The sequence below is a fragment of the Streptococcus suis YS161 genome, from assembly GCF_002760245.1.
GTDB lineage: Bacteria > Bacillota > Bacilli > Lactobacillales > Streptococcaceae > Streptococcus > Streptococcus suis_I.
Map to the genome: position 1 here is coordinate 1 of NZ_ASCA01000065.1, position 56,419 is coordinate 56,419.

Annotated in this window: 52 protein-coding genes, 9 tRNA genes, 2 rRNA genes and 1 pseudogene; 56 read left to right on the forward strand and 8 right to left on the reverse strand. The window is 41.0% G+C overall.

Annotation, left to right across the window (positions count from 1 at the left end):
• The 11 genes from SST111_RS08730 to SST111_RS08780 form a co-directional block, all read left to right on the forward strand.
• A 23S ribosomal RNA gene (locus SST111_RS08730) occupies nucleotides 1-107 on the forward strand; the annotation flags it as partial.
• Nucleotides 108-299: 192 nt separating this feature from the next.
• Nucleotides 300-415 (forward strand): 5S ribosomal RNA (gene rrf, locus SST111_RS08735).
• 5 nt (nucleotides 416-420) lie between these two features.
• A tRNA-Val gene (locus tag SST111_RS08740) sits at nucleotides 421-493 on the forward strand.
• Between the two features lie 2 nt (nucleotides 494-495).
• Nucleotides 496-568: transfer RNA gene (locus SST111_RS08745), tRNA-Asp, on the forward strand.
• Between the two features lie 65 nt (nucleotides 569-633).
• Nucleotides 634-706 (forward strand) — tRNA-Lys (locus SST111_RS08750).
• 3 nt (nucleotides 707-709) lie between these two features.
• Nucleotides 710-791 (forward strand) — tRNA-Leu (locus SST111_RS08755).
• An 18-nt stretch (nucleotides 792-809) separates the two neighbouring features.
• Nucleotides 810-882: transfer RNA gene (locus SST111_RS08760), tRNA-Thr, on the forward strand.
• A gap of 12 nt (nucleotides 883-894) precedes the next feature.
• A tRNA-Gly gene (locus SST111_RS08765) sits at nucleotides 895-966 on the forward strand.
• 7 nt (nucleotides 967-973) lie between these two features.
• Nucleotides 974-1,057 (forward strand) — tRNA-Leu (locus tag SST111_RS08770).
• 18 nt (nucleotides 1,058-1,075) lie between these two features.
• A tRNA-Arg gene (locus tag SST111_RS08775) sits at nucleotides 1,076-1,149 on the forward strand.
• 47 nt (nucleotides 1,150-1,196) lie between these two features.
• Nucleotides 1,197-1,270, forward strand: a tRNA-Pro gene (locus SST111_RS08780).
• Nucleotides 1,271-1,336: 66 nt separating this feature from the next.
• Here the strand turns inward: SST111_RS08780 and SST111_RS12455 are convergent.
• Together SST111_RS12455 and rlmD are read right to left on the reverse strand one after the other, a co-directional pair.
• Nucleotides 1,337-1,540, reverse strand: a pseudogene (locus SST111_RS12455) (transposase); the annotation flags it as partial.
• A gap of 283 nt (nucleotides 1,541-1,823) precedes the next feature.
• On the reverse strand, nucleotides 1,824-3,176 hold the full coding sequence (gene rlmD / locus SST111_RS08790) for a 23S rRNA (uracil(1939)-C(5))-methyltransferase RlmD (RefSeq protein WP_099810737.1): 1,353 nt from the start codon (nucleotides 3,174-3,176) through the stop codon (nucleotides 1,824-1,826).
• Nucleotides 3,177-3,213: 37 nt separating this feature from the next.
• Here rlmD and recX point away from each other — a divergent pair, with 37 nt between their 5' ends.
• The 4 genes from recX to SST111_RS08810 all read left to right on the forward strand — a co-directional run bounded on the left by recX (nucleotide 3,214) and on the right by SST111_RS08810 (nucleotide 5,805).
• On the forward strand, nucleotides 3,214-3,990 hold the full coding sequence (gene recX / locus SST111_RS08795; protein ID WP_099810740.1) for a recombination regulator RecX: 777 nt from the start codon (nucleotides 3,214-3,216) through the stop codon (nucleotides 3,988-3,990).
• 75 nt (nucleotides 3,991-4,065) lie between these two features.
• Nucleotides 4,066-4,599, forward strand: a complete 534-nt coding sequence (gene ntdP / locus SST111_RS08800; protein ID WP_024375910.1) for a nucleoside tri-diphosphate phosphatase — start codon at nucleotides 4,066-4,068, stop codon at nucleotides 4,597-4,599.
• Between the two features lie 57 nt (nucleotides 4,600-4,656).
• Nucleotides 4,657-4,974, forward strand: coding sequence for a DUF960 domain-containing protein (locus tag SST111_RS08805; protein ID WP_002942715.1), 318 nt, complete (start codon nucleotides 4,657-4,659; stop codon nucleotides 4,972-4,974).
• Between the two features lie 99 nt (nucleotides 4,975-5,073).
• Nucleotides 5,074-5,805: a GntR family transcriptional regulator gene (locus tag SST111_RS08810; protein WP_024377996.1), complete on the forward strand. Its 732-nt coding sequence runs from the start codon at nucleotides 5,074-5,076 to the stop codon at nucleotides 5,803-5,805.
• A 139-nt stretch (nucleotides 5,806-5,944) separates the two neighbouring features.
• Here the strand turns inward: SST111_RS08810 and SST111_RS08815 are convergent, their stop codons facing one another.
• Complete coding sequence (locus tag SST111_RS08815) at nucleotides 5,945-6,655, reverse strand: GntR family transcriptional regulator (RefSeq protein ID WP_024375912.1); 711 nt, start codon at nucleotides 6,653-6,655, stop codon at nucleotides 5,945-5,947.
• A 221-nt stretch (nucleotides 6,656-6,876) separates the two neighbouring features.
• Here SST111_RS08815 and SST111_RS08820 point away from each other — a divergent pair, with 221 nt between their 5' ends.
• The 7 genes from SST111_RS08820 to SST111_RS08850 all read left to right on the forward strand — a co-directional run bounded on the left by SST111_RS08820 (nucleotide 6,877) and on the right by SST111_RS08850 (nucleotide 14,532).
• Nucleotides 6,877-8,649 carry a glycoside hydrolase family 35 protein gene (locus SST111_RS08820; RefSeq protein WP_099810742.1) on the forward strand — a complete coding sequence of 591 codons (1,773 nt, stop codon included), beginning with the start codon at nucleotides 6,877-6,879 and terminating at the stop codon, nucleotides 8,647-8,649.
• A 55-nt stretch (nucleotides 8,650-8,704) separates the two neighbouring features.
• On the forward strand, nucleotides 8,705-9,190 hold the full coding sequence (locus SST111_RS08825; RefSeq protein ID WP_099810745.1) for a PTS system mannose/fructose/N-acetylgalactosamine-transporter subunit IIB: 486 nt from the start codon (nucleotides 8,705-8,707) through the stop codon (nucleotides 9,188-9,190).
• Nucleotides 9,191-9,228: 38 nt separating this feature from the next.
• On the forward strand, nucleotides 9,229-10,125 hold the full coding sequence (locus SST111_RS08830) for a PTS mannose/fructose/sorbose/N-acetylgalactosamine transporter subunit IIC (RefSeq protein WP_024375914.1): 897 nt from the start codon (nucleotides 9,229-9,231) through the stop codon (nucleotides 10,123-10,125).
• A complete protein-coding gene (locus SST111_RS08835; RefSeq protein WP_004195637.1) occupies nucleotides 10,112-10,930 on the forward strand; it encodes a PTS system mannose/fructose/sorbose family transporter subunit IID in 819 nt (272 codons plus the stop codon). The genes SST111_RS08830 and SST111_RS08835 overlap by 14 nt, the downstream gene beginning before the upstream one ends.
• Nucleotides 10,930-11,325, forward strand: coding sequence for a PTS sugar transporter subunit IIA (locus SST111_RS08840; RefSeq protein WP_024379605.1), 396 nt, complete (start codon nucleotides 10,930-10,932; stop codon nucleotides 11,323-11,325). Before SST111_RS08835 ends, SST111_RS08840 begins: the two co-directional genes overlap by 1 nt.
• Before the next feature lie 392 nt (nucleotides 11,326-11,717).
• Entirely contained in the window at nucleotides 11,718-13,421 is a 1,704-nt protein-coding gene (gene ilvD, locus SST111_RS08845) for a dihydroxy-acid dehydratase (protein WP_099810748.1), read from the forward strand.
• Nucleotides 13,422-13,527: 106 nt separating this feature from the next.
• Nucleotides 13,528-14,532 (forward strand): aldose epimerase family protein, encoded by a 1,005-nt coding sequence (locus tag SST111_RS08850; RefSeq protein ID WP_099810751.1) that lies wholly within the window; start codon nucleotides 13,528-13,530, stop codon nucleotides 14,530-14,532.
• Nucleotides 14,533-14,667: 135 nt separating this feature from the next.
• Here the strand turns inward: SST111_RS08850 and SST111_RS08855 are convergent, their stop codons facing one another.
• Both SST111_RS08855 and SST111_RS08860 read right to left on the reverse strand, forming a co-directional pair.
• Entirely contained in the window at nucleotides 14,668-15,615 is a 948-nt protein-coding gene (locus tag SST111_RS08855; protein ID WP_099810820.1) for an AEC family transporter, read from the reverse strand.
• Between the two features lie 14 nt (nucleotides 15,616-15,629).
• Nucleotides 15,630-17,249, reverse strand: coding sequence for a malolactic enzyme (locus SST111_RS08860; RefSeq protein ID WP_099810754.1), 1,620 nt, complete (start codon nucleotides 17,247-17,249; stop codon nucleotides 15,630-15,632).
• A gap of 178 nt (nucleotides 17,250-17,427) precedes the next feature.
• Between SST111_RS08860 and SST111_RS08865 the strand changes: the two genes are divergently transcribed.
• The 30 genes from SST111_RS08865 to ileS all read left to right on the forward strand — a co-directional run bounded on the left by SST111_RS08865 (nucleotide 17,428) and on the right by ileS (nucleotide 49,767).
• The gene (locus SST111_RS08865) at nucleotides 17,428-17,781 is read left to right on the forward strand and encodes a helix-turn-helix domain-containing protein (RefSeq protein ID WP_099810757.1); all 354 of its coding nucleotides are present in this window, start codon (nucleotides 17,428-17,430) and stop codon (nucleotides 17,779-17,781) included.
• A 186-nt stretch (nucleotides 17,782-17,967) separates the two neighbouring features.
• The gene (locus SST111_RS08870; RefSeq protein ID WP_099810759.1) at nucleotides 17,968-18,693 is read left to right on the forward strand and encodes an alpha/beta fold hydrolase; all 726 of its coding nucleotides are present in this window, start codon (nucleotides 17,968-17,970) and stop codon (nucleotides 18,691-18,693) included.
• A gap of 28 nt (nucleotides 18,694-18,721) precedes the next feature.
• Complete coding sequence (gene mprF, locus SST111_RS08875; RefSeq protein ID WP_257211854.1) at nucleotides 18,722-21,211, forward strand: bifunctional lysylphosphatidylglycerol flippase/synthetase MprF; 2,490 nt, start codon at nucleotides 18,722-18,724, stop codon at nucleotides 21,209-21,211.
• A 178-nt stretch (nucleotides 21,212-21,389) separates the two neighbouring features.
• Entirely contained in the window at nucleotides 21,390-21,644 is a 255-nt protein-coding gene (locus SST111_RS08880; RefSeq protein ID WP_002943432.1) for a DUF1912 family protein, read from the forward strand.
• Nucleotides 21,645-21,664: 20 nt separating this feature from the next.
• Nucleotides 21,665-22,051 (forward strand): helix-hairpin-helix domain-containing protein, encoded by a 387-nt coding sequence (locus tag SST111_RS08885; RefSeq protein WP_099810764.1) that lies wholly within the window; start codon nucleotides 21,665-21,667, stop codon nucleotides 22,049-22,051.
• A 246-nt stretch (nucleotides 22,052-22,297) separates the two neighbouring features.
• Nucleotides 22,298-22,687 (forward strand): VOC family protein, encoded by a 390-nt coding sequence (locus SST111_RS08890; RefSeq protein WP_099810766.1) that lies wholly within the window; start codon nucleotides 22,298-22,300, stop codon nucleotides 22,685-22,687.
• Nucleotides 22,684-23,259, forward strand: a complete 576-nt coding sequence (locus SST111_RS08895) for a shikimate kinase (RefSeq protein WP_099810769.1) — start codon at nucleotides 22,684-22,686, stop codon at nucleotides 23,257-23,259. The genes SST111_RS08890 and SST111_RS08895 overlap by 4 nt, the downstream gene beginning before the upstream one ends.
• Before the next feature lie 114 nt (nucleotides 23,260-23,373).
• On the forward strand, nucleotides 23,374-26,025 hold the full coding sequence (locus tag SST111_RS08900) for a valine--tRNA ligase (RefSeq protein WP_099810771.1): 2,652 nt from the start codon (nucleotides 23,374-23,376) through the stop codon (nucleotides 26,023-26,025).
• A gap of 81 nt (nucleotides 26,026-26,106) precedes the next feature.
• The gene (locus SST111_RS08905; RefSeq protein ID WP_099810774.1) at nucleotides 26,107-26,907 is read left to right on the forward strand and encodes a Fic family protein; all 801 of its coding nucleotides are present in this window, start codon (nucleotides 26,107-26,109) and stop codon (nucleotides 26,905-26,907) included.
• A gap of 66 nt (nucleotides 26,908-26,973) precedes the next feature.
• A complete protein-coding gene (locus SST111_RS08910; protein WP_099810776.1) occupies nucleotides 26,974-27,732 on the forward strand; it encodes a DUF3883 domain-containing protein in 759 nt (252 codons plus the stop codon).
• Nucleotides 27,733-27,744: 12 nt separating this feature from the next.
• Nucleotides 27,745-30,453: a TOTE conflict system archaeo-eukaryotic primase domain-containing protein gene (locus tag SST111_RS08915; protein ID WP_099810779.1), complete on the forward strand. Its 2,709-nt coding sequence runs from the start codon at nucleotides 27,745-27,747 to the stop codon at nucleotides 30,451-30,453.
• 218 nt (nucleotides 30,454-30,671) lie between these two features.
• Nucleotides 30,672-31,094 (forward strand): hypothetical protein, encoded by a 423-nt coding sequence (locus SST111_RS12460; RefSeq protein WP_257211856.1) that lies wholly within the window; start codon nucleotides 30,672-30,674, stop codon nucleotides 31,092-31,094.
• Between the two features lie 17 nt (nucleotides 31,095-31,111).
• Nucleotides 31,112-31,297, forward strand: a complete 186-nt coding sequence (locus SST111_RS12465; protein WP_257211857.1) for a hypothetical protein — start codon at nucleotides 31,112-31,114, stop codon at nucleotides 31,295-31,297.
• Nucleotides 31,290-32,444 carry a spr1629 family repressor/antitoxin gene (locus SST111_RS08925; protein ID WP_099810782.1) on the forward strand — a complete coding sequence of 385 codons (1,155 nt, stop codon included), beginning with the start codon at nucleotides 31,290-31,292 and terminating at the stop codon, nucleotides 32,442-32,444. Before SST111_RS12465 ends, SST111_RS08925 begins: the two co-directional genes overlap by 8 nt.
• A 14-nt stretch (nucleotides 32,445-32,458) precedes the next feature.
• Nucleotides 32,459-33,517, forward strand: a complete 1,059-nt coding sequence (locus tag SST111_RS08930; protein WP_099810785.1) for an MmcQ/YjbR family DNA-binding protein — start codon at nucleotides 32,459-32,461, stop codon at nucleotides 33,515-33,517.
• An 85-nt stretch (nucleotides 33,518-33,602) separates the two neighbouring features.
• Complete coding sequence (gene asnA / locus SST111_RS08935) at nucleotides 33,603-34,595, forward strand: aspartate--ammonia ligase (protein ID WP_014637558.1); 993 nt, start codon at nucleotides 33,603-33,605, stop codon at nucleotides 34,593-34,595.
• A 132-nt stretch (nucleotides 34,596-34,727) separates the two neighbouring features.
• Nucleotides 34,728-36,575, forward strand: coding sequence for a translational GTPase TypA (gene typA / locus SST111_RS08940; RefSeq protein ID WP_099810788.1), 1,848 nt, complete (start codon nucleotides 34,728-34,730; stop codon nucleotides 36,573-36,575).
• A gap of 17 nt (nucleotides 36,576-36,592) precedes the next feature.
• Nucleotides 36,593-36,883 (forward strand): DUF3165 family protein, encoded by a 291-nt coding sequence (locus SST111_RS08945; protein ID WP_002943024.1) that lies wholly within the window; start codon nucleotides 36,593-36,595, stop codon nucleotides 36,881-36,883.
• A gap of 97 nt (nucleotides 36,884-36,980) precedes the next feature.
• Nucleotides 36,981-38,330 (forward strand): UDP-N-acetylmuramoyl-L-alanine--D-glutamate ligase, encoded by a 1,350-nt coding sequence (murD, locus tag SST111_RS08950; protein WP_099810791.1) that lies wholly within the window; start codon nucleotides 36,981-36,983, stop codon nucleotides 38,328-38,330.
• A gap of 2 nt (nucleotides 38,331-38,332) precedes the next feature.
• Nucleotides 38,333-39,397: a UDP-N-acetylglucosamine--N-acetylmuramyl-(pentapeptide) pyrophosphoryl-undecaprenol N-acetylglucosamine transferase gene (locus SST111_RS08955; RefSeq protein ID WP_044764548.1), complete on the forward strand. Its 1,065-nt coding sequence runs from the start codon at nucleotides 38,333-38,335 to the stop codon at nucleotides 39,395-39,397.
• 5 nt (nucleotides 39,398-39,402) lie between these two features.
• Nucleotides 39,403-40,485, forward strand: a complete 1,083-nt coding sequence (locus tag SST111_RS08960; protein ID WP_099810793.1) for a cell division protein FtsQ/DivIB — start codon at nucleotides 39,403-39,405, stop codon at nucleotides 40,483-40,485.
• A 152-nt stretch (nucleotides 40,486-40,637) separates the two neighbouring features.
• Entirely contained in the window at nucleotides 40,638-42,017 is a 1,380-nt protein-coding gene (gene ftsA, locus SST111_RS08965) for a cell division protein FtsA (protein ID WP_099810796.1), read from the forward strand.
• Nucleotides 42,018-42,042: 25 nt separating this feature from the next.
• Complete coding sequence (gene ftsZ, locus SST111_RS08970; RefSeq protein ID WP_099810799.1) at nucleotides 42,043-43,272, forward strand: cell division protein FtsZ; 1,230 nt, start codon at nucleotides 42,043-42,045, stop codon at nucleotides 43,270-43,272.
• Nucleotides 43,273-43,278: 6 nt separating this feature from the next.
• A complete protein-coding gene (locus SST111_RS08975; protein ID WP_044767296.1) occupies nucleotides 43,279-43,950 on the forward strand; it encodes a YggS family pyridoxal phosphate-dependent enzyme in 672 nt (223 codons plus the stop codon).
• A gap of 16 nt (nucleotides 43,951-43,966) precedes the next feature.
• Nucleotides 43,967-44,530, forward strand: a complete 564-nt coding sequence (locus SST111_RS08980) for a cell division protein SepF (RefSeq protein ID WP_099810802.1) — start codon at nucleotides 43,967-43,969, stop codon at nucleotides 44,528-44,530.
• A 4-nt stretch (nucleotides 44,531-44,534) separates the two neighbouring features.
• The gene (locus SST111_RS08985) at nucleotides 44,535-44,798 is read left to right on the forward strand and encodes a YggT family protein (protein WP_002943042.1); all 264 of its coding nucleotides are present in this window, start codon (nucleotides 44,535-44,537) and stop codon (nucleotides 44,796-44,798) included.
• Between the two features lie 2 nt (nucleotides 44,799-44,800).
• Nucleotides 44,801-45,592 carry a YlmH family RNA-binding protein gene (locus tag SST111_RS08990; protein WP_099810805.1) on the forward strand — a complete coding sequence of 264 codons (792 nt, stop codon included), beginning with the start codon at nucleotides 44,801-44,803 and terminating at the stop codon, nucleotides 45,590-45,592.
• 8 nt (nucleotides 45,593-45,600) lie between these two features.
• Nucleotides 45,601-46,290 (forward strand): DivIVA domain-containing protein, encoded by a 690-nt coding sequence (locus SST111_RS08995; protein ID WP_099810807.1) that lies wholly within the window; start codon nucleotides 45,601-45,603, stop codon nucleotides 46,288-46,290.
• A 233-nt stretch (nucleotides 46,291-46,523) separates the two neighbouring features.
• Nucleotides 46,524-46,967 carry a GNAT family N-acetyltransferase gene (locus tag SST111_RS09000; RefSeq protein WP_024379579.1) on the forward strand — a complete coding sequence of 148 codons (444 nt, stop codon included), beginning with the start codon at nucleotides 46,524-46,526 and terminating at the stop codon, nucleotides 46,965-46,967.
• Between the two features lie 10 nt (nucleotides 46,968-46,977).
• Nucleotides 46,978-49,767, forward strand: coding sequence for an isoleucine--tRNA ligase (ileS, locus tag SST111_RS09005; protein ID WP_099810810.1), 2,790 nt, complete (start codon nucleotides 46,978-46,980; stop codon nucleotides 49,765-49,767).
• Between the two features lie 172 nt (nucleotides 49,768-49,939).
• On the opposite strand, the gene SST111_RS09010 is transcribed toward ileS, so the two are convergent.
• From SST111_RS09010 to SST111_RS09020, 3 genes are all read right to left on the reverse strand, one after another.
• Complete coding sequence (locus SST111_RS09010) at nucleotides 49,940-50,248, reverse strand: DUF1827 family protein (RefSeq protein WP_015646545.1); 309 nt, start codon at nucleotides 50,246-50,248, stop codon at nucleotides 49,940-49,942.
• Nucleotides 50,249-50,302: 54 nt separating this feature from the next.
• Nucleotides 50,303-50,764, reverse strand: a complete 462-nt coding sequence (locus SST111_RS09015) for an NUDIX hydrolase (protein ID WP_180274050.1) — start codon at nucleotides 50,762-50,764, stop codon at nucleotides 50,303-50,305.
• Between the two features lie 185 nt (nucleotides 50,765-50,949).
• A complete protein-coding gene (locus SST111_RS09020) occupies nucleotides 50,950-53,178 on the reverse strand; it encodes an ATP-dependent Clp protease ATP-binding subunit (protein ID WP_099810816.1) in 2,229 nt (742 codons plus the stop codon).
• A 223-nt stretch (nucleotides 53,179-53,401) separates the two neighbouring features.
• On the opposite strand from SST111_RS09020, the gene SST111_RS09025 reads away from it, so the two are divergent.
• The 4 genes from SST111_RS09025 (at nucleotide 53,402) to SST111_RS09040 (ending at nucleotide 56,256) form a co-directional block, all read left to right on the forward strand.
• On the forward strand, nucleotides 53,402-53,632 hold the full coding sequence (locus SST111_RS09025) for a DUF1797 family protein (protein WP_002938704.1): 231 nt from the start codon (nucleotides 53,402-53,404) through the stop codon (nucleotides 53,630-53,632).
• A gap of 125 nt (nucleotides 53,633-53,757) precedes the next feature.
• A complete protein-coding gene (locus tag SST111_RS09030; RefSeq protein ID WP_002938702.1) occupies nucleotides 53,758-54,447 on the forward strand; it encodes an amino acid ABC transporter permease in 690 nt (229 codons plus the stop codon).
• A complete protein-coding gene (locus SST111_RS09035; RefSeq protein WP_002943067.1) occupies nucleotides 54,440-55,174 on the forward strand; it encodes an amino acid ABC transporter ATP-binding protein in 735 nt (244 codons plus the stop codon). The genes SST111_RS09030 and SST111_RS09035 overlap by 8 nt, the downstream gene beginning before the upstream one ends.
• 233 nt (nucleotides 55,175-55,407) lie before the next feature.
• Entirely contained in the window at nucleotides 55,408-56,256 is an 849-nt protein-coding gene (locus SST111_RS09040) for a bifunctional methylenetetrahydrofolate dehydrogenase/methenyltetrahydrofolate cyclohydrolase (RefSeq protein WP_099810818.1), read from the forward strand.
• The last annotated feature ends 163 nt before the right edge of the window (nucleotides 56,257-56,419 follow it).

The window sequence follows — 56,419 nt, forward strand, 5'->3', positions numbered from 1 at the left end:
CTTTATGTTAGTAAGAGCCCTGAGAGATGATCAGGTAGATAGGTTGGAAGTGGAAGTGTGGCGACACATGTAGCTGACCAATACTAATCGCTCGAGGACTTATCCAAGAATAAGTAACGAAGGCGTTACAAATTCTGTATGAAAATAGGAAACTGACGCAGAGTCAATAGACTCTAGGAAGTTTATCTTTTTCACTAAGAATTTAGCCTGAGTACAATTACTCACGAGTCAATATTGACAAGCGAACGGTTTCTTGTTAGAATATAGATATTCAATTTTGAGTTGACAAGACTCAGTAGTTAAGTGACGATAGCCTAGGAGATACACCTGTACCCATGCCGAACACAGCAGTTAAGCCCTAGAACGCCTGAAGTAGTTGGGGGTTGCCCCCTGTTAGATACGGTAGTCGCTTAGCAATTTGGGAGTTTAGCTCAGCTGGGAGAGCATCTGCCTTACAAGCAGAGGGTCAGCGGTTCGATCCCGTTAACTCCCATAGGTCCCGTAGTGTAGCGGTTATCACGTCGCCCTGTCACGGCGAAGATCGCGGGTTCGATTCCCGTCGGGACCGTTCAAATAGTCTGGGAGACTATTTGAAGTTGGAGATAGAGCAAACGGAGTTTGCTTCATATTTTCGACTCGTTAGCTCAGTTGGTAGAGCAATTGACTTTTAATCAATGGGTCGCTGGTTCGAGCCCAGCACGAGTCATATGCGGGTTTGGCGGAATTGGCAGACGCACCAGATTTAGGATCTGGCGCTTTCGGGCGTGGGGGTTCAAGTCCCTTAACCCGCATAGGAGAAATATAATTTAGCCGGCTTAGCTCAGTTGGTAGAGCATCTGATTTGTAATCAGAGGGTCGCGTGTTCAAGTCATGTAGCCGGCATTAGGAAAGATTGCGAACGTAGTTCAGTGGTAGAACACCACCTTGCCAAGGTGGGGGTCGCGGGTTCGAATCCCGTCGTTCGCTTTGAGAGGCCGGGGTGGCGGAACTGGCAGACGCACAGGACTTAAAATCCTGCGATGGCAACATCGTACCGGTTCGATTCCGGTCCTCGGCATGAAGATTATAATAGTTAGCACCCTTAGCTCAACTGGATAGAGTACCTGACTACGAATCAGGCGGTTAGAGGTTCGACTCCTCTAGGGTGCATCACTCGCTTAATGGAGACGTTAGGGGAGCTTTATTTTTAATAGTATCGGGAAGTAGCTCAGCTTGGTAGAGTACTTGGTTTGGGACCAAGGTGTCGCAGGTTCGAATCCTGTCTTCCCGATTATTGTAAGAGAGCAGCAATGTTCTTTTTTTGGCTCTTTGTCAACTGTAGTGGGTAGATGAAAAGCTAACACCTAGAGAGGACGAAATTCGTTCTCTCTTTTTTGTTTTTAGGAGATGAGCTGAAAAGAGCTCTCCTCAGCTTTTCACTGTTCAAAGCATCAAAATCCGTTTTTCTAGTTTTTATCTTCCTGAAACCAAAGGCATTTCTTTTAATGACTTTGATGAGATTGTTAGTTGTTTCTGATTTGGCGTTGGAAATTGTGAGTTTTGTTGTTTTTCATACTCAATAAAAATCAAAAATAGCAAGTCTAATTTACTTATAACATGTGAAACCTTAATTTATGAGTTTGAGTTGAGGATTGTGGATTTCAAGTAGCTGTTTTCTTCTCAAAAAATAACAAAATCAAAACGCTCCATATCTACTTTGAGTGGTAGGTGGCTATTTTTGATTTTAAATGAGTATCAGTGTAGGTCGTAGGGGACTTTTTTCTACACTCAAAAAGGCTCTATATGACCATAGTGGGTTTACCCGTCATAGTCTTATAGGCCTTTTATTTTTTGCTTAGTTTAACAACCGCCTCTGTCCGTGCTGTGTGGGGAAACATGTCGACAGATTGAATGTATTCTACCTTGTAGGCTTTGCTTAGCTCAACAAGGTCCCTTGCAAGAGTGGAGACGTTGCAGGATACATAAACCATTTTAGCTGGTTTGTAATCCAAAATGGTTTTGAGGAGCTTTTCGTCGAGTCCAGTTCGTGGAGGATCAACTACCAAGGCATCGGCCCTGTAGCCTTCTTGGTACCACTTTGGAATGATTTCTTCTGCTTTACCTGCCTCATAGTGGGTATTGGATAGTCCCATTCGCTTAGCGTTTGCTTTAGCATCCTCGATGGCTTCTGGAATAATGTCCATACCTCGAACAGATTTGACCTTTTTAGCAAAGGCGAAGCCGATTGTGCCCACGCCACAGTAGGCATCAATCAAGTCTTCATCTCCTGAAATATCCAAAGCCTTGACGGCCTCGCCATAGAGAATTTCTGTTTGTTGGGGATTTAATTGGTAAAATGCCCGTGGAGATAGTGAGAATTCGTAATCTAAAACAGCTTCATCGATAGCTTGTTCTCCCCATAAAATTTCTGTTTTTTCACCATAAATATCACTCGTTTTCTGCCTATTCCAGTTTAGAGCAATAGTGATTATACTTGGAAATTGACTGGTGAGTTCATCAATTAATTTAATAAGATTAACCTGACAAGAGGTGACAAAGATCACTTGAACTTGACCTGTTTTTCGAGCCTTGCGGACCATAACCGTGCGGATTCCATGTTGCTTGCGCTCATTGTAAATAGGAATATGGTGCTTGGTGAGTAGTTTTGCGATTCCGTTGATAATCTCTTGTGTTTCGGCATCTTGGACGTAACAATTCGTAATTCCAATCAAGCGATGGGAATTTTCTGCATAGAGACCGGCTTTGACTTGATCTTTGAAAGATCGAGTCTGGAACTGTAATTTGGCACGATAGTGGCTAGGCTTATCCATACCGATTGTTGGATAAATAGTGTAGTTTTCGTAGCCAGCTGGTTTGAACTTTTTTAGGGCCTGCTGCAAGAGATCTTGTTTGAAGTCTAATTGTTTATCATAGCGGAGATGCATGATTTGACAACCACCACAGGCTTGATAGATGTCACAGGCAGGCTTGACTCGGAATTTTGATTCCTTGTTGATTTTTAACAATTTTGCTTCAACGAAATTTCGTTTGACTGAGGTAATTTGACAAAAAATTTCTTCCCCCTTAAGGGCACCAGGGACAAAGACTAGCGTTTTTTGATAAAATCCGATGCCTTCTCCGTTGATGCCCATTCGTTTGATTTTTAAGGGGATTCGTTGGTTTACTTGTAGATTCATATTATTATTTTACCGAAAAATCCTGTATAATGAAAGAATGAGAATTACAAAAATTGAAAAGAAGAAACATCTTTATTTACTTGAAGTGGATGGTCAGGATAGTTTGTATATTACGGAAGACACAATTGTTCGCTTCATGCTTAGTAAGGGAAAGGAAATCACGGAGCAGGAGTTTCGTGAGCTTCGCGATTTTGCTCAGTTTTCTTATGGGAAAAATCTAGCACTTTATTACCTTTCCTTCAAGCAACGTACCCAAAAAGAAGTTAGTGATTATCTAAAAAAATATGAAATTGAAGAAAACAATATTGTCAAGATTGTGACGGTATTAGAAGAGGAAAAATGGCTGGACGATGGGAATTATGTTGATAGCTATGTTCGTCAGAATGCTCTAAATGGAGATAAGGGACCAGCTATGATTCGTCAAAAATTGATGATGAAGGGAATTTCGAAATCAATAATTGAAGATGGACTGGCTGGGATTGATTTTTCAGACCTGGCAATAAGGGTTGTAGAAAAATTATGTCGAAAGTACCAAGCTAAATTGCCCCTTCGAGCCTTACAGGATAAGCTGGTTCAGGGCTTGATAACAAAGGGATTTTCCTATGAGCTTGCCAAACAAAGCCTGGGTCAGTTGGAACTTGTGGCTGATGAGGAAAATGAAGATGCCTTAATTGCCAAGGAACTGGATAAGCAGTATAGAAAATATAGTCGTAAATATGAAGGCTACGAATTGAAGCAAAGGTTGATACAGGCTTTGGCACGAAAGGGTTATGACTTTGATCGGATTCAGGCTGTCCTTCGTGATTATCTGTGAAAAAATTTAGCCTAGGTTAGAAAAATATGATATAATAGTCAAGATAAATTGTAATTGTAGAAAGTTGGTAACAAAGTGAAATTACCAAAGGAAGGCGACTTTATTACAATTCAAAGTTATAAGCATGACGGTGAAATTCATCGCACTTGGCGTGACACCATGGTATTAAAAACAACGGAAAATGCTATTATTGGAGTCAATAATCATACCTTAGTGACTGAAAATGATGGTAGGCGTTGGGTAACAAGAGAACCTGCAATCGTTTATTTTCATAAAAAATACTGGTTCAATATCATAGCAATGATTCGTGAAAACGGAGTTTCCTATTATTGTAACCTTGCTAGTCCATATGTTCTCGACAATGAGGCACTCAAATACATTGATTATGACCTAGATGTTAAGGTCTTTGCTGATGGTGAAAAGAGATTGCTGGATGTGGATGAATATAAGCGTCATCGTAAGGCGATGAAGTATTCGGATGATATTGATTTTATTTTGAAGGAAAATGTCAAGATACTGGTTGATTGGATTAATAACCAGCGCGGACCATTCTCTCCAGCCTACGTTAATATCTGGTACAAACGCTATTTAGAACTGAGAAGTAGATAAAGTTAGAAAAGAAAATCCTGTTTTACAGGCTTTTTTCTTATTGTAAAGGAGGGGCTTATGGCCTTTGAACAAACAAATGGGCGCTATGCAAGTTTTGGAGTTGTGACCTCGCTTCCTGGGGAAGTGATTGATAGTTTCTGGTATGTTATTGATCACTACTTAAAAGGGGTTATTCCTTTGAAAAATGTAATCCGTTTTTCTATCAAAAATCGTCGTGGTAAGATTACGCTGGTCTTTTCGCAGGAAGGTTATAAAAATGTACTGGCTGTAGATCTAAGTAGTCGTTTTGATCCTTTTTATCCCTCAACAATCTTGGTAATGGACAAGCAGGGAAAAGAGACCATTACTTTGCCAGATGAGGTGACCTTGCTTTAGCTTGAAGAGTTGGTATTTCATCACCTTAGATATTGTTAATATATGAAATTTGGTGTAAAATAGATTTGTAAGCTTATGTGGGTTAGAAAGGAGGAGTCTATGGTTAGTCAAACTGTTGAAAAACCTCTCTATTTGCAGTTGGTTGATAAATTGGAAGTTGCAATTCGTGAGAGGATGGCTCCGAATGACAAGTTATTTTCAGAGCGTGAGTTGACACAGGTTTATGGTGTCAGTCGTATTACAGTTCGTTTGGCTTTGCAAGAATTGGAAAAACGTGGCTTAGTCTATAAGAAGCATGGTAAGGGAACCTATGTATCTGAGATTTCAGATACTGCAGTTGATTTGTCTCAGGCCTATAGTTTTACTGAGCAAATGAAAAAAATTGGGAAAGTACCGAGGACATCTATTTTATCCTTTAAATTGGTTAAGGCGTCAGACTATATTGTGCAGCATTTACAACTTAGTCAGGGTGAGGAAGTGTTTGAAGTTGAACGTTTGAGACTTGCAGATGAGGTTCCGATGATGTTGGAAAGGACATATGTTCCTGCCTCGCTATTTCCTGCCTTAACAGCCATCAGGATGAGGGAAAAACCACTCTATGAAATCTTTCTTGAGGATTATGGTCAGACAATTCGACTAGCAGAAGAAGAGTTCTATGCAAGTATTGCTTTGGATAATGAAGCTAAGATACTCGGAATTCCAAGCAATAGTCCAGTGCTTCATTTGGTAAGAAAAACGTATAATGATAAAAATAGAATTATCGAGTTTACGTTTAGTATTGCTAGAGCAGACCAGTTTCGTTACAAGATTAGCCATCAACGGGGATATTAGAATTAATACTCTTCGAAAATCAAAATTATTCGTTGTCAAGAGCCTTGATGAAATCCAGTTCTATCTTCGGTTTCGTTTCCTAGGCTACTGTTGATTGTTATTGGGTATGAAAAAAACGCGGACGTTAGTCTGCGTTTTTTTAGCGATGATTGGCTGTAATTTCAAATTTGTAATACTTCCAGTGTTTGTAAGTTTCAGTATATTCCATCACTTCACCGCTAGTACTGTTAGTAGTTGTTTTGTTTTGTAGTACAGCTGGTTCAGTCGCTTTTAATTTCAAATGGCTGGCAACCTCTTTTGGACATGGGCTGACAATTTCATTCGTTTCTACAAATGGTTCCTCGGACATGTGGATATTGTAGTCCAGTTTGAAGCGTTGATAGATTGATTGATAGTGCTCGAGTGGAGCATCGGGATTCTGGATATATCGTTGAGGGATATATGAATTGTGGAAGATGTATGGAGTGTCTTCTGCTGCGCGGACGCGTACAATTTTATAGTAAAACTCATTCTTGTCAAGATTTAGTTTTTCAAGGATATCGGGTTTATTGCCTTTTTCGCACGAGAGAACAGTAACCTTATCCTTATCCATCGGAAAAATCTCAATATCAGAAAATTCTACAAGCCGTCCTTTGCGTGAACGGGATACAAAGGTCCCTTTACCTTGTTGCCGAACGAGGTAGCCGTCTTTAACTAGTTCGTTTACTGCACGAATAACGGTGATAGAGCTAACGTTAAATAGTTTTGTTAATTCAGATTCTGTGTAAAATTTGTCGCCATTTTCAAATTTACCAGAAATGATTTGCTGACGTAAGTCATTTTGTACAAGCTGGTACTTAGGTACTTTCATACTTATTTCCTTCCTTTCCGTAACTCATTATACTAAATTAATTGATGGAAATCAAAAAAAATAGCTGAAATCCATAAAAAAATAGATGTAATCCCTTTCTGACTGATGAAATAGATGTGTTTGCAAAAAAAAAGTAAAAATTTTTTAAAAAGTACTGGACATAACCACAAATAAGTGTTAGTATATTAATAGAAAGGTAAGCGGTTGCATCGGAGGAAGAAATGAAAGAATTTTATATTGGAGACCAATTTTATTTAGACGGTGAACCCTTTAAGATTTTATCAGGCGCGATTCATTATTTTCGTGTCCATCCTGATGATTGGTACCATTCTTTGTATAACTTAAAGGCCCTTGGTTTTAATACGGTTGAAACCTATGTCCCTTGGAATATGCATGAACCTCGAAAGGGTGAGTTTTGTTACGAGGGTATATTGGATATTGAGCGATTTTTGAAATTGGCTCAAGAATTAGGGCTTTATGCAATTGTACGTCCTTCCCCTTATATTTGTGCGGAGTGGGAATGGGGTGGCCTCCCTGCTTGGTTGATGAAGGAAGAGCTTAGAGTACGTTCGAGTGATTCGGTGTACTTGCAGCACTTAGATGAATATTACGCTTCTCTTATTCCTAAATTGGCCAAGCTCCAACTCGCACAGGGTGGAAATGTACTTATGTTCCAAGTGGAAAATGAGTATGGCTCTTATGGTGAGGAGAAGGAGTATCTAAGATCGGTGGCTAGCTTGATGCGTAAACATGGTCTAACTGCTCCCTTGTTTACCTCGGACGGTTCTTGGCGAGCAACATTACGTGCAGGAACACTGATAGAGGACGATGTATTTGTAACAGGAAACTTTGGTTCTAAAGCTAGAGAGAATTTTGCAAATATGACGGCATTCTTTAATGAACATCAGAAGAATTGGCCACTCATGTGTATGGAATTTTGGGATGGTTGGTTCAATCGTTGGGGCGATGAAATTATTCGTAGAGAGCCGGAGGAAATGGTTGATTCGGCTATGGAATGTATCGAATTAGGCTCCTTGAATCTGTACATGTTCCATGGTGGAACAAATTTTGGTTTCATGAATGGTTGCTCTGCTCGTGGTCAAATTGATTTGCCTCAGGTAACTTCTTATGATTATGATGCTATATTGGATGAAGCTGGAAATCCTACTAAGAAGTTTTATATTTTGCAACAACGTTTGAAAGAAGTCTATCCTGAATTAGAGTATGCAGAACCGCTTGTAAAAGAGGCAAAAGCTTTTTCAGATGTGTTGCTTCATGATAAGGTGAGTTTATTTGCTACTCTAGAAAATGTAAGCGATTGCGTAAAAGGGTTTTATCCTAAGAATATGGAAGAACTTGATCAGTCAACAGGTTATATTTTATATAGAACAGAGTTGGAGCGGGATAAGACAGAAGCGGAACGTTTCCGAGTGGTTGATGCGCGTGACCGTATCCAAATTTATGCAGATGGAAAATTCGTTGCAACTCAGTATCAGACAGAGATTGGTGACGATGTTGAATTGGATTTTAAAGATGACAAGCTAACATTAGATATTTTGGTAGAAAATATGGGACGTGTCAATTATGGGCACAAACTAACTGCTCCTACCCAGTCTAAAGGGCTTGGTCGAGGTGCGATGGCTGATTTACATTTTATTGGTCATTGGGAAACCTATCCTTTGCATCTTGAGTCAGTTGAGGACTTGGATTTTAGTAAGGGCTGGGAGGAAGGTCAAGCTGCTTTCTATCGTTATCAGTTTGAACTAGATGAACTTGCGGATACTTACTTAGACATGACAGGTTTTGGTAAGGGAGTTGTTTTCGTTAATAATGTAAATATCGGACGTTTCTGGGAAAAAGGACCAATCCTCTATCTCTATATTCCAAAAGGATACTTAAAGAAAGGAGAAAATGAAATCGTCGTCTTCGAGACGGAAGGAAAATATAGAGAGAAGATTAGTTTTTCACAGGAACCCGTTTATAAAGAGGTGTAGGTGTTCTGCAGAGAACATCTAACAGAAAGATTTATGAAGAAAAGGAGAACACTGTATGGCAATTATTGCTACGCGTATTGATGGTCGTTTGATTCACGGTCAGGTTGCTAACCTTTGGACTACTAAATTAAATATTAGTCGTATCATGGTTATTGACGATGCGGTTGCTCAAAACGACATTGAGAAACAAGGTTTGAAATTGGCTTGCCCACCGGGGGTAAAATTATCTATTTTGCCAATCGAAAAAGCAGCCAATAACATCAAGGAAGGCAAATATGATGCGCAACGTCTCTTGATTGTTGCTCGTCGTCCAGAAAACTTCCTTCGCTTGGTAGAATATGGTGTCGACATTCCTGAATTAAACGTAGGAAATATGTCACAATCACCAGAAACTCGCTCTGTGACTCGTTCTATAAATGTTGTAGATAAAGATATTGCTGATTTTGATGCCTTGGCAGCCAAGGGAGTGAAATTATTTGCTCAAATGGTGCCAGGGGATACACCAAAAGACTTTATGCCTTTGTTGGCTAAAGTTAGATAAACTTTGGATTTTTTGAAAAATTTTAAAGGAGGATCACTATTATGCAATGGTGGCAAATATTACTTCTAACGCTCTACTCTGCTTACCAGATTTGTGATGAGCTGACCATCGTATCGTCAGCTGGATCACCAGTTTTTGCAGGGTTCATCTCTGGTTTAATCATGGGCGACATGGCAACAGGTTTGGCAATCGGTGCTAGCTTGCAGCTCATGGTACTTGGTGTAGGTACTTTCGGTGGTGCATCTCGTATCGACGCAACCTCTGGTGCGGTATTGGCAACTGCCTTCTCTGTATCACAAGGTATTGACCCTGAACTTGCGGTATCTACTATCGCGGTTCCAGTAGCAGCACTTCTTGTTTATACAGATATTGCTGGTCGTTTCTCAACTACTTTCTTTGCACACCGTGTAGATGCTGCGATTGAACGCTTTGACTACGCTGGTATCGAACGCAACTACTTGCTTGGTGCAATTCCTTGGGCACTTTCTCGTGCACTTCCAGTTTTCCTTGCTCTTGCTTTTGGTGGTGGGTTTGTAGATGCAATGGTTAAAACTATTGAACAATACCAATGGATTGCCAATGGTTTGACGCTTGCAGCTCGTATGCTTCCAGGTCTTGGATTTGCAATCTTGCTCCACTACCTTCCATTGAAACGTAACCTTCACTACTTGGCGGTAGGTTTCGCCCTTACAGCTATGTTGACTGTTCTTTACGGTAACGTATCAGCTTTGGGTGGTGCAGTTGCTGGTATCGTTGGCACTCTTCCTGAAGATGCAGGCGTAGCTTTTGTTAACAACTTCAAAGGCTTGTCAATGATCGGTATCGCTATTGTGGGTGCATTCCTTTCAGTGCTTCACTTCAAAAATAGCCAAAAAGTAACTGTGGTTGCTCCATCAAATTCAGAAAGTGGGGAAATTGAAGATGACGAAATCTAATTACAAATTAACAAAAGAAGATTTTAATCAAATCAACAAACGTAGTTTATTCACTTTCCAACTTGGTTGGAACTACGAGCGGATGCAAGCGTCTGGTTACCTCTACATGATTTTGCCACAATTGCGTAAAATGTATGGAGATGGTACTCCTGAGTTGAAGGAAATGATGAAACTACATACCCAGTTCTTCAATACTTCACCATTCTTCCATACCATCATCACAGGTATTGACTTGGCTTTGGAAGAAAGCGACGGTGTAGCTTCTAAAGACGCGGTTAACGGTATTAAGACTGGTTTGATGGGTCCATTTGCCCCAATCGGTGACTCTATCTTTGGTTCTCTTGTTCCAGCGATTATGGGTACTGTGGCAGCGACTATGGGTAAGGAAGGTTCTCCGGTAGGTATTTTCCTTTGGGTAGCCGTGGCTGTTGCATATGATATTTTCCGCTGGAAACAGTTGGAAGTTGCCTACAAAGAGGGGACTAAACTCATCACAACTATGCGTGATAAGTTGACAGCTCTTGTAGATGCTGCGTCTGTAATGGGTGTCTTCATGATGGGTGCCTTGATTGCAACTATGATTAACTTTGAAGTGACTTGGGCTCCACATGTAGGTGAGAAAGTGATTGACATTCAAGACTTGCTCAACACAATCTTCCCTCGCCTTGTTCCAGCTGTCTTTACAGGATTTGTCTTCTGGCTTCTTGGTCGTCGTGGCATGACTTCTACTAAAGCTATCTTGATTATCATCGCACTTGCAGTTGGACTTTCTGCAATCGGTCACTTCGTATTTGGTATGGCATAATGACTAGAAGTTTAGTATTAGTAAGTCATGGTATCTTCTGTGAAGAGTTGAAGAAATCTACTGAGATGATTATGGGGCCTCAAGAGGACATCTATACAGTAGCTCTTTTACCAGAAGAAGGTCCAGAAGACTTCCAGAAAAAATTTGAAGAAACAATTGCTAATCTAGATGACTTCGTTGTCTTCGCAGATTTGTTAGGCGGTACACCAGCCAATGTCGTATCACGAAAATTGATTGAAGGTGGGCAGTTTGACCTTTATGCAGGGATGAACATGCCAATGGTTATCGGATTCTTGAACGGCGTCCTGCTGGGAGAAGCTGTGGATTATGTAGAATTTGGGACAAGCAACCTAGTTCATGTCAATAGTCTATTAACAAGTGATGAAGATGAGTGAAAAACTCCAGTGGAGTTTTTCAGCCCGAGCTTAGAAATAAGAGAGCGAGGCTAACTCAGCCGATTGTTACAGACGGATTTGATTTTCGTTAATTATAAAATGTTCTATAGTTGATAGGCTTTAAGTATCCTGAGACTGGGGAAACCCGGTCTCTTTTTGTATGGAGTATCATTTGTCATATTTCTTGTTACATTGCTCTATCCTATCATGTTGTGAAACTCCTTCCTACCATTTTTAGTCTATGGAGAGGAATAATAAAATGCCAGTGAATGAATCCATTCACATAAAGATCAAAAACAAAAATGACCAAATTTTCTGAAAATTTATTGACATTCACTTTTAAAGTGGTAACATGTAATGTGAGGAATCATTTTAAATACAAGGAGAATCCAATGAGAAGTGATATGATAAAAATCGGGATTGACAAGGCTCCAGCGCGTGGCTTATTATACGCGACAGGACAAGTGAAGTCTGCAAAGGATTTTCAAAAACCCTTTATTGCGATTTGCAATTCCTACATCGACATTGTACCTGGACATGTTCATTTGAGAGAGTTGGCGGATGTGGCAAAAGAAGCGATAAGGGAAGCTGGTGGGATTCCGTTTGAGTTTAACACCATTGGGGTTGATGACGGTATTGCCATGGGACACATTGGAATGAGATACAGTTTACCTTCAAGGGAATTGATAGCAGATGCGGCTGAAACAGTCATCAATGCGCATTGGTTTGATGGAGTTTTTTATATCCCAAACTGCGATAAGATCACTCCTGGAATGATTTTAGCAGCTATGCGAACCAATGTTCCAGCAGTGTTCTGTTCTGGAGGACCTATGAAGGGTGGTGTCGATATGACAGGGCATCATGCCAGCCTTTCTAGTCTATTTGAGGCAGTTGGTAGCTACCAAGCTGGGGAAATGTCAGAACAGGAGTTTGAATTTCTAGAAAAAAATGCTTGTCCAACTTGCGGTTCTTGTTCGGGAATGTTTACAGCCAATTCAATGAATTGTTTGATGGAGGTATTGGGACTTGCATTGCCAGGGAATGGTACAATTCTTGCAGTGTCGGATGAACGACGAGAACTTGTTCGTCAAGCGGCCAAATATTTAATGGAAAATGTTAAAAAGAATATTAAACCTAGAGACATTGTAACGAAAGAAGCAATAGATGATGCGTTTGCTTTGGATATGGCAATGGGAGGGTCAACGAATACAGTATTACACACGCTAGCCATTGCCAGAGAAGCTGGGATTTCCTATGATTTGAAAGATATTAATGAAATCGCTGAAAAAACACCTTATCTTTCTAAATTATCTCCGTCATCAGCTTACACTATGCATGATGTACATGAGGCGGGAGGGGTTTCAGCGATTATCAATCAATTGATTAAGAATGGTTCTATCAAAGGGGATCGCATAACTGTAACAGGTAGAACTTTGAAAGAGAATGTTTCAGGTTGTGAGATTAAGAATGAAGAGGTTATTCATCCATTAGATCATCCATACTCACCAGTTGGTGGCTTATCCATTCTTTATGGGAATATTGCCCAAGATGGTTCCGTTATTAAGGTAGGTGGGGTAGATCCTTCTGTAAAAACATTTAAAGGTGAGGCTCTTTGCTTTGACTCTCAAGATGAAGCGCTTGAGGCAATTGATAATGGTACAGTTCAGAAAGGTCATGTTGTCGTGATTCGTTACGAGGGGCCACAAGGCGGACCTGGAATGCCAGAAATGTTAGCTCCTACTTCAAAAATTGTCGGTCGAGGTTTGGGGAAAGATGTTGCACTTATAACGGATGGTCGTTTCTCTGGTGCAACTAGAGGGATTGCGATTGGTCACGTCTCTCCAGAGGCAGCTGCTGGTGGAAATATTGCTTTGATTGAGGATGGAGATGAGATTGCGATTGATTTGATCAATCGTACGATAGCTGTTCTTGTGGATGATGAAGTACTTGCTGAACGTCGTCGTCACTTAAAATCATTCAAGCCTAAAATAGCAAGTGGTTGGCTGCGTCGTTATACACGTTTTGCTTCTTCGGCCAACTTTGGTGGCTCGATGATGACCGATGAGGAGTTTGCAGAACGCCAAGCAGAGCGCTAGAATAATTAGTATAAAATGAAAAAGGAATTCTTGTAGATTCCTTTTCATTATGGTCTATTAATGATATACTATTCATATATTAAATCAATAAAAAATAGGAGTTCGTATGATTGAACAAAGTCAGTTTGGAAAAGGGGAAGCCCTTCATTTCTTCCTTTCGAATGCTAATGGTATGAAGGTTGGTTTGACAAATTTTGGAGCTCGTATCGTTGAAGTTCTTCTTCCTGTTGAGGAAGATGGAGAGTTTCGGAATGTTAGCCTTTCTGCTTCAACAGATGAGGAGTATAGACGAACAGATTTGTATCCTGGTTCAAGCATTGTCCCAGTAGCGGGGCGTATTTCAGGTGCTCAGGCTGAGATAAAGGGAACCAGATATCAGTTCACAGAAAATGAGCCAGGTCGTACCTTGCATGGTGGAGTTGACACGGCAAATGAGCAATACTGGGAGACAAGTGTAGATCAGGAGAATAATCAAGTTACCTTTGGTATTACCTTAAAGGATGGTTTTAATGGTTTTCCAGGCGATGTGATGGTCAAGGCAATTTATCGTCTGACAGATGCCAATGAGCTCATGGTTGAGTACCGGGCTGTTTCGGAGCGGGATACGATTTTCAATCCGACCAACCATATCTATTTCAACTTGACTGGTGATTTTCAACGGTCAGTTGCCGAGCACCGTATTAAAATTGCTGCCAATCACTATGCTCCGCTTGGGGAGGATAACCTGCCCACGGGTGTCTTAGAAGATGTGACAGGGACGCCGTTTGATTTTAGAGAGGGAGCAAAATTTGCTCAAGGATTTGATAGTGATTTTGTCCAGAATGTTTTGGTCAAGGGGTATGACCATCCGTGGCTATTGGATGAGGTAGATGTGCCTGTGCGCGTGGTCAGTCCAGATGGGAAAGTCGAACTCAGTGTCCGCACCAATCAACCTTCTGTCGTCATTTATACCTACAATTATCCTGTGGAGGAATTGGCTACTTTTCACGGGGCATTCAGTCTGGAATGTCAGGCTTTGCCAAATGCTTGCAACCAAGACGGGTTTGGTTCGATTTTATTGGAAAAAGGACAGGATTTCCTATCACAAACGATTTACCAGTTTAGATGGTAATGGTAAACCCCAGCCTAGGTTGGGGTTTCATTTTCTTAGGTAGACGATAAGTAGTATAAAAAGAGTTTGTACTGGTAAAGTGTACAAACTCTTTCTATATAAAACGGAAGTAAATCGCTGCTTATCGTCAATATCCTATCCTAGCAGGCTAACTACAATTGGAATGACGACTACAAAGAGGATGGTGGAAGTTGTGACTACATTTGTCGCATACTGTACGTCACCTTTACCTTCATTGGCCAAAATGGGTAAGACAGCCAGTCCAGGAACTGCAGCCTGTACCATGAAAGTATTGTATTCAATACGAGGCAACTGACTTCCCCACAAGGCTAAAATGAGATACATTAAAATAGGGGATAGGAGGAAACGTCCTATGAGCGCTAGTACTGTGTCTCTATCGAAGCGAATAGAGGATAGACCTGCTTTCGATAGGACGATACCGATATAAATAAGAGAAAGTGGGGTTACAATATTACCAATATAGCTGAGAGTACTGTCTACAAAGGTAGGGACAGGAATCTTAAAGAACAAAAAGAACAAGGAGATGAGAAAGCCAACAAGAGGAGCAGGCAGTAACTTTCTCCAATTGAAGTTTCCTTTTTGTTTATCCTCGGGATTTTTAGCATCTTGTGCGATTAATAAGGCACCAAATGCCCAAGTAGAAATGGTATTGGTAATATAATACACTAAGAAATAGGAAATCGAGTTGTCGCCAAAGAGGGCGATATTCAAAGGAAGTCCGATAAATATGGTATTGGCATTGGCAAACATATTGAGCAGGACTCCCCGTCGTCCTGCAGGAACCTTAAAAATCTTGATGACAAGGTATCCAGCCAGATAGGCTAGAATAACTCCGCCAAATGTGAAGAGTAGACCTGGGGCTACTTCTATCAGCTTATCCAAGGTCAGATATTTTAAAACAGAGATAAAGATAGATGCCGGAAGTGCTACGTTCATGACGAGACGAGAAATATTTGCTCCAAATTCCTTACCGAACCACTCCTTTTCATTGAGATAGAAGCCAAGGGCTATGATAAAGATAATAGGGAAAATATTTTCAATTGAAGTGAGAATCTGTACCATTTTTACCCTCTGGCTTAATATTTTGGATACCATTTAAGATTTTGTACAGCTTCTTCCATATCTCCTTCGACTTGCGCTAAACCTTGTTCTTGAGCTTTTTTGGCAACAGCGTTTGCCACGTTGATAGAGAATTCAGTCAAGCGAGAAACAGGAGGAAGCACTGGAGCTCCGGGCTTGCCATTATCCACCAAACCACTGAGTGAGCGTGCTGCAGCGCCAATCATTTGGTCGGTCAATAGTTTTGCCTTAGAAGCCATGACGCCAAGACCAAGACCTGGATAGATTAAGGCGTTATTGGCTTGACCAATTTGATAGGTGACTCCATTGTAGTTGATGTCATTTGACGGGATACCGGTTGCCACAAAGGCCTTTCCGTCTGACCACTTAATTAAGTCCTCAGCAGTTGCCTCGGCCAGCTTAGTCGGATTGCTGAGAGGGAAAATAATAGGATGCTCGGTAAACTTACACATGTCCTCAACAATTTCTTGAGTAAAGGTATTTGGTTGTGTTGAAGTACCTACTAAGATAGTTGGTTTGACAGTCTTGACGACGGCAGTGAGGTTTGTGAGTTCCTCACTATTTTCAAATTCAGAGCGTTTGCGAGCAAATGGTCGTTGCTCCGGAGTCAAATCATCCATGTCATCGAATAACAGACCTTGTTTATCAACCATATAGAAACGGTCGTAGGCCTCTTCTTCTGATAAACCTTCGTTGATCATTTCAAGGAGGACACGGTGGGCAATGCCAGCACCGGCAGTACCTCCACCAAAGCAGAGGTAACGTTGATCAGTTAATGATTCACCAGAAATATCAAGTGCTCCGTAGATACCTGCTAAGGTAATAATTCCTGTACCTTGAATATCGTCGTTAAATGTAGGGATTTTGTCTTTGTATTTATTTAAGATATTTGCTGCATTACCGCGACCGAAATCTTCCCAATGCAGGTAGAGGTCAGGGAAGAGCTCCAAAGCAGTTTCAACAAATTGATCAATAAAGCTATAGTAGGCCTCTCCACGAATGCGCTCATGTCGATTGCCAAGATAGAATGGCTGTTCCAAAAGCTCAGGGCGATTGGTACCAGCATCAATGACAACTGGAAGAACACTAGTAGGATCGATTCCTGCAGCAGCAGTATAAATCATCAATTTGCCGATGGCAATGTCAACCCCTTGTGTGCCCCAATCGCCAATACCTAGAATTCCTTCTGCGTCAGTGACAACAATCAGACGGACTTTACGGTCTCCTGCAGCATTTTTTAAACTATCTCGAATATCCTCAGGATGTTCAACAGACAAAAAGGCTGCATATTGAGGGTCTACAAAGAGATCACTGTATTGTTCGATGGACTCAGCAATGACAGGGTCATAAACCACTGGATTGAATTCTACAATGTGTTGGTTGAAAAGGTAGTAGAAAAGTGTTCGATTGGTATTGAAAATTTCCATCAAGAAATGTCTTTTCTCGATATTAGAATCTTTTCGTTGGTAGTGTGCATAAGCCTGTGCAGCTTGTTCTTCAATAGTTTGTACATGAGGAGGTAATAGCCCGACTAGTCCAAGCTCCTTACGTTCTTCAAGAGAAAATGCGGTTCCTTTATTCAAAAAAGGGTCGTTTAAAATATGATGTCCGTTCATAGAGTCCTCCAAATCAATAAGTTGTAGTCACTGAGTGACTGGCGAAAGTTTACAATCTAAGTCAATATGTATTAGCTCGATTTACTCTCTATTATAGCATGGAATGGTATCGAAAACAATACTAAGTATCATTCAAGAGGTTACTCTGTATCATAAAAAACAGTATGATATAGGTACTATGACAGAAACAAATTATCTCCAAAAATACGTTGCTAAAAAAGTCAAATATCACAGGACCCAACAAGGATTGAGCCAAGAAAAATTGTCTGAGAAAGCTGGTTTGGGACTCAAGTATGTCAATAATATTGAAAATAAAAATTATAATCTCAGATTGCAGACTTTGGAAAAAGTGATTGAGGCTTTAGGGATGACCCCAGAGGAGTTTTTTAATTTCTCTAGCCTGGAGGGTAAAACTGAGCCAGATACAAAATTGAGTATCCGACGATTGACAATGAAGCTAAAACAATTGCCGAAGGAAAAGCAGGAATCCTTTTTAATGGTTTTTGAAACGATTTTGGATAATTTGGATTAAATAGAATAGATAGTATAAAAGGAATTGAATTCTATATGAAGAGGATTCAATTTTTTTTGTTCCTTATTAGGAAATAGATGGTATCAGATAAGCAAAATTGACAAATGGGGGAAATCTTTATAAAATAAGAAAAAAGTATCTAAAACAATACTTTGTACTATATAAAATCAAAAGAGGGAGGGTACAATGGACAGTTCCTTTACAACATCTGATGGTGCTAGGATACACTATAGACTATGTGGTTCGGGGTTTCCCATCGTTTTTTTACATGGTAACAATCTGTCGATGGATTATTTTTTGAATCAATTGGAGTTGGCAGAACATTATCAATTGCTGCTCATTGACAGTAGGGAACAGGGGCAGTCTACTCAAGGTCGAAAGCCTATTTCTTTCCGTCAGATGGCAGAAGATTTAGAAGATCTTCTTCAGTACTTAAAGATTGATTCTTGTATCATTGTTGGTCATAGTGATGGCGCCAACCTGGCCCTGCTGTACAGTTATCTTTACCCAGATCGTATCAAAGGGATAGTTGCAAATGGTGGGAATATTTCTTTTGACGGTCTTTCTTTTCTAACGCAAATTGGGGTTTGGCTGGAGGAAAAAATGTATTCGCTGTTGGCTCACTTAATTCCGTCTTTAGAGCGCAGAGCGCGTGTTGCTCAACTACTTTTGCAGGATGTTCTTTCTTTTAGTGCTCTTGCTCAGATTTCTTGTCCGTGTTTAATTCTTTTGGGGCAGTGGGACCTGATTAAGCTTTCTCATAGCCAAGAAATAGTAAAGAATTTGCCATTGGCTGAGATAAAAATTATCAGGAGAACGGGTCATAATCCAGCAAGACGTAAAATCCAAGAGTTTAATCACATCATCATTCAATTTGTAGAAAGCGTGAGGAAAAAAGGTGAAAAAGGTTAGTCTATTCTTACAGCGAAATGCTACAAAAATGAAGTCAATATTCTTCATTGCAGTTTCGCTACTAGTATTTGTTGAATTGAGGAGATTGGTACGCACCATTTCATGGTCTAGTGTGATTTCTAGTCTTAGTCAGATTAGTTGGTTTCATATTTTTCTGATGGTTATTATTGGACTCTTAGCTATTCTTCCCATGGTAGGCTATGACTTTATCTTCAATCGGACAATCAATAGTCAGCATTCAAAACGATATATTGCTGAAACCAGTTGGGCAATTAACACCATGAACAACCTAGTAGGTTTTTTAGGGATTGTGGATGTAGGCTTGCGGTATTCGTTCTATATTGAAGACGGAAAAGAGTTGGATGGGGTTCAGCAAATCAGCAAAGTTACTCCCTATTTTATGACAGGTTTGTCTCTGTTGTCAGGTCTTTCCTTGATGTTACTGTATTTTTGGCCAAACCCTAGTTCAGCTTCTCGTTATTGGCCAATTTTAGTAGCGATTGTGGCTTACTTACCGGTTATTTTATTGATTTCCAGTCAAAAGAAATGGGCGTTTTTTGGTCAATTACCTAAAAGAACTGCAGGGCAACTCATTTTCATTTCTTTTTTGGAGTGGTCTGCCTTCTTTCTTTCATTTCTGTTTGTCGGTCGGTTGGCTGGTTATTCCGTACCAATTGTTGATCTCTTTCCGATTTTTATCATTGCTCACTGTGTGGGAATGATTTCAATGATTCCGGGTGGAATCGGAAGCTTTGATTTAGTGTTGATTTCTGGTCTTGCCAGTGCTGGTTTGCATTCTACAGACGCAGTTGTCTGGTTGTTGCTGTTCCGACTGGTCTATTATATTCTGCCGTTTCTGATTGGTATTTTTATTTTTTCCAAACAGATGGGTCATCGTCTCAACCAACGCTTCTTTGGACTTCCAGAGAAGATAGCGTCTAATATTGTGCATATCGCTGAGATTTGGTCTTTCCGTGCTTTTGGTGTTTTCTTCATATTGTCAGCACTTATTCCAGAAAAGACGACTGTTCTCATCTGGCTCAACGCGATTGATCCGATGAGGGGCAAACTAATCTGGCAATTGCCAAGTATTATTCTAGGTTTGCTATTCATTATCCTCGCTCGGTTTATTCAAAGGAGAATTCATTCCGCTCTTTCATTTGGTATCTTGCTCATCGCGATAAGTCTGATTTATGTCAATTCCTTGGATATTTTAGTTGAGACTTCCTTATTTCTTTGTTTACTGTTACTTATCCTTATCGCCCTTCGGAAGCGATTAACGCGATTGTACTTTAGTTATACGTGGGAAGATTTAACAGTAGATATTAGTTTTGCTAGCTTTTCGTTTCTAATCTTTTTGATACTGGGAGGTCATTCTTTCTGGAAAATCTATCCGATTCATCATCTTAATCCACTAGATCATACACTGCAATTATTGGGAGTTACCTTTTTATGTGTTCTATTGGTTTATTTAATCATTCGTCTGATTCTTAGATGTTTCAGGGGGAGACCAGTTGTATTTGGTCAAGCCTTTGAAGTGGAGCGATTTACGAAATTTTTAAAGACTTACGGCGGAGATTCAGATAGTGGTCTGGCCTTTCTGCGAGACAAGAGATTATTTTGGTATCAGGTAGAGGGACAAGATAAAGTTGCTTTTCAGTTTGCTCAATTAGATGGGAAATGTGTCGTCATGGGGGAACCTATTGGGGATAAAAACCACTTTCCACAAGCTATAGAATATTTTCTCAGAGAGGCTGAAGAGCAGAATGTAGATGTTATTTTCTATGAAATAAAACAAGAGACAACCTTGCTTTTGCATGATCATGGATATGATTTTTTGAAGTTTGGAGAAAGTGCGACAATCCCTTTGGCTGAATTTGGTACAGAGGGAAAATCGGGTAAAAAATTCAGGACTAGCTTGAATAAATTGGAAAATCATGGCTACCATTTTGACGTGATTTATCCTCCATATTCGGAAGAAACATTGGACCGTCTGGAGTATATTTCCAATCAATGGCTTGGTAATCGCCAAGAAAAAGGTTTCTCACTAGGATTTTTTGATAGAGACTACTTACAGTTAGCGCCGATTGCTTTGGTAAGAGGAAAGGATGATAAAGTCCTTGCATTTGCTACTATTATGCCGTCCTTTCAAGAAAAGGTTGGAACGATTGATCTGATGCGCTATGATAGCGATACAGCTCCAAATGGGGTAATGGAATACTTGTTTATCAAGATAGCACTCTATTTCAAAGAAGAGGGTAAAGATTATTTTGATATTGGTATGGCCCCTTTGTCGAATGTAGGAACTCGTGACCATTCATTTTGGCAAGAAAAAGTGGGGTACCTCATTTATCAGTTTACGAGTCGCTTTTATTCCTTTAGTGGCTTAAGGAAATATAAAGAAAAGTTTAGACCGGACTGGGAAGCGAAATATATTTCCTATCCACGGTCGACATGGTTAGTTTATGCTATGCTGGTGCTGTTACAGATTGATAATAGGAAGGTAAAGCCGAAGTAGGCTGAGAATGAAATAGTATAGTAGTAAGCCAACTCAATAGATTTTGGCTTCCTGTCACAAATGATTTACAGTTCAGATGGTAGGGAATTGGCTCTAACTCAGGAGTTAGGGCTTTTCTTTTGCCAAAAATGTGATATAATAAGTCAGTATGCTTATTCAAGCACAAAAGAGGAATCCTATGACAAAAGAACAAGAATTTTTAAAAGAATTTGAGGCCTGGGTCAACACTCAGGTCATGGTAAACGAGATGGCGGTTGAAGAAAGTCGTCGTGTCTTGGAAGAAGACAAGGATGAGCGGGCAGCGGATGCCTATATTCGCTATGAGAGCAAGCTGGATGCCTATCGATTCATTCAAGGGAAATTTGCCAACTACCATGCTGGCAAAGGTTTTCATGATTTACCAGATGAGTTGTTTGGTCAAAGGCATTATTAATCAGACGGGAGAGATGAAAAATGGGAAAAAAGAAAGTAAATCGTAAAAAAGTTTTGAAAAAACAATTAGCAGACTTGAAACGTGCAGGTCGTGTAGGTCTTGAAAGAGCTGCAGAGGTAGTAGAGACAGTTGCTCACAAGGCTGAGACTGTAGTAGAGCATGCTGTGGAACAAGTGAAAGAAGTTGCAGCAGAAGTGACTTCTTCAGCGACTTCATTGGAAGACTTTTTGGCACTTCCTGAGTTGGAAGGCATTGCGGCAGCACGTTTGGAAACCTTCTACCAAGCAGGTATTCAATCTGTGGCTGATTTTGCAAACTACACAGAAAAAGAGCTCTTGGCCCTTAAAGGTATTGGGCCAGCTACCATCAAGCAGTTGACGGAAAAAGGGATTGACTTGAAAGCTTAAATCCCTTGCTTTTCAAGGTACAATTTGTTACAATAAAGCCATTCAGAGGTGTTTTGAGCCCCATTTGTCACAGGAAGCGGTGGTACTGAGAAATCCGCACAAATGTCAAAACTGGTTGCTGATGATGTGAATCGAATAAACAAAGTGCAGATATTTATAATCTATCTGAACAAGGGTGGTACCGCGGAATAACTTCGTCCCTGTCTAGCAAGTCTAGGCAGGGATTTTCATTTGGAAAGGAGAAATATGCTACATCATGTTGAAATCTATGTTTCAAACCTTGAAACCTCGCGTGCATTTTACGATTTTTTCCTGACCAAGCTAGGCTACTCGCTCTATCAGGAGTGGGAGGAAGGGCTATCTTATAAAAAAGCAGAGCAATACCTGGTCTTTGTCCAAACGCCACAGGATTTCCTAGAGGCAGGCTATCACCGTTGCCGAACAGGTCTCAATCATTTAGCCTTTCATGCGGGAACACCAGATGACATTGACCAATGGCGGAAGGAATTGTTGACCAGACGAGTCAAAGTCCTCTACGATGACCGCTATCCCCACGCAGGAGGATCAGATCACTATGCCCTCTATTTAGAAAATCCAGATGGGATAAAGATAGAGTTGGTGGGGGAGGCAAGATGAATCTAATTATTATTGGAGCACAAGCTTCTGGCAAGATGACCGTTGGGCAGGAAGTTGCGAAATTGACAGTGATGACCCTCTTTCATAATCACGATTCGATTGATTTTAGCCTACGTTTTATTCCTGAATTTTCTGAGGATATGTTTGACCTCAATACACGTATAACATTTGCTGTTTATGATGTGTTTGCTAGGTCAGGCCGCCCACTAATCGGAACTGCCTTGATTAATTTTAAAAATCTCATAGAGGTTCAATTCCTTACAACTGTTCAGACGATTTTTCATCATCATGGTCAGGAAATTTTATTTGTTGAGTTGGAAACTGCTTTGGAAGAACGTCTGCGGCGTAATCGGACAGAAAATCGACTGACCCATAAACCTTTGAAACGACACATTGAAGTTTCGGAGGCTGAGATTCTTTCTACAGCTGCTACATGTCAATATACCTCATTAGGCATTCCAGAGGGCATTCAGCATTATCTCAAAATTAATAATACTCATCTTTCTGCCAATGACGTAGCTCAACTGATTATCCAAAAAATGGAGGAGCTTGAGCAAGAACAAACGAAATAGCCAGCCCAAGGGACTGACTATTTCTAGGAGATTATATGAAAAAGAATTGGGCTATTTCTAGCTTGAGGATAGTATAAACTAATTTTCTTAAAGAATACTAAAGGAGAAAAAATAATGTCAAAAGAATTATCACCAAAATACAATCCAGCCGAGGTTGAGGCTGGTCGTTATCAAACTTGGTTGGACCAAGATGTCTTTAAGCCGTCAGGCGATGCGGAGGCCAAGCCCTATTCAATCGTGATTCCGCCGCCAAACGTAACAGGGAAGTTGCACCTGGGACATGCTTGGGATACCACCCTTCAAGATATTATCATCCGTCAGAAGCGCATGCAGGGCTTTGACACCCTCTGGCTTCCAGGTATGGACCATGCGGGGATTGCCACTCAGGCTAAGGTTGAGGAGCGCTTGCGGGAGCAAGGCGTGACCCGTTATGACTTGGGTCGTGAAAAATTCCTTGAAAAAGTCTGGGAATGGAAGGATGAGTATGCAGCGACCATTCGTGAGCAATGGGGCAAGTTGGGTCTGTCTTTGGACTACCAACGTGACCGCTTCACGCTGGACGAAGGCTTGTCAAAAGCTGTTCGCAAGGTCTTTGTAGAACTTTACAAAAAAGGCTGGATCTACCGTGGCGAATTTATCATCAACTGGGACCCAGCAGCTCGCACAGCCCTTTCTGACATCGAGGTTATTCACAAGGACGTCGAAGGTGCCTTCTACCATATGAATTACATGTTGGAAGACGGCTCTCGTGCCCTTCAAGTTGCGACAACCCGTCCTGAAACCATGTTTGGTGACGTTGCGGTTGCGGTTAACCCAGAAGACCCACGTTACAAGGACTTGATCGGAAAAAATGTTATCCTGCCAATTGTGAACAAGCCAATCCCGATCGTTGCGGATGAGCACGCGGATCCTGAATTTGGTACAGGGGTTGTGAAAATCACTCCAGCCCACGATCCAAATGACTTCCTCGTAGGTCAACGCCACAATCTGCCACAAGTCAATGTTATGAACGACGACGGCACTATGAATGAGTTGGCAGGCGAATTTGCAGGTATGGACCGCTTTGAAGCCCGTAAGGCAACGGTTGCTAAGTTGCAAGAACTGGGTGCCCTTGTGGAAATCGAAAACCGTGTGCATTCTGTTGGACACTCTGAGCGTACAGGTGTGGTAGTCGAGCCACGTTTGTCAACCCAATGGTTTGTTAAGATGGACCAATTGGCCAAGAATGCCATTGCCAACCAAGATACAGCTGACAAGGTAGAATTTTATCCACCACGTTTCAACGATACCTTCCTACAATGGATGGAAAATGTACATGACTGGGTCATTTCGCGTCAGCTTTGGTGGGGGCATCAGATTCCAGCATGGTATAACGAATCTGGCGAAATGTACGTCGGAGAAGAGGCTCCAGCAGGTGACGGTTGGGTACAGGATGAGGATGTCCTAGATACCTGGTTCAGCTCTGCCCTTTGGCCCTTCTCAACCATGGGCTGGCCTGACGAAAATGCGGCGGACTTCCAGCGTTACTTCCCAACTTCAACCTTGGTAACGGGCTACGACATCATCTTCTTCTGGGTGTCACGAATGATTTTCCAATCGCTTGAGTTCACAGGCCGTCAGCCATTCAAGAACGTGCTGATCCACGGTTTGATCCGTGACGAAGAAGGTCGCAAGATGTCCAAGTCGCTTGGAAATGGGATTGACCCGATGGATGTCATCGAGAAATACGGTGCGGACGCTTTGCGTTGGTTCTTGTCAAACGGCTCTGCTCCTGGTCAAGATGTTCGCTTCTCTTATGAGAAGATGGACGCGTCTTGGAACTTCATCAACAAGATTTGGAACATTTCCCGCTACATCCTCATGAACAATGAAGGCTTGACCTTGGATGCGGCGCTTGAGAATATTGCCAAAGTCGCAGCTGGCGAGGCTGGTAACGTGACGGACCGCTGGATTCTCCACAACCTCAACGAAACCATTGCCAAGGTTACTGAAAACTTTGACAAGTTCGAGTTTGGTGTGGCTGGTCATATCCTCTACAACTTCATCTGGGAAGAGTTCGCCAACTGGTATGTCGAGCTGACCAAGGAGGTCCTTTACAGCGATAACGAGGCTGAGAAAGTCATGACCCGCTCTGTCCTTCTCTACACGCTGGACCAAATCCTTCGCCTCCTCCACCCAATCATGCCGTTTGTGACGGAAGAGATCTTCGCCCAGTACGCAGAGGGATCTATCGTGGTGGCAGCCTATCCTGTTGTCAACCCAGCATTTGAAAATGCGGAAGCCCACAAGGGAGTGGAGAGCCTTAAGGACTTGATCCGTTCGGTGCGAAATAGCAGAGCAGAAGTGAATGTTGCGCCATCTAAGCCGATTACCATTTTGATTAAGACGGCAGATAGCGAGCTTGAAACCTTCTTCAAGGCAAATGAAAACTACATCCGACGCTTTACCAATCCAGAACAGTTGGAAATCAGCTCAAGCATAGCTGCACCAGAATTAGCCATGTCAGCTGTTATCACCGGTGCGGAAATCTTCTTGCCACTAGCCGACCTCCTCAACGTCGAAGAAGAGTTGGCTCGACTAGACAAAGAACTTGCCAAATGGCAAAAAGAACTAGACATGGTCGGCAAAAAACTCAGCAACGAACGCTTCATCGCCAACGCCAAACCAGAAGTCGTTGAAAAAGAAAAAGAAAAACAAGCCGACTACCAAGCAAAATATGATGCGACAGTAGGACGGATTGAAGAAATGAAAAAACTTGTTAAGTAGGTAGAATAGGATAAAACGCCCAGCCTAAAAAGGCTGGGTTTTGTGGTATAATAAGGCTAGAAATTCAAACAGGAGGAGTCTATGCAACCAACTTACAACATTGATAATCCCAATCTTTCCTACGAAGCCAAGCAAGAACTCTGGGAAACTGGTTTTGGTCTTCAAAAAGTGGATGGGTTGACTCCGTCTGTTTATATGGAAGAGTTGGCTGATAGGCAGGCTCGTGGAGAGTACACTTATGAGCAGGTGTACCAGGAAATTACGAAATACCACCAGTCAACTGATGCCAGTACACAAGAGGCAGATATCGTCTCTCTCCGGATTGTTGAAATGCTTTCTCAAAATGGTTTTAGCCTCCGACCAACCACTCTCTTACATATCCACAAAGAGCTCTTTCAGGATATTTTTGATAGTAGTGTTCCAATTGGTGAGTATCGAACGGTTAACATTACAAAAAACGAGCCAGTTTTAAAGGGGGACACTGTGATTTATTCAGATTTTCCCTTGATTGTTGCCACTTTGGACTATGATTTCCAGCAAGAAAGGGATTTTTCTTATGCTGGATTAGATAAAAAAGCCATTGTTGCCCATATCCAATCCTTTATTTCAGGTGTTTGGCAAATCCACCCATTCCGTGAAGGGAATACTCGAACAATCACCGTATTTCTCATCAAATACCTTCGCTCACTTGGTTTCGAGATTGATAATGAGCCTTTTCAAAAACATGCAAAATATTTCCGTGATGCGCTTGTACTTGACAATGCTAAGTTAGTCAATAAACGGTCGGATTTTTTAACTGCCTTTTTTGAAAATCTCCTCTTGAACGGTCAGAATGATCTATCAAGTGAGAGGATGTACGAGGAGTTGGGGGTTGTTGAATAACGAGAAATTAGTGTATGTATCCAGCCTAAATAGGGGTATAATGAGGACAATAAGCAGGTATAAGTTATGAGTAAACACAAATATTATCATTTATTAAATCTAATTGGCTATGGTTTGGCTAAATTTGACACCCAGTTAATCAAGCAATTTGGTTTCGAAACAAAGGCGGATTTCTATCAGTATTTTGTTCAGATTGGTTTGGCGGAAACAACAGGTGTTATCAAGCAACGTATGGATTTGTTTGATCCTTATTTTGAAAATGGTCGTCGAGGCTGGTGGCAGAAAAAAGATGTTTATGAGCATCGGAAATTGTTTATAGATAGCTTATTTGGCACGGCAGATGTAAAGGAATTTGCAGATATTTTGAAAATGAGTTTGAAAGAAGAGGGTTTCTTGGCGGATATTTTAGTAGTTCAAAGACCGATTGTTCAAACACGATTTCGGAAATTGCAGGAAACGGGTTTAGAAGCGGAGCAATACTTTTTACAACATTTTCAGTCAGTGCCTCTGTTTAAAGCAGGGAGTATTGAGGATGCCAGATTGTATGGGGATGGGTATGATTTTCAAGTCACGACGACGAACAAGATCTTTTTATCCGAAGTAAAAGGAATCCGAGAAAATAGAGGTCGTTTTAGAATGACTGAGAAAGAGTTTTTTAAAGCAAAAGAGTTTCCCAATCAATTTGTCTTGTCTTTAGTGTTAAATCTGGACAATGTTCCTAGAATTGTGATAATCGAAAATTCGTTGAAAGAGCTGAACTTTATAGAAAAAATAGTTCAGTCAAAAGCAGTAAAGGAATATCATGTTCTTGAGGATATTTATTAAAGAGGAACTCACATGTCTTATTATTATGAAAAATTAACGGGTAAGGTTGCAAAGCATCTTGCTCGTTTTCCCTATTATGCTACCGATAAGATTCTGAATTTAATGCAATTTCAAGATAACAATCAGCAGTTTCTGATAAGTGATAAGCATTTGTATGATTACTTTGAAGAACAAAAACATCAACTAAGTACCGATGAAAAACTCTCTATTCTGTTCAGCCTATTTAAGGGACGTATAGATGTTTATGCGAAATCTTATATTGATGAAAATGGAAAAATCAACTATTTTCCTTCTTACAACTATGGTTGGAAAAAACTTCCTGTTGAAAAGAGAACTTGTCAACCCTTGACCAAACAGGTATTGTTGGCTCATCTACGTGGCGAAATGAGTATTGGCATTTTTCCAATGAGTCTATCAGACACATGTTCCTTTTTGGTGATTGATTTTGATAAAAAGAATTGGAGAGAAGAGGTCTCCATTCTAAGAGATACAGCAGAACAACATGGCTTTGAGGGGCATCTCGAAATCTCTCGTTCGGGCAATGGTGCCCACCTCTGGTTTTTCTTCGAGGAAGAAATTACATGTCAGCAGGCGAGAAATGTTGGAAAAAGACTGCTGGAATTGGCTATGCAGGAGTCAAAAAATATTCGCTTTTCTTCATTTGACCGTATGTTTCCAAATCAAGATATTCTGCCCAAGGGAGGATTTGGCAATCTTATCGCACTGCCCTTACAAGGGGAAGCTTTCAAGAAGGGAAGAACCGTTTTTGTTGATAAACATTTTCAGCCCTTTTCTGAACAATGGACCTATCTTCAACAGGTTCAAAAGATTGGCCAGAAGAAAATTCTAGATTTCTTAGGACAGGAGTTTTCGGATTCTGTAGATGATACAGTGTTAGATTGTAGCTTATCAAACGTTATTCGAGTTGAGAAGAGGTTTATTTCTTCAAAAACAAATTACTTATTGAGAAAGCTGGCATCTTTTCCTAACCCTGAATTTTATTTAAAACAAGCGACTAGACAGCCAACTTATCAGACTCCAGAACGCATCTATTTATTTGAAGAAACGGATGAAGCATTGCATCTTCCAAGAGGAATACTTGCTAAGCTACAAGAAATATTTGAAACAGTAACTGTTAGGGACAATCGCAACAGTTTATCTCCGATTCAGATTTCTTTCAAAGGGATCTTACGTTTTGAGCAGGAGCTTGTTTTGGCAGATTTATTAGCTAGTGAGAATGGCTTGCTATGTGCCGAAACAGGTTTTGGGAAGACAGTTCTGGGGGCAGCCTTGATTGCACAAAGGAAATGCCGAACGCTTATCTTAGTTCATAATCGTCAACTGATGGAGCAGTGGTTGGAAAGGTTGGATGAATTTTTAGAGATTGAAGAGGAAGAGGCGGTTCGCTATACTCCTTCAGGGCGTGTAAAAGTAATAGGGCATATTGGGCAATATGGGGCTTCTAAAAGATGGAGGAGCAAACTGGTGGATGTGGTTATGATTCAATCTCTCTTCCAATTGGACACTATTTCCGAATTTTTGTCGGATTACGATATGATGATTGTGGATGAATGCCATCATGTGACAGCCTTGCAGTTTGAAAAAGTAGTTGCTCAATTTGCTGGTCAATATCTATATGGTCTAACAGCAACGCCAGAGCGTAAAAATGGACATCAACCGATTGTCTTTCAACGGATTGGTTCAATATTACATACTGCCCAATCAGGCCAATACGATTTTAAAAAGAGGATGCTTCTCCGATTAACATCTTTTGGAAAGTTGGATTTGGAGCAGTCGAATAGTACGAACTTTTCAGCCCTTAATGATTGGCTTGCCAAAGATTTACATCGCAATACTTTGATTGTGCAAGATATTTTCAAACTATATCAAGAAAAGCGAAACATCCTTGTCTTAGTCAATCGACGGGAACATATAGAACTATTGGAAAGGCTACTTATTGAAAAAGAAATGACCAATATTTTTTGTCTGAGTGGAGCGAGTAAAAGACGAGATACGAAAGAACTCCTGAAAAGAATCAGTGAGCTAGATGAGAATAGTCCCTTTGTCCTCATTTCAACAGGAAAGTATATTGGCGAGGGGTTTGATATGCCAAAGTTGGATACATTAATTTTGGCAGCTCCCTTGTCTTGGAAAAATAATCTCATACAGTATGCGGGGCGGCTCCATCGTCCCTATCAAGGAAAAACTGAGGTGAGAATAGTCGACTATCTAGATATACACGTTCCTTATCTTGAAAGAATGTACCAGAAACGTCAGATAGCTTATCGAAAAATGGCTTATCAGGTTGGAGAGAAAGAACAAACCCAAGTATTATTCAGTGGTAGGAACTACGAGGAGAAATTTAGAGAGGATTTGCGGAACACACGCTCAACAGTCTATTTACAATTGCATTCGTTCACTTCTAGTAAAATTCAGGAACTACTGGGACTGCTCCGAGGAAAACAAGTCGTTATTCATATTTCCAAAAACCATAAGTTAAGTGAGTGGTTAATGGGGTTAAACAGTGACAATGTGAAGGTGAAGCTTGTACCAGAAAGGATTGGTACGACAACAGTTATCTTAGATAGTACTACCGTTTGGTACGGCAATTTATCCCCCTTTATTCATCAGTCGGATGATCAAGCTAGTTTGTTAAGGTTAGAAAGTCGATCTATTGCTGAAGAATTGCTTGAAAAATTTGAGAATTCAAATATTAAATAAAAAATCCGAATACTGTTCTGTTTGGATCTTTCTTTAAAAAAAGAACCATATTTGTATTAAAATTTAATATTTTGTATAAAAATATGATAAAATAATGAAAAATGTAGGTGCATATGGAAAAAGAAGTATTTACTCCCGATCAAAGTCAATCTATTGTAGATGCTATATTGAAGGGATACAAGTCCTATCTTGATGAGTGAATTGAAAAGAGAAGAACAATGCATGTTTCTGCTGGTTATGCTTGGACTAAAGCTAATCATATAGATGATGCTCTTGCGACTGCAAACCTAAATTTTATTGATAAATTTGAGTTGAAACATGCGAGTCAATCTTGGGAGTTTTTAGAATTTAACTCAGAAAATCAACTATTAGGACGTGTATGTTTTGTTTTAAAAGGTCTTACTCGCTTGCGGCAGGTTTTTCCAACAGCAGTAAAAAGTGGAAAGGGCTATTTATTTGACTATGCTCAAATAAATACAGCTTACCGAGAAAATCTTTCAAGGAATACCGATGAAAGTACGCCTTCCCAGTTCAGATGGAGCTGTTTGATGACAGCCTTTTTGAGATTTTACATCGTTCTGAACAATCTATCAACAACTTTTTCTTTATCACATACCAAGCCAATGAATTACATCATTTGATAACTATTAAAGTCATTATGCTCGATTCAAGAAATGGGAAATTGATTGAAATTCAAGATTTATCAACATTTATTTCTACAAGTAGTATCAATTTTAACGATGAAAAATATCAACAATTACAAGGTTTATCAGAGATTGATGATGTTGCGGATTTTGAGATTATCCCTCGTCGCGCTTCAGAAAAGAAGCTTAGAAATGTTTAATGGTTCAAGGTTAGATGAATTACGACTTCTGAATGGTCTTTCGCGTGCAGATTTGGCAAGAGAGCTTGAAGTGACCGAACAGGCTATATGGCAATTTGAAACTGGAGTTACACTTCCAAAAATGAAAAATAAGATAGCAATGGCTCGTTTTTTTCAGGTTGAAGTTGACTATTTTGATGCTGTTGATAAGAATGGTTCATTCTCACTAAGTCGCATTGCCTTTCGGAATGCAGACCTTGAGGCAAAAAAAAACATCCATATCCAAATGGTATATTTGGAAAAAATGAATCAAATGATAGATTATTTGGAGAACTTTGTATCCATTCCTAATCAAATAATTTACCAGTTAGTTGATAGTATTGAGCAAAAACTTCAGCAACATGAATCACTTGAGTTTATTGCTGATCATGCTAGAGAGGTATTGGCAGTATCAGTTGATAATGCCAATCTCCTCTATAGTTTAGAAAAATCTGGGATATACATTTCAGAGAGATTAATCAATGGAAATGCGGATGCCTATAGTGCTTGGTCACGTAATGGTCGACCTTTTATCGTTTTGGGACTGGGAAAATCAGCGGTACGACGTAATTTTGATTTAGCACATGAACTAGGGCATCTACTCTTGCACAACCAAGTAGATTTTGAGGAACTGTCAAAAGAAGAATTAGAGGAAAAAGAGAAAGAAGCCAATCAATTCGCCTCCTATTTCCTGTTACCTAGGAAACAATTTTTAATGGATTTTGTGAATATTGTAGGTAAGCGTGTCAGCAATCCTGAACAATATATCTTGTTAAAAAAACGTTTTGGTGTCTCAATTCAAGCGCTTGAATATAGAGCCTACAAGCTTGGCTTACTGACTCCACAGCAAAATTCTTATTTCTATCGGCAGATTTCAAAAAAAGGATATAAAGCAGTTGAGCCACTAGATTTGGAAATTCCCTTAAAGAAACCAAGTAAAATCAGAAGTATCTTAGATGTCATCCTTTCAAACAATCTTTTAACTCTGTCAGATATTGAACGAAATCAGAGGGTGTCAAAGAATTTTATCAGTCAATTATTTTCATTTGATGTGAAATTTTTTGATAAGTATTTGCTTCAATTAGATACGTTTGATAATGTAATTCCATTGTTTTCTAGAAAACAATGATGGGGAGTAGAGTAATGAACAAAATCAATTCTTACAAAATCCACCTCCCCTCTCTCATTCCTTTCGGTTTCATCTTCTCCGATGGTCGTTACACCTACCGTGAGGTCTTCATGGAGGGGCAGTTCGAGGCAGTGGTGGAGGTTGATGAGGCTGGTCAGCTGTCGTCATTTGTCTGGGATTGCGAGATGGAGGAGGTCTATACCGCCCATCTGGTGACTGCGCCAGCTGGAGTTTTTGTGGGGCAGGTGCGTGAGGCTTATCAGTCCATTTTGGCTCGAGTAGAGGATGCTTGTTGTATCGCTCTGCCATTTTCCCAAAATCAAAGCAACCGCATAGCTCAGCTCATCAAGGAGCAGTGGGGTGACCTACCTGATTATCCCTTTGCCAAGTTGCCGACCTATGGGGCCTTTCGCCACCCTGCCAATAACAAGTGGTACGCTTTGGTCAGTCAGATTCCGAGAGATAAGTTGGATGGGAGTGGGTCGCAGGAGCTGGTGGAGATTGTCAATCTCAAGGTTGACGGTCGGGAAATAGCAGAGCTGCTGAGCCAGTCGGGCATTTACCCTGCCTACCACATGTCAAAGAAGACCTGGGTGTCGGTCTTGCTGGATGAGACTGTGGAGGACCAGATGGTTTTTGTCCTCCTTGAGAAGAGCCGTTATCTGGTAGGACCAAAATCCTACAAGGCGGAGCAAGGGCCTGATTACTGGGTTATTCCAGCCAATCCAAAGGTCTATGATATTGATACCGAGTTTGTGGAAAATAAGGTAGTCTCTTGGCCGCAAAAATCAACCATTCAAGCTGGGGACATCGTAGCCATCTATGTGACGGCGCATGTACAGGCCATTCGCTATGTCTGCCGTGTCTTGGGGGCGAACTTAGAAAATCGCGGGGAATCAGACATTCCTACAGAAAAGAAAGTCATGCAGGTGGAATTGCTCGCTCAGTTTTCCGATGATGTGTTGCCGAGAGCGCGCATGATGGACTTGGGAGTCAGGGCGGTGCGTGGTCCTAGACGCTTGACAGAGGGCGTGATAGAAGTACTGACATCCGAAGTGAAAAACCTCCATTAAATTATCAGAATATTTAATAAAAAGACTTTACAAGTGGGTAAAAAAGAGTATAATAAGGTGTATAAATTTTACGAGGAGGTAAGGTATGAAGAAAAGCTTCATTCATCAGCAAGAGGAGATTTCTTTCGTCAAAAATACATTCACCCAGTATTTGAAAGACAAGCTAGAAATCGTAGAAGTGCAAGGACCGATTTTGAGTCGTGTCGGGGATGGTATGCAGGATAATTTGTCCGGTGTGGAGAATGCGGTTACTGTTAATGTGAAGTTGATTCCAGATGCGACCTATGAAGTGGTTCACTCACTTGCTAAGTGGAAGCGTCATACCTTGGCTCGATTCGGTTTTAATGAGGGAGAAGGGCTCTTTGTTCACATGAAAGCTCTTCGTCCAGATGAGGATTCCTTGGATCCGATTCACTCGGTGTATGTGGATCAATGGGACTGGGAGAAGGTTATTCCTGATGGTCGTCGGAATTTAGCTTACTTGAAAGAAACAGTGGAGCAGATTTACAAGGCTATCCGTCTGACCGAATTGGCAGTTGAAGCTCGTTATGATATTGAGTCTGTTTTGCCTAAGAAAATCACCTTTATCCATACTGAGGATTTGGTCAAGAACTTCCCAGACTTGACACCAAAAGAGCGTGAAAATGTGGTTGCCAAAGAATACGGTGCGGTCTTCCTAATCGGTATCGGTGGAGAACTGGCAGATGGTAAACCACATGACGGACGCGCCCCAGACTATGATGACTGGACAAGCCCATCAGAAGCAGGCTACAAAGGACTCAATGGAGACATCTTGGTTTGGAACGAAGCACTTGGTTCAGCCTTTGAGTTGTCCTCAATGGGGATTCGTGTGGATGAAGAAGCACTTAAACGCCAGGTCGCTATTACAGGTGACGAGGACCGTTTGGAATTTGATTGGCATCGTGCCCTTTTGAATGGTCTCTTCCCGCTTTCGATTGGTGGCGGTATTGGTCAATCCCGTTTGGCCATGTTCTTGCTTCGTAAGAAACATATTGGTGAAGTGCAGTCCAGTGTTTGGCCACAAGAAGTGCGTGATAATTTTGAGAACATTTTGTAAGAGGTTGGCTTCAATCTCTTTTCTTCTGCTTTCAATCTGCTATCTGAAAACATTTACAACAAGATTATCTGTGATTTTTGCGTCAATCTATGATATACTTTTTTAGTTAAATTAAAAAATATAGAGGATATTATGACAAAACTTAGAGAAGACATCCGTAACGTAGCTATTATTGCCCACGTTGACCACGGAAAAACAACCCTCGTTGATGAATTATTGAAACAATCTCAAACCCTTGATGAGCGTACGCAATTGGATGAGCGTGCCATGGACTCAAACGACATCGAAAAAGAGCGTGGTATCACTATTCTTGCTAAAAACACTGCCGTAGCTTACAACGGTACTCGTATCAACATCATGGACACACCGGGACACGCGGACTTCGGTGGTGAGGTTGAGCGTATCATGAAAATGGTTGACGGTGTTGTCCTTGTTGTGGATGCCTACGAAGGTACCATGCCACAGACTCGTTTCGTATTGAAAAAAGCCCTTGAACAAAACTTGACACCAATCGTCGTTGTCAACAAGATTGACAAACCATCTGCTCGTCCAGAAGAAGTTGTTGATGAAGTGCTTGAACTCTTCATCGAACTTGGTGCAGATGATGACCAGTTGGAATTCCCAGTGGTTTACGCATCAGCTATCAATGGTACTTCATCTTTGTCTGACAATCCAGCAGACCAAGAAGAAACAATGGCACCAATTTTCGATACCATCATCGAGCATATCCCTGCACCAGTGGATAACTCAGATGAGCCTTTGCAGTTCCAAGTATCCCTTTTGGACTACAACGACTTCGTAGGTCGTATCGGTATCGGTCGTGTCTTCCGTGGAACTGTTAAAGTTGGTGACCAAGTTACCCTTTCTAAACTAGACGGTACAACTAAAAACTTCCGTGTTACTAAACTCTTTGGTTTCTTCGGTCTTGAGCGTAAGGAAATCCAAGAAGCAAAAGCCGGTGATTTGATTGCTGTTTCTGGTATGGAAGACATCTTCGTTGGTGAAACTGTAACACCAACTGATGCGATTGAGCCACTTCCAGTTCTTCGTATCGATGAGCCAACTCTTCAAATGACTTTCTTGGTCAACAACTCACCATTTGCTGGTCGTGAAGGTAAATGGGTAACATCACGTAAAATCGAAGAGCGCCTTTTGGCAGAATTGCAAACGGACGTTTCTCTCCGTGTTGACCCTACTGACTCTCCAGATAAATGGACTGTTTCAGGTCGTGGGGAATTGCACTTGTCTATCTTGATTGAAACCATGCGTCGTGAGGGCTATGAGCTTCAAGTATCACGTCCAGAAGTTATCATCAAGGAAATCGACGGCGTGAAGATGGAGCCATTCGAGCGCGTGCAAATTGATACACCAGAAGAATACCAAGGTTCTGTTATCCAATCCCTTTCTGAGCGTAAGGGTGATATGTTGGATATGGTTGCGACAGGTAATGGTCAAACTCGTCTTGTTTTCCTTGTGCCTGCGCGTGGTTTGATTGGTTATTCAACAGAATTCCTTTCAATGACGCGTGGTTACGGTATCATGAACCATACTTTCGACCAATACTTGCCAGTTGTTCAAGGTGAGATCGGTGGTCGTCACCGTGGTGCCCTTGTTTCTATCGATCAAGGTAAGGCAACGACATACTCTATCATGCGTATTGAAGAGCGTGGTACCATCTTTGTAAACCCAGGTACTGAAGTGTACGAAGGAATGATTATCGGTGAAAACTCGCGTGAAAATGACTTGACAGTTAACATCACAACTGCAAAACAAATGACCAACGTTCGTTCAGCTACCAAAGACCAAACGTCTGTAATTAAGACACCACGTATCTTGACTCTTGAAGAATCCCTTGAATTCTTGAACGATGACGAATACATGGAAGTAACGCCAGAATCTATCCGTCTTCGTAAGCAAATCTTGAACAAGGCAGAGCGTGACAAGGCTGCGAAGAAGAAAAAATTAGCGACTGAGGAATAATTTCTAGGAGAAGAAGCATGTTTTATTTAATCCTCGCCATCATGTTAGTACTTTTTTATATATTTGTGGCACCTCGCAATATTAAGGGGACTATGAATTTGATTGCGGCAGTATTTTTACTGGTAGCATTAGCGATTGCCTTGGTACTTGGATTTTTAAGAATCATGCAATTTTCAAAGGAAATTTGGGTTGGTCTACTAATGATTCTGATTGGTTTTTGGGCGATGCGGGATATTTATTATCTCGATAAAGAACCGAAAGACAGGCAGAGGAGGACAGAGCGACCTGGTCCTTATAGATATAGATGAAATTAACCGACGCTTTGCGTCGGTTTTTCTGTCCTCTGGCTTGAAAAAGGTCTTCGTAAAGGGTAAAATAAGGTGTTAGAAAGTAAAGGTATTTGAGATGAAGATGGTTGATATTGTAAAAAATAAGAAAGTGTTAGTGCTAGGTTTAGCTAAATCAGGGGAATCTGCAGCCCGTCTCCTAGATAAATTGGGTGCTATCGTCACTGTTAACGATGGAAAGCCTTTTGAAGAAAATCCGACTGCTCAATCTTTGTTGGAAGATGGTATTCGTGTTATTTGCGGGAGCCATCCCTTGGAATTATTGGATGAAGATTTCGCTTTGATGGTAAAAAATCCAGGAATTCGCTATGATAATCCTATGGTTGAAAAAGCAATTGGCAAAGGAATTCCAGTATGGACAGAGGTTGAATTGGCCTACTTGGTAGCAGATGCTCCAATCGTGGGGATAACAGGTTCGAACGGCAAGACAACGACAACGACCATGATTGCAGAAGTCTTGAATGCTGGAAATAAACCTGCAAAATTATGTGGAAATATTGGTTACCCAGCATCTTCGGTCGCTCAAACTGCGACTGCAGAGGATACCTTGGTCATGGAATTATCGTCTTTCCAGTTAATGGGGACAGAATCTTTCCGTCCGCATATCGCCGTTGTGACCAATCTCATTGCCAGTCATATTGATTATCACGGGACTTTTGAAGACTACGTAGCAGCCAAATGGATGATTCAGCGTCAAATGACGGCTGAGGATTTTGTAGTGCTCAACTTCAACCAGAAAGAAGCCAAGGAATTGGCTGGACAGACCAAAGCAACTGTCGTTCCTTTTTCTACGCTGGAAGTGGTTGATGGAGCTTACTTGGCAGAAGGAAAACTCTATTTCAAGGGTGAATACATCATGGATGCTGACCAAATTGGTGTTCCAGGTTCACACAATGTTGAAAATGCCTTGGCAACAATTGTGGTTGCAAAATTGTTGGGAGTAGATCACCAAGCGATTCAGGAAAGTTTGTCTGCCTTTGGAGGTGTCAAACACCGCTTGCAATTTGTAGGTGAAATCAACGGTGTTTCCTTCTACAATGATAGTAAGTCTACCAATATCTTGGCGACTCAAAAAGCTCTTTCAGGGTTTGACAATAGCAAGGTCATTTTGATTGCAGGTGGATTAGACCGTGGCAATGAATTTGATGAATTAGTCCCTGATTTGGTCGGACTAAAGAACATGGTGCTCCTTGGTCAATCAGCTCCCCGTGTTCAACGCGCAGCAGATAAGGCAGAAGTGGAAACGATAGAAGCTCTCGATATTGCGGATGCGACTAGAAAAGCCTTTGCCATTGCGGAAAAAGGAGATATTGTCCTTTTAAGTCCAGCCAATGCAAGCTGGGATATGTATGCCAATTTTGAAGTGCGTGGCGACGTCTTCTTACAGACCTTTGAGGAGTTGAAATAATCATGAAAAAAATTGTTTTTACAGGCGGAGGGACTGTTGGGCACGTGACGCTCAATCTCCTCTTGATTCCGCGATTTTTGGAAGAAGGCTGGGAAGTCCACTATATTGGTGATGGGAACGGTATTGAGCATGAGCAGGTTGTGAAATCAGGTTTAGATGTCCATTTTCATTCTATTTCGACTGGGAAATTGCGCCGCTATTTCTCTTTCCAAAATATGTTGGACGTGTTTAAAGTCGGTTTCGGTGTACTTCAATCCTTGGCCATTATTGCTAAAATTCGTCCGCAAGCTCTTTTTTCAAAAGGTGGGTTTGTATCGGTTCCGCCAGTTATTGCAGCTAAATTCTTGCGAGTTCCGGTCTTTATCCATGAATCAGACTTAACAATGGGACTGGCCAATAAAATAGCCTATAAATTTGCGACAACCATGTATAGTACTTTTGAGCAACCTGCCAGCTTGACTAAAGTAAAACATGTTGGTGCGGTTACAAAAGTGGGGCAAACGAATGACAAAGTTACACCAATCCAGTTGCCAGAAATTCTCAGTCACTTCGATAAAAGTCTGCCGACCCTACTGTTTGTAGGTGGTTCGGGCGGTGCTAAAGTCTTTAATGATTTAATCAGTCAGAATAGTGCAGCTCTGACCGAACGATTCAATATTATCAACTTGACAGGGGACAGTAGTCTCAACCAATTAGATAAAAACCTATATAGAGTTGACTATGTGACAGAACTTTATCAACCGTTGATGGATTTAGCGGATGTCGTTATTACCCGTGGTGGTTCCAATACTCTGTTTGAGTTGATTGCCATGCAACAACTCCATTTGATTGTGCCTCTAGGACGACAGGCCAGTCGAGGGGATCAGATTGAAAATGCTCTCTATGCAGAGAAAAAGGGATATTCTAAGCAGATTGATGAAAGTCAATTGACATTTGCCAGCCTGTTAGTAGAAGTCGATGAGCTATTGAAAAATAAGGAATTTTATATCCAAAACATGGCAAATTCTAATGAAATTCAGTCAGTAGATAGTTTTTACAATTTGCTTAGAGAAGATATGGGAAGGTAGGTTCTATGACGGAAAAAGATTCAAATGTAGAAGAATCAGTGCTAGAAGTGGAACAGGCATCCCAAGTAGAATTGGATTCAGAGCAAATTTCACCAGTAGAGAAAGAATCTGTATTAGCCGAAGAAAAAGGACTTTCTACGGATGTAGACATACCTGACATGACTGCTCCGGATGATGAAAAAAGTGCCTTTTTCGAACAATGGAAAGCACGCCACCAAGCCTACCTTGCTCATAAAGATGACGCAGATATTCAGTCAGTTGACGAGGGGCAGACAGAACAGAAGATCCCAGAAGCTAAAAAGAGTAAAAGGGGCCTTTTTCAGGGAATAAACAGAAGACAAGAGAGTCTGGAATCCAAGACAGAAACAGAGAAAAAGGTCCAGCCTTTAAAAGTTGATATTCCTTCCAAAGTAGTCTGGAAAGCTATTCCGGTTCTTGTGACGAGTTTGTTACTGGCAGCTCTAGCCTTGTATTTTATTTCTCCAACCAGCAAGAAAAAACAAATAGAGGTTGTCGGAAATGAGCGACTAACTGCTGAGCAAGTAGAAAATTATAGCCTTATCTCTCCGGATGATTACAATGTAACTATAGCTTTGCATGCAGATGCTTACGCAAAGAATATTAAGAAGAATAGTTCGTCTGTAGAGACAGCAACAATCAAGTTCCATTTTCCAGCTGCCTTTACGATTCAAATTAAAGAATACGCTATCATAGGTTACATTCAGCAACAAAGTCAGTGGTATCCAGTATTGTCTAGTGGAGAGGTTGGCGGAGAGCCGATTTCACAGGATTCTTTGCCAGAAGGCTACACAACGATTAATTTATCCGACAAGGAATTAATCAAGGAACTGGCCATTGAATTGGGTAAAATAGATACAGGAATTCGTTCTGCTATTCAGACAATAAATTTAACGCCAAGTAAAGTGACCGCGGATTTGCTGACACTCAATATGGCGGATGGAAACACGGTTTTAGTTCCATTGAGTGAGATTAGCCAGAAGTTGCCTTACTATACAAAAATAGCGGCAGAAGTGACAGTTCCAACGACAATTGATATGGAAGTTGGTATTTATAGATATGCAAGCTGAAATAGATAATTTTGTAAAGAAAAAGTAATAAAAAAATCCTTTAAAAACACCATAATTCGATATAATATGGTATAATGAATGATGACTAATTATACTATTTTTCAAAATGGAAGATGATTTGTTAAAGTTGGAAGTAAGAGAGGACTGATAGAATGGCTAGAAACGGCTTTTTTACGGGATTAGATATTGGTACAAGCTCCGTTAAAGTCTTGGTTGCAGAATATATTGATAACGAAATGAATGTGATTGGGGTCAGCAATGTAAAAAGTGCTGGCGTCAAAGATGGAATTATTGTAAATATTGAGGTGGCTGCTGGAGCGATTAAAAAAGCGATCGAGCAGGCAGAAGAAAAGTCAGGTATCCGCATTGAAAAGGTAAATGTTGGATTACCTGCCAACCTTCTTCAGATTGAACCGACTCAAGGGATGATTCCTGTTACAACAGATTCACAAGAAATTACAGATTTGGATGTTGAGAATGTTGTAAAATCAGCATTGACAAAGAGTATGACTCCGGAACGCGAAGTGATTTCATTTATTCCAGAAGAGTTCACTGTCGATGGATTCCAAGGCATTAAGGACCCTCGTGGAATGATGGGAATTCGCTTGGAAATGCGTGGTATGCTGTACACAGGACCACGTACCATTCTTCACAATCTTCGTAAAACGGTGGAGCGTGCAGGTGTCCAAGTTGAAAATATTGTAATTTCTCCGTTGGCACTAACTCGCTCTGTATTGAATGAAGGTGAACGTGAGTTTGGTGCGACTGTCATTGATCTTGGTGGCGGTCAAACGACTGTGGCTGTTATGCGTGGCCAAGAGTTGCAATACACAAACATCTACCAAGAAGGTGGAGATTATATCACAAACGATATTTCAAAAGTATTGACAACTTCAAAGAGTATCGCTGAAAACTTGAAATACAACTACGGCATTGCCTATCCGCAAGATGCAAGTGATAAGGAAAAATTCACTGTTGACGTGATTGGAGAAAACGCTCCAGTTGAAGTGACCGAGCGCTACCTTTCAGAAGTGATAGCGGCACGTCTGCGTCAGATTTTTGACCGTGTGAAACAAGATTTGGAGCGTACACGTGCTCTAGATTTACCAGGAGGCATTGTTCTTGTAGGTGGTGGTGCTATCTTACCAGGAATTACAGAATTGGCCCAAGAAGTGTTTGGTGTTAACACTAAACTTTTTGTTCCAAATCAGATTGGTATCCGCAATCCAGCATTTGCAAGTGTGATTAGCTTTGTTGAGTATGTTGGTGAGTTAGAAGATGTTGAAAATATTGCCCAACATGCAGTAAATGGCGAAACTACCTTGAGACATAAGCCAGTTGAAATTCCTGTTGCTCGTCCTCGGATTAGTCAGCCAATTCAAAGAGAAATCGTGAACGAATTGAACACAGTTGATCAAGTAGAGGAACAAGTTGCTCCTACTTACCATGATGAGGAAGAAGAAGTTCGTCCAGCTGCTAAGGGAAACATCACAGATCGCATTCGTGGTTTGTTTGGCAGCATGTTTGAATAAGAGAAAAGAAAAGGTGATTTAAACTATGGCATTTTCATTTGAAGCAGCAGCTAATCATGGTGCTGTCATTAAAGTAATTGGTGTCGGCGGTGGTGGCGGGAACGCGATTAACCGTATGATTGAAGAAGGTGTTGCTGGGGTTGAGTTCATTGCAGCAAACACAGATGTACAAGCGCTAAGTAGCTCTAAAGCTGAAACAGTTATCCAACTAGGTCCTAAATTGACTCGTGGTTTGGGTGCTGGAGGTCAACCTGAGGTTGGTCGTAAAGCTGCTGAGGAAAGCGAAGAAGCATTGACTAATGTATTAACTGGTGCAGATATGGTCTTCATCACTGCTGGTATGGGCGGTGGCTCAGGGACTGGTGCGGCTCCTGTTATTGCACGTATTGCTAAAAACTTGGGTGCGTTGACTGTCGCAGTTGTGACTCGTCCGTTTGGTTTTGAAGGTAATAAACGTGGAAACTTTGCGATTGAGGGAATTGAAGGTCTTCGCGAACAAGTAGATACACTCTTAATTATTTCAAACAACAACCTTCTTGAAATTGTTGATAAGAAAACACCGCTTTTAGAAGCACTAAGCGAAGCTGATAATGTTCTTCGTCAAGGTGTTCAAGGAATTACAGACTTGATTACAAATCCTGGTTTGATTAACTTGGACTTTGCAGATGTGAAGACAGTTATGGAAAACAAAGGAAACGCCTTGATGGGTATCGGTATCGGTACTGGTGAGGACCGAGTGATTGAGGCGGCTCGTAAAGCGATTTATTCTCCTCTTCTTGAAACAACAATTGATGGTGCAGAGGATGTCATTGTCAATGTTACAGGTGGTTATGACATGACTCTGACAGAAGCAGAAGATGCTTCAGAAATCGTTAATCAGGCTGCGGGTCAAGGTGTTAACATTTGGTTGGGTACATCTATTGATGAAACAATGAAAGATGAGATTCGTGTGACTGTTGTGGCTACGGGTGTTCGTCAAGATACTGCTGATAAACCAGCCCGCCATCGCACGGAAGCTGTTTCACCACGCCCTTCTCAACGCTTTGATCATTCAGTAGCATCAGCACCAACTCGTGGAGCTGCACAACAAACTGAAGCGCCGAAAGCTTCTGCCTTCGGAGAGTGGGATTTGCGTCGTGAAAACTTGATTCGTCCAACTGACACAGAACCAACATCCACTGTTTCAGTCGAAAAATTTACAATGGATCAAGATGAGGATGAATTGGATACACCACCATTCTTCCGTAATCGCTAAACTAAAATGAACTTTCAAAAGAATAAGGATGCTATCTTTTCAGCAGTGGCAAAAGCTGCTGAGAAGGCAGGTCGTCCGAGTGAATCAGTAAAGGTAATAGCTGTCACCAAATATGTTGACAGCTCTATTGCTAATCAGCTTGTGAATGCTGGGATTACCCATATTGGAGAAAATCGAGTCGATCAGTTCTTAGAAAAGTATAATGCCCTAGCAGACAAACAATTGACCTGGCATTTGATAGGGACTTTACAGAGAAGAAAGGTCAAGGACATTATTCCATTTGTTGATTATTTCCACGCCCTAGACTCTGTCAAACTAGCTCAGGAAATAGATAAACGTGCGACTAAAATAGTCAAGTGTTTCCTCCAAGTCAACGTTTCCGGTGAGGAGAGTAAGCATGGCTTTGCAGTATCTGAGATTGATGCGGCACTTGCTGAAATTAGTTTATTGGAGAACATTGAACTTGTTGGATTGATGACGATGGCACCGATTGATGCTACAGATGATGAATTAGACGAGATTTTTTCTAAAATGCAGGAAATCCAAGAAGAACTAGCTACAAGGAACTTACCACGTATGCCCTTTACAGAGTTAAGTATGGGAATGAGTGGGGACTTTGAACGCGCCATTGCTCACGGAGCTACATATGTGAGAATTGGCTCAGCATTCTTTGAATAATGGAGAGGAGGAAAATATGGCATTAAAAGATACATTTAAGAACTTATTTAATTACTTTGAAGTTGACGAAGTCAATGAAGTTGAAGAACAGGCAGATGCCTATTCAATGCCTAATGATCGTCCTAAAATGCGTGTTGCCAGTACTACAGCTGCACCTGTGCGCGAACAGCAGCCAAAAGTAGAGACGCGTCGGGAAGCACGTTCAGAAAGTCAACTTCAACGCCTACATGAAAGGCAGCAAGAATTGATGACTAATAATAACGAAAAAGAAATTGTCAAAACTACAATTGATATTAAGTTTCCAAAACGTTATGAAGATGCACCAGAGATGGTAAATCTTTTATTAGATAATGCGAGTATTCTCATTGATTTTCAGTATATGTCGGAGCAACAAGCTAGACGTTGCCTAGACTACTTGGATGGTGCTCGTTCAGTATTATCTGGAAATTTGAAAAAGGTCTCAAATACCATGTGGCTGTTAACTCCAGTAAATGTCACAGTCAATATTGAAGAATTGCGCAATGCTGGTACAAGTACTGGTGCGGCTGATTCAAATTTTGACTTTGATATAAAACGGTAACGCTATGCAAATTTTGATTTTTTTACTATTAAAAATTGTAGAAATTTATTCCTATCTCTTATTAGCATATGCTTTGCTAAGTTGGTTTCCTAGCCTATACACAAGCTCAATTGGACGTTTGATTCAATGGCTGGTAGCACCGATTTTAAAACCCTTTAGGCGATTTAATCTGCAATTTATGGGGTTGGATTGGACTGTAATGGCAGCCATGATTGCGCTTAATATGGGAACACGCTTCTTGGTTCAATTATTGCTCCTGTTAGCATAGTTATGAAAAATGACAAAAACTTATTGCAACATTTTTCTAGGGATGAAAGAGAGTTTGTAGAGAAAATAATGGATATGTGTCAGCAAGTTGAAGATACGTATTCATACAGATTAACTCAGTTTTTACATCCTAGACAAGATGAAATTGTATGCAAAATTGCTAACTACTACCAGTTACAAACGTTTTCTAGTCGGGACTTTGTTTCGACTGAACATTCGCGGGTTATTATTGCCCCGGCTTATTATGAGTTGGACATCAAGGACTTTGAGTTAACCGCTCTTCATTTGTCCTATGCTAGAAAATTTCACACCTTATCCCATTCACAAGTTCTTGGAACTTTTCTCAATCAACTAGGGATTAAAAGGGAGTATTTGGGTGATATTTTGATTGATGATGAACGATTGATTGTCTTTATCGATCAGAAATTTGGGCAGATTGCCTTACAATCTATCACTAAAGTTGCTCGTGTCCCTGTTAAGGGAAAGGAAGAAGAATGGACGACTGTTCGACTACCGATTGGACAAGAATGGCGTTCAAAGGATGTGTTGGTTTCCAGTATGAGATTGGATAAATTGATTTCGGTCGCATTTAATCTTTCAAGGGCAACTGCAAACAAGTTGATTGAGGCTGGACATGTGAAGTTGGATTATGTTCTGACAGAACAAACCAGTAAATTAGTTGAAATAGGGCAATTAATTAGTGTTAGGAGATATGGTAGAGTTCGCATAAATGAATTTTTAGGTTTTTCTAAGCAAGGGAAGATAAAATTGAAGTTAGACATTGTTAAAACTTAGGAGGAAAGATGGCACTTACAGCATTAGAATTAAAAGATAAAACCTTTGCTACAAAATTTAGAGGATACGACGCAGATGAAGTTGATGACTTTTTGGACATTGTAACACGTGATTATGAGGATTTAATTCGTAAAAATCATGACCAAGAGTTAGAATTGAAAAATTTGCGGGAACGTTTGGCTTATTTTGATGAGATGAAAGAATCATTGAGTAAATCAGTTCTTTTAGCTCAAGATACAGCTGAGAAAGTAAAGGTTGCGGCCGAAGATCAAGCAGCAAATATTATTAAACAAGCTGACTATGATGCGGCAACATTGTTACATGAAGCTAAAGATAAGGCAAATGCAATTCTTCGTAATGCGACTGACAACGCGAAAAAAGTTGTCATTGAGACTGAAGAATTAAAAAACCAGACACGTATTTTCCATCAGCGTTTGAAATCAACAGTAGAAAGCCAATTATCATTGGTTAATTCATCTGAATGGGAGGAAATCCTTCGCCCAACAGCAAGTTACATTCAAACAAGTGACGAGGCTTTACGTGATGTTCTTCATAAGGCTTTGGATGAAGAATTACCTGTTGAAGAAGAAAGTTTGGATTATACACGTCAATTGACACCAGAAGAAATTGCAGAATTAACTCGTCAGTCAGTGGCTTTTGAGAGTGGAGATTCTGTAGAAATTTCAACAGAAGAATAATAAAGATCATAAGCAGAGACACGGTCGGTAGAAATATTTATAGCGAGTAGGAGATGGTGGAAGCCCTACAATCTCTTTCTATGGATCATCACTTTGTTTGATTTTTCCTGAAAATAGTAAGGAAAGACGCCCGTTCACGTTACGAACATAGAGGGATAGGGGGAAACTCTATCTAAACTAAGGTGGTACCACGAACTTTCGTCCTTATTTGGCGGGAGTTTTTTATATTTTTTATGATACGATTAGAACTGGTAAACAAAGATAATTTTGATCAGGTGCTAGATCTTGAAGTGGCACCTAAAGATCAGCGCCGAGTGGCGTCAGTTGAATATTCATTAGCTCAGGCATGGCTGTATCGAGATAGTGAAGTCCTATTTCCATATGCTGTTAAATCTGGACAGCTAACAGTGGGATTTCTTTTGTTGTCCTATCAGCCCATGGAAAACAGTTATTATATCTGGCGCTTGCTCATTGATCAGAAGTATCAAAATCGCGGATATGGTAAAGAAGTGATTCGGCACATTTTGAGTTTGGCCAAAGAAGATTCTTCATGTCAAAAAGTTTCTGTAAATTATGTCATTGGCAATCATAAAATGAGGTACATTTTAGAAAAGCTTGGTTTTCAATCCGTTGGTTTAGAAGGTCAAGAAATGAAAATGGAATTAATTATAAGATAAAGGAGTTATGATGAAACTAAAAGAAACACTCAACTTAGGTAAGACAGCATTTCCTATGCGTGCAGGCTTGCCAACTCGTGAACCAGAATGGCAAAAGGCTTGGGATGAAGCAAATTTGTATGCTCGTCGCCAAGAACTCAATGAAGGCAAACCAGCCTTCCACTTGCATGATGGCCCTCCATACGCAAATGGAAACATCCACGTTGGACATGCTTTGAATCATATTTCAAAAGATATTATTGTTCGCTCTAAGTCTATGTCAGGCTTCCGAGCACCGTATGTACCTGGTTGGGATACGCACGGTCTTCCGATTGAGCAGGTCTTGGCAAAACAAGGTGTCAAACGCAAGGAAATGGACTTGGTTGAATATCTTGAAATGTGTCGTGACTATGCGCTCAGTCAGGTTGACAAGCAACGTGAGGATTTTAAACGTTTAGGAATGTCTGGCGATTTTGATAATCCTTACATCACTTTGTCTAAAGACTATGAAGCAGCTCAAATCCGTGTATTTGGTGCCATGGCAGACAAGGGCTATATCTACCGCGGTGCTAAGCCTGTTTATTGGTCATGGTCATCTGAGTCTGCCCTTGCAGAAGCTGAAATCGAATACCATGACATTGACTCAACTTCCCTCTACTATGCCAACAAGGTCAAAGATGGCAAGGGGCTCTTGGATACGGATAGCTACATCGTTGTCTGGACAACCACTCCATTTACAGTAACGGCTTCTCGCGGTTTGACCATGGGAGCAGACATTAACTATGTTTTGGTTCAACCTGCTGGCTCAGACCGTAAGTATGTCTTGGCAGAAGCCTTGGTTGATAGCTTGGCAGCCAAATTCGGTTGGGAATCTTTTGAAGTGATTTCAAAACACAAGGGTGCTGAATTTGAATATATCGTGACCGAACACCCATGGGATAGAGAAGTTGATGAATTGGTTATCTTGGGTGAGCATGTTACAACGGACTCAGGTACTGGTATCGTCCATACGGCTCCAGGCTTTGGTGAGGATGACTACAATGTCGGTGTCAAATATGATTTGGAGGTTGCGGTAACTGTCAACGAACGTGGCTTGATGAATGAAGCTGCGGGTCCTGATTTTGAAGGGCAATTCTATGACAAGGTTGTACCAACGGTTAAGGAAAAATTAGGCGACTTGCTCCTTGCTAGTGAAGTAATCAATCACTCCTACCCATTTGACTGGAGAACCAAGAAGCCAATCATCTGGCGTGCAGTACCACAGTGGTTTGCCTCTGTTTCTAAATTCCGTCAGGAAATCTTAGACCAAATCGAAGCAACAACTTTCAATCCATCTTGGGGTAAAACACGTCTTTACAACATGATCCGTGACCGTGGTGACTGGGTCATCTCACGTCAGCGTGCTTGGGGTGTTCCACTTCCAATCTTCTATGCTGAAGATGGTACTGCGATCATGACAAAGGAAGTAACAGACCACGTTGCTGCCCTTTTTGAAGAGCATGGTTCTATCATCTGGTGGAAATCTGATGCCAAAGATCTCTTGCCAGCTGGTTTCACTCATCCAGGTTCACCAAATGGCGAATTTACCAAAGAAACAGACATCATGGACGTATGGTTTGACTCTGGTTCATCTTGGAATGGTGTCATGAACGCCCGTGAAAACCTTGCCTACCCAGCAGACCTCTACCTTGAAGGTTCAGACCAATACCGTGGTTGGTTTAACTCATCCTTGATTACCTCTGTTGCTGTAAATGGTCATGCGCCATATAAAGCTGTCTTGTCACAAGGTTTTGTCTTAGATGGCAAAGGTATGAAGATGTCTAAATCTCTAGGAAATACCATTCTACCAAGTGATGTTGAGAAACAATTTGGTGCAGAAATCTTGCGTCTGTGGGTGACATCCGTTGATACTTCAAACGACGTACGTGTGTCTATGGATATTCTTGGACAGGTTTCTGAAACCTACCGTAAAATCCGTAATACCCTTCGCTTCTTGATTGCCAACACTTCTGATTTCAATCCTGCAAGTGATGCGGTGGCATACGAAGAGCTTCGTTCTGTTGACCAGTATCTCTTGGTGAAATTCAATAAATTGGTAGCTCAAATCCGTGAAGCCTACGACAATTATGATTTCATGGGCATCTATAAATCTGTAGTAAACTTTGTAACCCTTGATTTGTCAGCCTTCTACCTCGATTTTGCCAAAGATGTCGTCTACATTGATGGTGCTAAATCACTTTCTCGTCGTCAGATGCAGACAGTTTTCTATGACATCTTGGTGAAAATTACCAAGCTCTTGACCCCAATCTTGCCACACACGGCAGAGGAAATCTGGTCATACTTGGAACACGAAGCAGAAGAGTTCGTACAATTGGCGGAAATGCCAGAGGTGGAAACCTTTGCCAATGAAGCGCAGCTTTTGGCTGACTGGGAAAACTTTATGAACTTCCGTACTCAGGCACAAAAAGCCTTGGAAGAAGCGCGTAATGAAAAAGTGATTGGTAAGTCACTTGAAGCTCATTTGACTGCCTATGTCTCAGCTGAAACCAAGTCTTTCTTGGAGAGCTTGAATGCAGACCTTGCTCAGTTGCTCATCGTTTCAAACTTGACAGTAACCACGGAAGCAGCTCCTGAAAGTGCTGTTTTGGTAGAAGAAGTTGCCTTTACTGTAGAGCGTGCAAGCGGTGAAGTGTGTGACCGTTGCCGTCGCATTGATACTAGTGTTGCAGAGCGCAGCTATGGTGCGACAATCTGTGACCACTGTGCAAGCGTAGTGGAAGAAAATTTCCCAGAAGCAGTAGCTCAAGGTTTTGAAGCTTAAGTAATCACAATACATTTGTTAAAGTCTATCTAGCGATAGGCTTTTTTTGTAATACTCTTCGAAAATCAAAATTATCCGTTGTCAAGAGCCTTGATGAACTCCAGTTCTATCTTCGGCTTCGTTTCCTAGGCTACTTTTGATATAAATAGAAAAAAAGAAGCCATCTGGCTTCTTACACTTCTGCGATAATAGGAATAGACATTTCAATCAAACGGTCTGTGTGAATCGTTTGAATGGCAGCCTTGTTAATAGTTCGTCCATCAATTTTTCGATGAAGGAAGAAATCACGAATTTGCTCGATTTCATTTTGTTGTACTGCACGGTATTTATTACTAATCAAGAGTTCATAATGACGGGGTGCCTGTGTGAAAATAACGTCTGTATTACCTGCAGAATAAGTCTCTACTAGGAAAGCATCAGTATTAGCCAACTGGCTTTGGACAAGATTGGGATGACTATTTGTCGTGTTAATGATTTTCATGTGGAACCTCCTCTATCTCTTTGGCTACATTATAGCACGATTAGAGTGTTTTTACTAGTTATTGAATGAATTTTCTTGCAATTTCCATTGTTCAATGCCCCATTTGTGACTACCACGTTTGAGTTTATCGATGGCTTCATTGACTGGGAACCAAGCAATATGGTTGAAATCTTCTAGTGGTTGTCCTATTTGATGGTAGCTAGTTACTTCATAGATGTAGGCTGGATTATAGAAATGGGTATCGCGGTGGCTAGAGTAGAAGTATTCGTCAGCCTGACCAAAGTATTTTCCGATTTCAGCGGTAAATCCAAGCTCTTCCATCAATTCACGCTCCAAAGCAATGAGGTGATTTTCTCCCTTTTCGATTTCTCCACCAGGAAGAAACCAAGCTCCGTTTGGTGCTTGAACGAGTATAATCTGTTCTTTCTTTTCATCTGGGATAACTGCGTAAACACCAAAGCGACTCTGGTAGCTGACGCCAGTCTTCTTTTCTCCAAATACAGCAATTTTCTCCATAGGCAATTCTATCCTCTTTCATAATTGGAATGAGTTGTATACATTATACCACTTTTTTATTATTTTTCCTTGTGATAGGCTTTACAAAGTAAAGTTTTTTTATAGGATGGAGATGGGGAAGAATTTAGAAAAATAGAGTAGCAAAACAGTAAAATAGGCTACTCGTAGAGAGCAGCTCTATTTTCTTATTTTGTCTTTGTTTGTGCCTTGATTTGAATTGTACCTTTACTTGACATGACAGCACGTAGGTCTTTTTCTGCTGGATGTTCTAAGTAGAAGTCGGTGATAGCATCTTCAATCTGATCTTGGATGGTTCTGCGTAGTGGACGAGCTCCCATCTTTGGATCGTAGCCAAGGTCCACTAATTTCTCCTTAACTTTATCTGTTACATGGAGGCTGATGCCATTGTGAGAAAGGCGTTTGTTTACATCGTCTAGCATGAGGCTGACGATTTCAAGTAGGTTTTCCTTGCTCAGTGGTTGGAACTCAATAATACCGTCAAATCGGTTCATAAATTCAGGTGTGAAGAAATTGCTAAGTTGGCCAAGGACTGATTGAGTCCGCCCTTCCATAGCCGCACCAAAACCGACACTTGCTTCAACTTTCCCAGTACCAGCATTTGATGTCATGATGATAATGGTATCTTTGAAGCTGACTGTCCGACCTTGTCCATCTGTCAGACGCCCATCGTCTAAGACCTGAAGGAACATGTGCATGACATCTGGGTGGGCTTTTTCAACTTCGTCAAGGAGGATGAGTGAGTAAGGATTACGACGGACTTTTTCTGTCAATTGTCCAGCCTCCTCATAGCCTACATAGCCTGGAGGAGCTCCGACGAGTTTAGCGACAGCGTGTTTTTCCATGTATTCGGACATATCGAAGCGGATCATGCTGTCAGCCGAACCGAAGAGTTCGATAGCTAATTGCTTAGACAATTCGGTTTTACCGACACCTGTTGGTCCGACAAAGAGGAAGGATCCAATGGGACGATTTGGAGCACCGAGACCGACACGATTACGGCGGATGGCTTTAGCTATCTTGTCAACTGCCTCATCTTGTCCGATAACATGGGCTTTTAAGTCACTAGCGAGGTTCACAAGCTGGGACTGTTCCTTTTCTTTTAAATCACCAACTGGGATATTTGTTTTTTGCTCAACGATGGCCTCAATTTCTTTTTCAGTAATGAGTGGAATATCTTCCTCGCTGATAGTTGCCTTTTGCATCTCCTTGTACTTAGCAATTTGGTCACGGAAATAGGCTGCTTTTTCATAGTCCTCATCCCGTGTAGCTTGTGCCTTACGATTTTCGGCATCAATCAGGCGTTGGTCAATTTCCTTTGGATCAATAAAGTTGAGGGCCAAATTCATTTTTGAACCAGCTTCATCCAGAAGGTCAATAGCCTTGTCTGGTAGGAAACGGTCTTGAATGTAGCGGTTGGACAGTACTGCGGCCGCTTCGATAGCAGCATCAGAGTATTTAACATGATGGTAATCCTGGTATTTATTTTGGATACCTTTGAGAATGGTAATGGTTTCTTCGACACTTGGTTCTTCAACTTTTACAGGTTGCATACGGCGTTCTAGGGCGGCATCTTTTTCGATAATACGGTACTCGCTGAGCGTTGTTGCACCGACTAGCTGCATTTCACCACGTGCGAGGGCTGGTTTGAGGATATTGCCTGCATCCATGTTACCATCGCCTGCAGAGCCAGCACCGACAATTTCGTGAATCTCGTCAATAAAAAGAATGATTTCGCGACGATTACGGATTTCTTCCATGAGTTTTTGCATGCGTTCTTCAAATTGTCCACGGATACCTGTTCCTTGTACGAGGCTGACAACATCCAGACGAATGACTTCCTTGTCTCGTAATTTCTGTGGGACATCGCCATCGACAATTTTTTGAGCCAAGCCTTCAACAACCGCTGTTTTACCTACACCAGGCTCACCGATAAGAACAGGGTTGTTTTTTGTACGACGGTTGAGAATTTCGATGACACGGGTAATTTCTTGATCGCGACCGATTACTGGCTCAATATCCCCACGACGGGCAATTTCGGTAACGTTGATACCAAATTCTTCAAGGAGCCCATTTGGTTGTTGGGGTTGTTGCGGAGGAGGGGTCTGTCCACCACGTCCATTATGCCCACCGGCTTGAGTGGGAGGAGTCTGTTCGCGATTTTTTCCAGCAGGGGTATTGCCAGGATAGCCACCTAGGTGATTGAAAAATTCACTAAAGGGATCCATATTGTTAGGATTTGTTAAATCTCCCAACCCACGTAGGATGGCATTATTAGGGTCTGTTTTCATGATTTGGTAGCAGTTGTGACAGAGGTCTACCTGCTGCTGTTTACCGTTTAAGTTGGTGTAGAGATGGATCGTTGCGTCGTTGATATTACAATTTTTGCAGAGCATAATTCTACCTCTTTCTGTGAAAAAATGTGACCTATTGTTAAATAGTCAAAAAAGGTCAATTCTAGCTTTATTATAACAAGATTCATAGAAAAATCAAGAAACTGCTACGCTTGGAAAAACTTTCTATGAAAAATAGGGCGATAGGAAGAAAATAGGGAAAAAATAAGACTTTTTTGGCAATATGTGGTAAAATATTCCTATAAAAAGGATTAGGAGAACGAATATGGAATCACATTTGGTGAGAATTATCAATCGTCTGGAAGCTATGGCTAATGACGGCGGTACGTTGAAACGTAATTTCGAACGTGATGGTATTGTTGTTGCAGAAGTGGCTTATAGCTATGACGAGGAAAATGGTTCAGTATTTACCTTGCGTGATGTTGCTGCTCGTGAAACGTACGCGTTTGACAGCATCGACTTGATTGCAATGGAAATCTATGAGCTATTGTACTAAGAAGAAGTGAGAGGCACCTAAGGGTGCTTTTTTCTTGTGTAAATTGAATATTATAAATAAAAGTATTGCATAAATATTCAAAAATGGTATAATAGACTCTAAATGACAGAATTGGAGTAAGATGAATGAATTTTTCTTTTTTGCCTGAGTATTGGGCTTATTTTAATTATGGGGCAATTGTTACCCTCATTATTGCATTTTTCTCAGTATTTTTTGGTAGTATTTTAGGTGTGTTGCTTGCCTTTGCTCAGCGTAGTAAGTATAAAGTTTTAGCTTGGACTGCCAATATCTATGTCTGGATTTTCCGTGGGACACCGATGATTGTCCAGATTATGATTGCTTTTGCGATGACACATTTTGTAGCACCAACTTTTCAGCTAGGAATTTTGACGGTTGATTTGACGCGCTTGATTCCAGGTATCATTGTTATTTCGATGAACTCGGGTGCCTATGTATCTGAAACTGTTCGTGCAGGTATTAATGCTGTACCAAAAGGACAGCTGGAAGCAGCTTATTCGCTTGGTATTAGACCAAAGCAGGCGATGCGTTACGTTATCATGCCACAGGCTATCAAGAATATTCTTCCAGCCTTGGGAAATGAATTTGTGACTATTGTTAAGGATAGTTCACTTTTGTCAACCATCGGTGTGATGGAATTATGGAACGGTGCTCAGACAGTTCAATCCACTTCTTATATTCCTTTAACACCACTTGTATTTGCAGCGAGCTATTATCTAATTATGACAACGGTGCTAACAGTGATTATTCAGTCGTTTGAGAAAAAGTTGAACAAGGGAGGGCAGTTCCATGTCTAATGCGATTATTTCTATCAAGGATTTACATAAGTACTTCGGAAAGAATGAGGTTCTAAAAGGAATTGATTTAGATATTCAACAAGGTCAGGTGGTTGTTATTATCGGTCCATCTGGGTCAGGGAAATCGACTTTCTTACGTACAATGAACCTCTTAGAAGTGCCAACCAAGGGAACTGTTACATTTGAAGGTGTTGATATTACTGACAAGTCAAATGATATTTTCAAGATGCGTGAAAAGATGGGAATGGTTTTTCAACAGTTCAATCTTTTTCCAAATATGACGGTATTAGATAATATTACTTTATCACCTATTAAGACAAAGGGAATTGCAAAGGATGAGGCTGAGAAGAAGGCTAAGGAATTACTTGAAAAGGTAGGATTGCCAGATAAGGCAAATGCCTATCCGCAAAGCCTTTCAGGTGGTCAGCAACAACGGATCGCTATTGCACGTGGTCTGGCCATGGACCCAGATGTCCTACTTTTTGATGAACCGACCTCTGCACTAGACCCTGAAATGGTTGGTGAAGTTCTTGCTGTAATGCAGGATTTGGCCAAGTCAGGGATGACCATGGTTATCGTGACTCATGAGATGGGATTTGCGCGTGAGGTAGCTGACAGGGTTATCTTTATGGATGGCGGTGTCATTGTGGAGGATGGAACGCCTGAAGAAGTCTTTGAACATACCAAGGAAGAACGGACCAAGGATTTCTTGTCTAAGGTCTTGTAATATAGTCGAATGAATTAGCTTTCAGACAAGGAACTGAGGCGCAGGCTGTACTAAAGTACGGCAAGTCGAAAGTGACGATGTATCAAAGTTAATTCAAATGACTGTAAATCAACAAATAAGTACGACTCCGACATTGTTCGGAGTTTTTTGCTATATGCTATATTCTACTTTGGACAAGTATAGTCAGTCGGAGAATTTTAGGGTATAATAGAAAAAACAAAAGGAGTGTAGGTATGACAGTCATTGATGGGAAAGCACTAGGTGTAAAATTGCAGGCTGCCTTGGCGGAGAAAACTGCTCGATTAAAAGAAGAAAAGGGGTTGGTACCAGGTCTTGTAGTTATTTTAGTTGGCGAAAATCCTGCTAGTCAGGTTTATGTACGGAATAAGGAGCGGTCAGCTCTAGCTGCTGGATTCAAGAGTGAGGTTGTTCGCGTTCCAGATACGATTTCTGAGTCAGACTTGTTGGATTTGATTGAGCGCTATAATCAGGATGATGAATGGCATGGTATTTTGGTGCAATTGCCCTTACCAGCCCATATCAGCGAGGAGAAGGTCTTGTTGGCTATTGACCCAGATAAGGATGTGGATGGTTTTCATCCGACTAACATGGGGAAATTCTGGTCAGGTCATCCTGTCATGATTCCATCTACTCCAGCAGGAATTATGGAAATGTTCAAGGAATATCAGATTGAGCTGGAAGGGAAGTCAGCTTTAGTTATTGGTCGTTCTAATATTGTTGGTAAACCGATGGCACAGCTGCTATTGGATGCCAATGCTACTGTAACGATTGCGCATTCTCGTACCAAAAACTTGCCAGAGCTTGCTCGTCAGGCCGATATTCTTGTTGTTGCCATTGGTCGTGGTCATTTTGTGACCAAGGAATTTGTTAAGCCAGGTGCAGTAGTGATTGACGTGGGCATGAACCGTGATGAAAATGGCAAACTGATTGGGGATGTCAAGTATGATGAGGTAGCAGAAGTTGCTAGTCATATTACCCCAGTTCCAGGTGGTGTTGGTCCGATGACTATTACAATGTTGATGGAACAGACCTATGAAGCTTGTGTTAGAAGAGCAAAATAATTATCTGAAATATCAGCTATGTGGTGTAGCTGGTATTTTTTATTTTGGGAGTGGGAAGCCGAAATCAGAGAAGTGGTACTGGGCTTGAGCCCAATGTCATTAAGTTAAGCATTTAAACAATTAAAGGAACTATTCCCGTCTGAGCAGTTTATGACCAAACGGG

Bases quoted from the DNA above. Each gene is read 5' to 3' on its own strand.
- SST111_RS09000 (WP_024379579.1), top strand. From the start codon at position 46,524: ATGATACGATTAGAACTGGTAAACAAAGATAATTTTGATCAGGTGCTA.
- SST111_RS08980 (WP_099810802.1), top strand. From the start codon at position 43,967: ATGGCATTAAAAGATACATTTAAGAACTTATTTAATTACTTTGAAGTT.
- SST111_RS08810 (WP_024377996.1), top strand. From the start codon at position 5,074: ATGGTTAGTCAAACTGTTGAAAAACCTCTCTATTTGCAGTTGGTTGAT.
- SST111_RS08915 (WP_099810779.1), top strand. From the start codon at position 27,745: ATGTCTTATTATTATGAAAAATTAACGGGTAAGGTTGCAAAGCATCTT.
- SST111_RS08925 (WP_099810782.1), top strand. From the start codon at position 31,290: ATGTTTAATGGTTCAAGGTTAGATGAATTACGACTTCTGAATGGTCTT.
- SST111_RS08930 (WP_099810785.1), top strand. From the start codon at position 32,459: ATGAACAAAATCAATTCTTACAAAATCCACCTCCCCTCTCTCATTCCT.
- SST111_RS08945 (WP_002943024.1), top strand. From the start codon at position 36,593: ATGTTTTATTTAATCCTCGCCATCATGTTAGTACTTTTTTATATATTT.
- SST111_RS08975 (WP_044767296.1), top strand. From the start codon at position 43,279: ATGAACTTTCAAAAGAATAAGGATGCTATCTTTTCAGCAGTGGCAAAA.
- murD (WP_099810791.1), top strand. From the start codon at position 36,981: ATGAAGATGGTTGATATTGTAAAAAATAAGAAAGTGTTAGTGCTAGGT.
- SST111_RS08825 (WP_099810745.1), top strand. From the start codon at position 8,705: ATGGCAATTATTGCTACGCGTATTGATGGTCGTTTGATTCACGGTCAG.
- SST111_RS08820 (WP_099810742.1), top strand. From the start codon at position 6,877: ATGAAAGAATTTTATATTGGAGACCAATTTTATTTAGACGGTGAACCC.
- SST111_RS08905 (WP_099810774.1), top strand. From the start codon at position 26,107: ATGCAACCAACTTACAACATTGATAATCCCAATCTTTCCTACGAAGCC.
- ftsA (WP_099810796.1), top strand. From the start codon at position 40,638: ATGGCTAGAAACGGCTTTTTTACGGGATTAGATATTGGTACAAGCTCC.
- SST111_RS09020 (WP_099810816.1), bottom strand. From the start codon at position 53,178: ATGCTCTGCAAAAATTGTAATATCAACGACGCAACGATCCATCTCTAC.
- SST111_RS08990 (WP_099810805.1), top strand. From the start codon at position 44,801: ATGAAAAATGACAAAAACTTATTGCAACATTTTTCTAGGGATGAAAGA.
- SST111_RS12465 (WP_257211857.1), top strand. From the start codon at position 31,112: ATGCTCGATTCAAGAAATGGGAAATTGATTGAAATTCAAGATTTATCA.
- SST111_RS08955 (WP_044764548.1), top strand. From the start codon at position 38,333: ATGAAAAAAATTGTTTTTACAGGCGGAGGGACTGTTGGGCACGTGACG.
- SST111_RS08880 (WP_002943432.1), top strand. From the start codon at position 21,390: ATGACAAAAGAACAAGAATTTTTAAAAGAATTTGAGGCCTGGGTCAAC.
- asnA (WP_014637558.1), top strand. From the start codon at position 33,603: ATGAAGAAAAGCTTCATTCATCAGCAAGAGGAGATTTCTTTCGTCAAA.
- SST111_RS09025 (WP_002938704.1), top strand. From the start codon at position 53,402: ATGGAATCACATTTGGTGAGAATTATCAATCGTCTGGAAGCTATGGCT.
- SST111_RS08865 (WP_099810757.1), top strand. From the start codon at position 17,428: ATGACAGAAACAAATTATCTCCAAAAATACGTTGCTAAAAAAGTCAAA.
- SST111_RS08910 (WP_099810776.1), top strand. From the start codon at position 26,974: ATGAGTAAACACAAATATTATCATTTATTAAATCTAATTGGCTATGGT.
- ftsZ (WP_099810799.1), top strand. From the start codon at position 42,043: ATGGCATTTTCATTTGAAGCAGCAGCTAATCATGGTGCTGTCATTAAA.
- SST111_RS09015 (WP_180274050.1), bottom strand. From the start codon at position 50,764: ATGGAGAAAATTGCTGTATTTGGAGAAAAGAAGACTGGCGTCAGCTAC.
- SST111_RS08900 (WP_099810771.1), top strand. From the start codon at position 23,374: ATGTCAAAAGAATTATCACCAAAATACAATCCAGCCGAGGTTGAGGCT.
- SST111_RS08850 (WP_099810751.1), top strand. From the start codon at position 13,528: ATGATTGAACAAAGTCAGTTTGGAAAAGGGGAAGCCCTTCATTTCTTC.
- SST111_RS09035 (WP_002943067.1), top strand. From the start codon at position 54,440: ATGTCTAATGCGATTATTTCTATCAAGGATTTACATAAGTACTTCGGA.
- SST111_RS08855 (WP_099810820.1), bottom strand. From the start codon at position 15,615: ATGGTACAGATTCTCACTTCAATTGAAAATATTTTCCCTATTATCTTT.
- SST111_RS08960 (WP_099810793.1), top strand. From the start codon at position 39,403: ATGACGGAAAAAGATTCAAATGTAGAAGAATCAGTGCTAGAAGTGGAA.
- SST111_RS08870 (WP_099810759.1), top strand. From the start codon at position 17,968: ATGGACAGTTCCTTTACAACATCTGATGGTGCTAGGATACACTATAGA.
- SST111_RS08840 (WP_024379605.1), top strand. From the start codon at position 10,930: ATGACTAGAAGTTTAGTATTAGTAAGTCATGGTATCTTCTGTGAAGAG.
- SST111_RS08885 (WP_099810764.1), top strand. From the start codon at position 21,665: ATGGGAAAAAAGAAAGTAAATCGTAAAAAAGTTTTGAAAAAACAATTA.
- SST111_RS08985 (WP_002943042.1), top strand. From the start codon at position 44,535: ATGCAAATTTTGATTTTTTTACTATTAAAAATTGTAGAAATTTATTCC.
- typA (WP_099810788.1), top strand. From the start codon at position 34,728: ATGACAAAACTTAGAGAAGACATCCGTAACGTAGCTATTATTGCCCAC.
- SST111_RS09040 (WP_099810818.1), top strand. From the start codon at position 55,408: ATGACAGTCATTGATGGGAAAGCACTAGGTGTAAAATTGCAGGCTGCC.
- ileS (WP_099810810.1), top strand. From the start codon at position 46,978: ATGAAACTAAAAGAAACACTCAACTTAGGTAAGACAGCATTTCCTATG.
- SST111_RS08805 (WP_002942715.1), top strand. From the start codon at position 4,657: ATGGCCTTTGAACAAACAAATGGGCGCTATGCAAGTTTTGGAGTTGTG.
- SST111_RS08995 (WP_099810807.1), top strand. From the start codon at position 45,601: ATGGCACTTACAGCATTAGAATTAAAAGATAAAACCTTTGCTACAAAA.
- SST111_RS09010 (WP_015646545.1), bottom strand. From the start codon at position 50,248: ATGAAAATCATTAACACGACAAATAGTCATCCCAATCTTGTCCAAAGC.
- SST111_RS08860 (WP_099810754.1), bottom strand. From the start codon at position 17,249: ATGAACGGACATCATATTTTAAACGACCCTTTTTTGAATAAAGGAACC.
- recX (WP_099810740.1), top strand. From the start codon at position 3,214: ATGAGAATTACAAAAATTGAAAAGAAGAAACATCTTTATTTACTTGAA.
- SST111_RS08890 (WP_099810766.1), top strand. From the start codon at position 22,298: ATGCTACATCATGTTGAAATCTATGTTTCAAACCTTGAAACCTCGCGT.
- SST111_RS12460 (WP_257211856.1), top strand. From the start codon at position 30,672: ATGCATGTTTCTGCTGGTTATGCTTGGACTAAAGCTAATCATATAGAT.
- SST111_RS08815 (WP_024375912.1), bottom strand. From the start codon at position 6,655: ATGAAAGTACCTAAGTACCAGCTTGTACAAAATGACTTACGTCAGCAA.
- rlmD (WP_099810737.1), bottom strand. From the start codon at position 3,176: ATGAATCTACAAGTAAACCAACGAATCCCCTTAAAAATCAAACGAATG.
- SST111_RS09030 (WP_002938702.1), top strand. From the start codon at position 53,758: ATGAATTTTTCTTTTTTGCCTGAGTATTGGGCTTATTTTAATTATGGG.
- mprF (WP_257211854.1), top strand. From the start codon at position 18,722: ATGAAGTCAATATTCTTCATTGCAGTTTCGCTACTAGTATTTGTTGAA.
- SST111_RS08895 (WP_099810769.1), top strand. From the start codon at position 22,684: ATGAATCTAATTATTATTGGAGCACAAGCTTCTGGCAAGATGACCGTT.
- SST111_RS08835 (WP_004195637.1), top strand. From the start codon at position 10,112: ATGACGAAATCTAATTACAAATTAACAAAAGAAGATTTTAATCAAATC.
- ilvD (WP_099810748.1), top strand. From the start codon at position 11,718: ATGAGAAGTGATATGATAAAAATCGGGATTGACAAGGCTCCAGCGCGT.